The organism is Streptomyces sp. NPDC007088 (assembly GCF_042869355.1).
GTDB lineage: Bacteria > Actinomycetota > Actinomycetes > Streptomycetales > Streptomycetaceae > Streptomyces.
Map to the genome: position 1 here is coordinate 1 of NZ_JBIAFO010000023.1, position 56,365 is coordinate 56,365.

Below are 56,365 nucleotides of genomic sequence, written 5' to 3' on the forward strand. Positions count from 1 at the left end.
GCCCCCCCGGGGGGGGCCGGGGGGGGCCGCCCCCCCCCCGCCGGGGGGGGCGCGCCCCCCCGGGGGCGGGGGGCCCCCCGGGGGGCGGGGGGGGGCCCCGCGGGGCCGGGGCGCCCCGCCCGGGCCGCTGGGGCAGTCGGCACTGTCGGGACCGCGGGGGTCCGCGGGGCCGGACGTCTGATGGCTGCTCATGGGCTGTGACCCGGGTGCCCGTTCGCGCGGCGCTTATCCGGTGGGCGGGTGTCCGGGCCCAGGCACGTCGGCTAATATTTGCCGGACAGCAACAGTTGTCGGCGCCGCGCAATGTCCGGCGCTTCACGAGCACGGCGAGGAAGGGCGCGACAATGCCGGACGAGTCCTGGTCCGTGAGCCACGTGGACACCACCGCGGCCCGGGTCGTCCAGGTGGTGGGCGAGGCCGATCTGGACACCGCGGGCGAGCTGGACACGGCGCTCACCGGGGAGCCGGACGCGGCGCGAGCGGTCACCGTGGTGGATCTCTCGCGTACGACCTTCGCCGACTCCACGATCCTGGGCGTGCTGCTGCGGGCCCACGCGCGGCACGAGGAGACGGGGCGGCGGCTGGTGCTCGCGGGTCCGCTGGAGGACGTCCTGCGGAGGCTGTTCGACGTGACGGGCACCATCCATCACCTGCGGTTCGCGAGGACGCTGGACGAGGCGCTCGCGGACCAGCCGGCCGTGGACTGAGCCGGCGGGGCGGCATAGGGTCCGGGGATGACTCCCGGTATCGGGCCGCACGGGCCCGCGTCCGCGCCGCCCCCCTTCGACGCCCGCGCCGCTCGGGCGCTGCCCCTGTTCGAGTTCGCCTTCCCCGGTCCCCTGCGCGACCGGCTGGTCGCGGCGGTCCTGGACGGCTCGAAGACCTCCACGACCGGGCTGGTGCCCGACTACGAGGTCGGGGGCGAGCCTCTGCCGAGGCCCGGGGACCGCGGGGCCGTGCCGGATTCGGCCGGACGCCTGGTCGCGGTGGTCGAGGTGACCGAGGTCCGGGTGGTGCCCCTCGGGGAGGTCCCTCTCGCGCACGCGGTGGACGAGGGCGAGGGATACACGACGGTCGCCGCCTGGCGGGCCGGGCACGAGGCGTACTGGCACGGGGAGCAGATGCGCGCCGCTCTGGACGATCCCCTGTTCACGGTCGACGACACGACCTCGGTCGTCCTCGAACGCTTCCGGCTGCTGGCCGACCTGCGTCCCGGCGGCTGAGGCGCGCGGCGCGACGGGCCGGGGGTGGGGCCCCGGCCGCTGCGGTGGCCGCTCCGCGGCTCAGGCGGTGGGGGCGCCGTCGCGGCGTACGGGCAGGGCGGCCCAGCCGTGTGCGATGAAGGACGGGACCTGCGCGAGCCGGGGGGACTCCAGGCTGAGCCCGGGGAAGCGCTCGAACAGCGCGGGCAGGGCGAGACCGGCCTCCAACTGGGCCAGCGGGGCACCGATGCAGCGGTGCGCGCCGATGCCGAAGGACAGGTGGTCACCCGCGTCGCGGCTGGGGTCGAAGGAGTGCGCGCTCTGCCCGTAGTGCGCCGGGTCGTGGTTGGCGGCGGCGTACGTGGTGAGGATCGCGCTGCCCGCCGGGATGGTCACCCCGTCCGTCTCGACGTCCTCGATGGCGAACCGCATCGGCAGGTTGGCGATGCTCGGGGCCCAGCGCAGCGTCTCCGCCACGACCTGATCCCACGTGAGCTCCCCTGACCGCACCTTCTTGAGGTCCTCGGGGTGGGTCAGCAGGGCGTGCACCGCGTTCCCGATGAGGTTGACGGTGGTCTCTATGCCCGCGCCGATGACCAGGAGCAGCGTGTCGCGCAGTTCGTCGTCGGAGAGCCGGTCGCCGTCCGTGTCGCGTACGGCGATGAGGTCGCTGGTCAGGTCGTGCCCGGGGCGCTCCCGCTTCTCCGCGATGAGCGCGCCCAGTACCTGATTGATGCGGGCCAGGTTCTCCATGGTCGACTCGACGCTCGCCGTGGTGTCCATGACCCCGTCGATCAGGAGGGTGAGGTCGGGGCGGTGGCTGTCGGGGACGCCGAACAGTTCGCAGATGACCGCCATCGGCAGCGGGTGGGCGAGCGCGGCGCGCACGTCGACGGGCTCGTCCTCGGGGCGGGCCGCGATCTCGTCGAGCAGGCCCGTGACGATCTCCCGCACCCGGGGCCGCAGCCGTTCGGTGCGGTGCGCCGTGAAGGAGGGCGCGACGAGTTTGCGCAGCCGGGTGTGGTCGACGCCGTAGGTGCTGAGCATGTTGACCACGCCGACCCAGCCGAGAATCCACGCCCACTCGGGCCTGGTGGCGGCCTCGGGCCAGCGGTCCCAGTGCTTGCGCGGGTCCTTGCTGATCCGGGGGTCGAGGATGAGGGCGCGCAGCGTGTCGTACCGGGTGACGGCGTAGGCGGGGATGGCGCCGGGCAGGGTGACCGCTACGACCGGTCCCCGCTCACGGAGACGGGCGCTCTCCCCGGGGATGTCGGCGCCGGTGGGGTCGAGCGGGTACGGCTGTTCTTCGGCAGGCTGGTCCATGGGCTGACTCCTGGGTGGTCCGGTCTTACGGGGGTGAAGGTGACGGGCAGCTCGGCGAGGGCCCGGTGGAAGGGGCCGGGGCGCCAGGTCAGGGCGTCGAAGGGCACCGCGAGTTCCAGTCCGGGCAGTAGGGTCAGCAACCGGTCGATGGCGGTGAGCGCGATGAGCAGCGCCGGGTCGGCCGCCGGGCAGCGGTGGGCGCCCGCGCCGAAACCGAGGTGGGCGCCGCCGTCGGAGCGTTCGCCCGCCTGGTGCCCGGCCCCGGCGACGGGGCTGCTTCCGGCCGCCGCGTAGGACACCAGGACCAGTTCGCCGGGCTGGATCCAGGTGCCGTGGAAGTGCACGGGCCGCAGCACGAAGTACGGCCCGTAGTTGGCCATCGAGGGGTCGTTGCGCAGTACTTCCTGGAGCGCGTCGAGCGTGGTGAGGGCGCCGTCGGTGAGTGAGGAGTAGTAGCGCTCGTCGGTCAGCATCCGGGCGGTGGTGTTGCTGATGAGGTTGCTGGAGGGCTCGCAGCCCGCGCCGAGGGTCAGCACGACGTGCTGGAGCACCTCCTCGGTGGTCAGCTGCGCGGGGTGGCTGATGAACCACGAGGTGAGGTCATCGCCGGGCTGCGCGTACTTCGCCGTGATGAGTTCGCTCATGTACCGCCCGAATTCCTCGTTGGCGGTGACGGCGTCCTGACCGACGGAGTTGGTGAGCGCGTTGAGGATGCGGTCGAGGTCCTGTCCGGCGTCGTCGGTGCGTCCGTAGAGGCGGTTGATGACGCGGGCCATGAGCGGGCGCGCGTACTGCCCGACGAGGTCGGCGCGGCCGGTTCCGGCGAACTCGCGGATCAGCCCGTCGGCGATCTCGGTGACGTGTCCGCGCAGTTTGTGCGGCTGGATCATCCGGAAGGTGTCGGTCACCGCCTGCCGGAAGCGGGCGTGTGTCTGGCCGTCGCTGAACAGGGCGTTGGGCCGGTACCCGATCATGCCGACCAGCCCCTGGGCCTCGGGGGTGTCGGGAAGCCCCTCCTGCCAGGGGCGCGGGTCCTTGGACCAGTACTCGCCCTGGTCGGTGAGCACCTCCCAGGCCGCTCGGTGGTCGAGCACGAGGTGGGCGCCGACTCCGGGCGCCACCTCGACGGGGGCGACCGCGCCGTGGCGGGAGCGCAGTTCGGCGTAGACGGCCTGCGGGTCGGCGGCGAACTCGGGGCCGTGCAGGCGCCCGGCGCCGGGGAAGTAGCGGCTGCTCACTGCTGTACCAGTTCTCTGATGTGCTCCACCAGCATGATGAGCATGCGGCGGGCCAGGGCGGGGTCACGGGCGTCGCACACCGCGAGCGGCGTGGACTCCTCCAGGTCGAGGGCCTGACGCAGCTCCTCGGGGCTGTGGACGGGCGAGTCGTCGAAGTGGTTGACGGCGACGGCGTAGGGCAGCCCGCGGCGCTCGACGAGATCGAGGACGTCGAAGCTCGCGTCGAGCCGGCGGGTGTCGGCGAGGACGAGGACGCCCATCGCCCCGTACGTCAGCTCCTCCCACAGGAGCCGGAACCGCTCCTGTCCGGGGGCGCCGAACAGGTAGAGGACGGCCCCGGGGTGCTCACTGGGCTCGGGGGCGCGCAGGGTCAGGCGGCCGAAGTCGACGCCGACGGTCGTGGTGGTCTTGCCCCGCACCCCGGTCAGGTCGTCGACGGTCTCCCCGGCCTGCGTCAGCACCTCCTCCGTGGTCAGCGGGGGCGTCTCGGAGGCGGCGGCCACGAAGGTCGTCTTGCCGACGGCGAAGGGCCCGGCCACGACGATCTTGACGGGGACCGGGAGGGACAGGGTGGCCACAAAGCCGGGCGGTGCGGCCGCGGGAGCCGGGTCAGAGGGCACGGAGGCCATGGAGGACCACATCCAGGAGCGCGGGATCGGGAAGCTGGGCGGGGGCCGGCGGTTCGCGGGAGTCCAGCACCCCCGACGCGGCGAGGGCGGCGGCCATCATGCGCACCACCGCGTAGGGCAGGCCGAGTTCCGCGGCGCACTCGTACACCGAGAGCATCCCGGACTCCTCGACGTGTTCCAGGAGTCTGCGGGCCGAGGGGTCGAGCCCCTCGGTGTCCGCCCCGGGCGCGAGCCGGAGCAGCGTCGTGCGCTCGATGCCCACCCGGGCGGGCAGGGCGAGGCCCGCGGTCGCGACGTAGTCGGGGACGACGCGCCGTCGCGGTGGGGTCATGAGGGCGAGGGCGCCCGGCTCTTGGCCGCCTCGGTCAGCGCCGCGACGAGCTTGCTGACCTGGACCTGCACCTCGTAGGCGAGGCGCCCCATGTCGGCCTCGCGGCCGGCCCACAGGACCAGCCCCGCGCCCTCACCCGCGGGCGCGACGTAGTAGAGGCCCTTGGGGGTGCTGACGACGACCTCGTCGATGCCCTGGTCGGCTCCCCCGCCGGCCCGGTCCACGAGGGCGCGGACGCTGCCCAGCGTGGAGCTGGTGACGGCGGCGACCGCCTCTCCGTCGTCCGTGCTCACGCTGGGGGCGGAGCCCAGGATGAGCCCGTCCCTGCTGAAGACCACCCCGCCCTCGACGTGGGGCAGTTCCAGCAGTGGCTCAAGGACCCACGACAGGTTCCGGGCGAGCGGGGCGCCCTTCACCGGCGGAGTTCCCGGGGTGCTCACAGGTCTGTTCCTCTCTCGTGCTCTACGGTCTGGTGCGTGTCCTGCGGGTCCTGCGGGCGGGGGGCTTCGGGCCCGCCGGTCGCCCGGAGGGCCGCGCTCTCCTCCTCCGGCCGTGCGGGAAGCGGGGTGTGCAGGGTGCGTTCGACGGCCTCCTGCCCCTTGCGGCGGCCGGCCTGCCAGCCGCCCCAGCGCGCTTCGGCCTCCTGCGGGTCCAGGCGGGGCAGTTCGGCGACCGGAAAGACCCGTGCGGGGGCCCCGCCGCGTTCGCGGGACTTGCGGCGTCTGCGCGGCAGTGAGGTGGGCCCCTCGCCCTCGGCGGGGTCCTGGGGCGCGCCGCCGGGGACGGGCGGCACGGTCCTGCGCACCGGTTCCGCCGGGGCGGGCGCCGGCCGGCGGACCGGCTGGGGAGCGTGCACGGAGGGGGCGACGGAGTCCGGCATCTCCACGAGCAGGGCGGTGGGCACGGCGACGACGGCGGCGACCCCGCCGTAGCTGCTCTTCTTCAGGGAGACCTGGAAGCCGAACTGCCGCACGAGCGAACCGATCGCGGCCCAGCCGGTCTGCGGCGGGTCACCGAGTTCGACGAGCCGGACGGGACGGTCGCCGGACAGGAGTCGCTCGGCGCGGGCGAACTGGTCCTCGTTGAGGCCGACCCCGGCGTCCTCGATGACGATGCTCACGCCGGTCTGCGTCTCGTGCAGGGCGACGTCGACCTTGAGCGTTCCGTGCGAGAAGTAGACGGCGTTCGCCAGGAGTTCGGCGAGGACGGAGCGCAGTGGCTCGACGCACTGGGCCATCACGCCGACGGCGCGGCCGAGGTGGTTGGCGGGTTCGCCGATGCGCTGCTTGAAGTCCTTGACGCGGCTCGCGGCGCTCACCACGACGTCGGTGAGGTGGGTGTCGTCGCGGAACAGCATCGGGGTGGAACCGGCGGCGAGGGCGGGCGTCTGGGCGGCCCGGCCGACGAGTTCGTTGAGCATGTCCAGGGCCAGGATGTCGGCCATCAGCCCGGGATCGGCGTCCGCGTGCCGGGTCTGGATCTCGCTCAGCCCGTCCTGGAGGCGCAGTTGCAGGGAGTGGACCCGGCTCATGGCCCCGCGCACGACGGCCCGCCCGGCCTCGTCGACGCGCTCGCCCTCCTCGGCCACCGCCTCGGCCACCGCGTCGAGCAGCGCGCTGTGCTGACGCTCCGTCAAGGTCCCGGCCAGCCGCGGGTTCTGCAACCCGGGGACGACGACGTGCGGGGTGCGCAGGTGGGCGAGCAGGGCGGGGAGCCGGCGGGCGAGCAGGTGCTCGGTCTCGGACTCGACGCGCTCGCGCAGTTCCCGCGCCGCGGCGGTGTCCTGTTCGGCCCGGGTCCGTACGGCGGCGAGCTCTCCGGCGGCCTGCGCGCGGATCGCGGCGGCCTCGTCGGCGAAATGCTCGCGAACGGCGACACTCTCGGCCTCGGCCCGCTCCCGGGCGGCGAGGGCCGACCGGGACACCTCCTCGGCCTGCCGGGCACGGCGCCGGGCGGCGACGAGCGGGCCGCCGGTCGCCGCGGCGGTGGCGCCGCCCGCTGCGACGGCGGCTGCCACGACCTCTATCAGCATGTGGGACGTCCCTGGATCTGAAGAATGCTCGGGTGGTGCGCCCCGCCGGACCGGGCCGCGACACGCGGCACCACCGTAAGCTCAAGATCCGCAGCTGCCTAGTTCTGTCCAGAAGTTGACGGGTAATTTGACGAATCAGTAACCTCCGCGCCCGGTGTGCCCGGAATCGGGCAGATCGCGCTCCGGAGGCTTTGCCTCCGCCCGGCCGGGTGAGGACCCGCTCCCCTCCCGGCCCTCGTCTCAGCTCAGCCCGCGACCGTCCTCCAGGGTCCGCGAGGCGAGCCGGACGAGCCCGTCGGCTCCGCAGGCACGGGCCAGGGTCAGCCCGCGCCGCAGTTCGGCGACCGAGCGGACCGCGGCCCCGTACTGGACGCGGGCCCGTGCGTGCTCGTACGCGCAGGGGGAGGTCTCCAGGTAGGTGACGGCCTGCGCGAGCAGGGTGACCGAGCGCTGGCCCCGTTCCGCGGTGGCGGCCTGCCGCAGCGCCTCGCCGATCGCCGTGTCGGTGCCGAAGCGTTCGGCGTCGCGCCGCGCGGTCGCGGCCAGCTCCGCGGCCCGGCCGGGGTCGCTGCGGGCCAGGGCCGCGGCGAGTTCACCGTGGACGGGGGCCATGACGGTGTTGTGCCAGCCGCGCGCGGCCAGCGCGCCGATTCCCGCCTCCAGTTCCTCCACGGCCTCCTTGTGCCGGCCGAGCGCGAGCAGCAGGCGACCGCGTACGGCCGCGGCGTCGGGCAGCACGATCACATCGGGATAGGGCGAGTGGAAGGAGTGCTGCTCCATGACCTCCTCGGCCTCGGCCACCTGGCCGCGGGCGAGCAGGGCGTCCACGAGCATGCAGACGATGTCCCAGTGCATGGGGAGCCGGGAGCCGACCCGTTCGGCCAGGCGCAGGGCCTCGCGCAGATAGGCCACCGCCTGGATGAGCCGGCCGCGCCTGCGGTGCACGTATCCGACGAAGGCGTGCGTGACAGCGAGGTGGGCGCCGCTCCAGCCGTGGTCCTCGTAGGCCCGCAGCCCCTCGGTGAACAGGCTCTCCGCGCGGTCGAGCCGGTCGGAGAAGACGTAGGCGCCGCCGAGCATCACGAGCAGTTCGAAACTCCACTCGGTGTCGGTCCAGCTCAGGCCCGGCGCGAGCCGGCCGTTGACCAGTGCCCGGTCGCACAGCTCGACGGCGTGCTCGGCGCTCTCACCGCGCGCCATGACGTCGAAGGCGCGCAGGATGAGCAGCGCCCGCTCGGAGGTGTCGCGCCCGGCGAGCGGTTCGGCGAGGGCGGCCAGCCCCTGGGAGCGGCCCTCGGCGTCCGCCTCCCGGGCGAAGATCCCCTCCCACATGTAGTGGACGCCCTGGAGCCGCATCCGGGCGGGGCCCCGCGGAATCCGTGCCGCCTCCTCGTCGACGCAGCGCACCGCCTCGCGCAACTGGTCGAGGTGGACGAGGGCCTGGGAGAGCCTGCACACGGCGTCGACCCGCAGGTCGGGGTCGAGCCCCTCCGGCAGTTCGAGGGCCGCCCGCAGGTACTTGACGGTGGTGGCGGGCTCCGTCAGCAGCGTGGAGCAGCCCAGTTCGTACAGCACGTGGGCGTGCGACTCGGGAGGCGGCGGCTCGCGCAGCGCGCGTTCCAGACAGCGGCGCGCGGCGGCGGGCGCCCCGACGGCGAGGTGTTCGCGCGCGGCCTCGCGCAGGGCGGTCACGATGTCGGGATCGTCCTCGGGGTGGACCTCCAGGAGGTGACGGGAGGCGGCCGCGTGGCCGCGTCCGTCGTCGAGCACGAGGGTGGCGGCCCGGCTGTGCAGGGCGGCCCGCAGCCCGACCGGGATGGACTGGTAGATGGCGCTCGCGACGAGCGGATGGACGAACTGGAGGTCCTCGTCGGGGCCGCTCAGGACGCGCGCGGCCCGCAGCCGGGCGACGTGTCCGCGCGCCTCGGACAGCGGCTGGTAGTGCACGAGCGCGGCGAGTTCGAGGGTGATGCCGGTGCCGAGTACGGCGGCGGCCCAGGCGAACTGGGTCGCCTGGGGCCCCAGTTCGTCCAGGCGCGCGACGAGGCCGTCACCCCGGGAGGCGGTGTTGAGCGCCCGCAGGTCCCCGGCGGCGGACTCGACCGGCCGCAGGCCGCTCTCCCGGGCCTTGGCGAGGAGTTCCACCGTCTCGTAGGGGTTGCCCCCGGTGACGGCCCAGACCTCGCGGCAGAACCCGTCCTCCGCGAGCGGTCCGAGCGCGGAGCGGGTCAGTTCGGCCGCGGCCTGCGGCCCGAGCGGTCGCAGGGCGGCGCGCCGGGGGCGGGCCGCGTCGGTGATCCGGCCGAGCAACTCGGCTACCTGGCCGGTCGCGTCGGTGTCCCGCAGGGTCACGACGACGAGTACCTGTACGTCGTCGAGATGCTCGGCGAAGGAGGCGAGCCAGGTGAGCGTCTCCAGGTCCGCCCAGTGCGCGTCGTCGATCAGGAGGACGAGGGGCCAGCTCATGTCGGCGAGCCGGGACACCGCCTCGACCAGTCCGTCCCGTACGCCCTGCGGGTCGACCCTGCGGTCGCCGGGCTCGACTATCCCGAGGGCCGGGCCGACGATCTCGTAGCGGTCGCCGAGGTAGTCGCGGGCCTCCTCGGGGGTGATGGAGACGAGGGCGTTCGCCAGGAGCTGCCGCACGACGTTGAAGGGCACCGAGGTGACGGTCTCCCCGCCCCGCGCGGACCAGACGGTGGCCCGCCCGGCCGCCCTGCGGCGCACCTCCTCCAGCAGGGCCGTCTTGCCGATCCCGGCCTCTCCGCTGAAGACGAGCAGGCTGCCGCGGCTGACGGAGTCCTCGCACAGGGAGTCCAGCGCCCGTTCGACGAGGGCGAGTTCGGCTTCGCGCTCCCACAGTCTGCCCGCCGCGCCGGTCGTGGCGGCCGGGCAGCCCTCGTGGCCGGTGGCGCCGTCCTCACCCGGGTGCGGGGCCTGGTCGCCGCCGGAGTCGTGCGCGTGGCGCCCGTGGGCGTCCCGGCCGTCCTGACCGTCCTGCGCGTTCGCCGTCATCTCTGCCGCTCCCCTGGTACTCGACCGGTCCCCCGGTCGACGGGCCGGTCCCTCCCACGACGCCGGACACGGGTTCGGCGCCTCTCAACTCGCGTGCGCCCTCCGAGCGTAGTCCGCCGGGGCCGCCCGCGAGGGGAGTTGCCGCAGCCCGGACCCGCGGAGCGCCCGCCGGGGCGTGATACGCGCCCGCGCACCCCTCTCATCCTCTCTTCACACCGGCCTCTTACTGTGACGCCATGACCCAAGTGACTCCGCCCGGCTGGTATCCCGATCCCGGGCACATAGGCGAGGGCCCCCGGGCCGAACGCTGGTGGGACGGTTCCGCGTGGACCGGACAGACCCGGGCCCAGGCGCCCGCCCCGGGTTACGGCCCGCCGCCCGGTGCCCTGGGGCCCTACCCGGGCCCCGGCGCTCCCGGCGCCCCCGGGCAGCCCCCCTACGGGGCGGCTCCGTACGGGCAGTCCCCCTACGGAGCCGCCCCGTACGGGCAGGCGCCTTACGGGAAGCCGGGCGCGGGGCCGGCCAGACGCCGGGGGCCGTGGCCGGCCGGGATCGCGATCGGCGTCGTCCTGCTCGCCGTGATCGGCGCGGGCGTCTACGCGCTGACCTCGGGCGGCGACGACGGCAAGGAGGTGCCTGCGGCGGCCCCCTCCACGCGGGCTCCGGCACCGCGCGAGGAGCCCGACCCCTCGCGGTCCCCGAGTGAGGAGCGTGGGCCGCAGGTCAAGGACGGTTACGTGACCGACGCCGTCAACGGGATCAAGCTCCCTGTCCCCAAGGGCTGGGACGGCGCGGTCGACGAGGTCGGGGCCTCGGTGACCACCGGCGCCTATCCCTGCCCTGGCGACCCCGACGAGGAGTGCGTGCACAGCGGCGTGTTCTCGGCCCCCGCGGCCGCGCTGAAGATCGAGTCGCAGGACCCGGAGGCGGCCGCCAAGGCCGACATCGGGCCCAATGCCGAGGCGGCCTACAGCGAGGGGTCCTACGGGAAGGTCACCTCGCACGAGCAGGTGGCCGCGAAGGCGGTGACGGTCGCGGGCCAGAAGGGCTATCTGGTGCGCTGGAAGCTGGTCACCAGCAAGGGCCCGGACGGCTACGCCCAGTCGGTGGCCTTCATGTCGCCGTCGACGAAGCGGCTGGTGATCCTGCGCTACGGACTGGACATCGGCTCCTCGGCGCCGAGCCAGGCCGACCTGGACAAGATCACGGCGGGCGTGACCGCGGCGGACACCGCGGGCAGCGGCGAGAACGCCTGAGCACGCGCGCCTCCTGAGGGGCCGGGCGGATCACCCGCCCCCCGGCTCCGCGCCCGAGAGCCGGTCACCAGTCACCGGCCGCCGGTCGCCGGTCACCGGTCGCCGCTCGCCGCTCGCCAGTCACCGGTCGCCGGTCGCCGGTCGCAGCGAAAGGCCCGGGGCCCTCCCGACCGCTCGTCGGGGAGGGCTCCGGGCCCTGATGCGCCGCCCCCGTCCCCACGGTGCGGCGCCACGGGCCGTCGTCCTTCATCCGCCGGGACGACGACCCCGTTCCTGGTCCCCCGCTCTCAGTCCCCCCTCGGCTCCGGGGGCCGGGGCCGGCTCGCCGGGCTGTTCCTCCGGGGCGCTCAGCCCCAGCGGCGGCAGGATCGCCGCCCGCACGAAGCGTTCCATGTACACCGGGTCGGCGTGCCGCCCCTCCAGCAGGGGGCGCAGTCGCAGGACCCCGAGCAGCTGCGCGGCCACGTACGGCCGTGCGGGATGACCGGGCACCAGCTCCCCGCGTTCCTCCGCGCGGTCGAGCATCGCGCCGATCGCGCGCACCTCGGGGTCGACCAGGGTCTCCTTCAGTACCTGCTTGAGCTCCTGGTCGTGCATGGCGGCGTGGGTGAGCGCGTGCACGAGCAGCGTGTCGCCGGAGGCGCCGGCCGAGGCCGCGCGGGCCGCCGCCAGCAGATCACCGGCCAGGCTGCCGGTGTCGATGCCGCGGAACCTGACCCGGCTGTTGGCCCGCAGCGCGGCGGCCACGAACTGCGGCTTGTTGCCCCACTGCCGGTAGAGGGTCGACTTGCTGCACCGGGTACGCAGCGCGACGCCCTCCATCGTCAGCGCCTCGTACCCGCACTTCCGGATCTGGTCGAGCGCGGCGTCGTAGAACTCCCGCTCGCGTTCCGGGGTGATCTTGGAGCGACGAGCGACGGCCGGGGTGTCCTGCGGGGCGCTGGCTGACGTCATCAGGCACTCTCCTCGGTCGGCAGGTCCGTTCGTCCGCCTCATCGATACGCCAGTGTACCGAAACGAAACCGTACCGGTACACTGGCGTATCGATGAGGCACGGCACCGGTCGTGCCCCGCAGCCGCACACCACAGCCGTCACGCGAAGGGGCCGGGGCATGAGAGCCTCCCGATCCACGTCCGCGATGCGGGAGCCGGACACCACTGCCCGACCGCCCCTCGTCCGCGAACTCCTGCTCGTCGCAGGTCTCTTCCTCGTCTACAAGCTCGGCAGGCAGCTCGCCAACGGGCATGTGGTCGAGGCGTATCACAACGCCACCGACGTGTGGGACCTGGAACGTTTCCTGCACCTGCCCTCCGAGGGGGACATACAGGGGCTGCTGCTGCACAGCGACTCGCTCGTCCATGTGGCGAACACGTACTACGCGACGGTGCACTTCCCGATCACGGCGGCCTTCCTGGTCTTCCTGTACTGGAAGCGTCCGGGGCACTACGTGTGGGCGCGCCGGGTCCTCGCGGTCGTGACGGGGATCGCTCTCGTCGGCCACCTGCTGTTCCCGCTGGCCCCGCCGCGGATGCTCGCGGCGACCCACCTCATGGACACGGGGCTGGTCTACGGGCCCTCGGTGTACGGCTCCACGCCGCAGACGGACTCGCTCTCCAACCAGTTCGCCGCGATGCCCTCGCTGCACTTCGGCTGGGCCCTGATGGTCGCGATCGGCATGATCGTGGCGACCCGGGGCAGGCTGCGCTGGCTGTGGCTGCTGCATCCCGCGCTGACCCTGACGGTCATCGTCGGCACCGCCAACCACTACTGGCTGGACACCCTCGTGGCCACCGCTCTGCTCGGCATCGCCCTCGCGGTGGTCCCGCATCCGTCCACCGAGGTCCGTTTCCGCCGTCTGCTGCACCGGGTCCCGTCCCGGCCGCTGACCCCGCACGGGGTGTCCCGGTGACCGCCACCCTGCTCGCCGTCGCGCTCTCCCTCGTCTCCGCCGTGGCCTACGCCAGCGCGGCCGTGGCCCAGGAGCGGCTGGCCGCACGGGCCCAGGAGATCGGCGCCGGGGGCGTGCGGCTGCTCGCGCACGGGGCGTGGTGGTCGGCGGTCGCGCTCAACGCGGGCGGCGCGCTGCTGCACGTCGCAGCCCTGCGGTACGGGCCGCTGACCCTGGTCCAGCCGCTGGGGGCGCTGACCCTGGTGGCCGCGGTGCCGCTGGGCGCCCACCGGGCCGGACGCCGGGTGGGCCGGCTGGAGTGGCAGGGCACTGCGCTGACCCTCGCGGGCCTGGCCGCGATCCTGCTGACGGCCTCGGGCCCGGCCCCGGACCACGCGCTGGGCCTCGGTGAGGCGCTGGCCGTGGCGGGGGCCACCTCGGCCCTGGTCGCCGGGCTGGCCCGGCCGGGCCGACGCCCCGGGCTGCGGCACGCGACGGCTTCCGGTGTCGCCTCGGGCATCGCCTCCGCGCTGACGCAGACGCTGACGGTCTCGGTCACCGGGGACGGCGGCGGCGCTCCGCTGTGGCAGTCCGGCGTGGTCGCCCTGTGCGTCGCCGCCTTCGCGGCGGGCGGGCTGCTGCTGTCCCAGACCGCGTACCGGGGCGGGCTCGGCGCGCCGCTCGCGGTCGTGACGCTGGTCAACCCGCTGGCCGCCGCCGTGATCGGCCTGAGCCTGCTCGGGGAGCGGCTCCAGGGCGGGCCGCTGGGCCTGGTCCTCGCGCTCGCGGGGGCGGGGGCGGCCGCGTGGGGCGTGGTGCTGCTGACCCGGGTCCCCGCCGACCGGGCGAGGATCGTGGCGGAGCACCGGCCCGCCGCTCCGGGCGTGGAGCCCGCCGGGCCGCTTCCGGCCGCGGTGCCCCCGGCGGGGCCGGACGAGGGGCCACCGCTGACCGCCGTACTCCCCCGCCCCGCGGGCGTCCTGCCGCAGTCGGCCGCGCTGCGCGAGCTGCCGCCCAGGCCGGCCCACCACTGAGCCCCGCGGCGGCCCGCCACTGAGTACGGAGCCGGGGGGGGGGCCGCGCGGGGGGGGGGCCGCGCCCCGCCGCGCCCCCGGCGCCCCCGCCCGGGGGGGGGCCGGGGGGGCCGCCCGCCCCCCCGCCCCCCCCCCCCCGGCCCCCCGGGGCGGCCCCCCCCGGGCCCCGGGGCGGGGCCCGGCCCGGGGGGGGCCGGCCCCCGGCTCCGTACTCAGCCGAGGCCGCGCGCGTCCTGCTTGAGCGCGGTGTCCACGGTGAGGGCGGTGGCCACCACGAGGCTCAGGAGCGGGTCGGGGAGCTGGTAGTGGATCTGGAGGACGTAGTTGTCCGCCGTGGTGAACATCGTCTTGGCGAGCCCCTCCCAGGTCTTGGTGATCCGGGCGACCTCGGTGCCGCCGTGGTCGACGACGGCGAAGTTCCAGGCCCGCCAGTTCTCGGCCTTGATCGCGCCGATCTGCCGGCCCTCCGCCATGAGCGCGAAGTTGATCTTCCCGATGGCGTTCCGCTGGACGATCTCGCCGACCTGGGTCCCGTCCGGCCGGGTCACGACCACCCGGGACTTGATGAACTTCGCGGGCCGGGTCAGCTTCAGCAGCGGGCCGCCGTGCGGATCGCGGATCTCCAGGTGGTGCGTCAGGTACTGGTCGACGCTGAACATGAGCCTGGCGGCCTTGCGCAGCGCCGACTGGCCGACCTGCACGACGGAGCCGAGCACGGCCCCGTGCTGGTCGAAGACCGTGTACTCGTTGGTCAGCTCGACCAGCTTGGCCTTCTGGTTCACGACCAGGACCGGCTCGCTGAAGAGGGTTCCGCCACCGGCCGCGTCCGGCCTGACCCCGGCCTGGTGCCGGACCTGCCGGCGCACCCGCTCGGCGTCGGCGGAGCTCTGCTCCGGGACGCCGTACCGCGGCGCGTTGCCGGCCGGGGCGGCCGGTCCCCCCGGAGTGGGGTCGGGGGCGGGGGCGGACGACGGAACCCGGGGCTGTCGCGGGGCGGGCTGCTGAGCGGACGTGGTGTGGTCGGTCCAGTCCGTCCCGTCCCACCAGCGCAGTTGCTGCGGGGTGCCCTTCGGGTCGGCGTACCAGCCCGCCGGTGTGTTCGATCGCGTGGTCACCGGGGCACAGTACCCGTGAAGTCCGCCCGGTCGTCCGGCCGGGAAAGGCGTCCCGTCCGTCCGGCCGGGAAGGGCGTCCCGTCCGTCCCTCGCACCCGGCGCGACGGGCCGGAAGGCCGCCGGTGCGCACCGCGCGAAGCCCCCGGCCGACCGGGTCCCACGGACGGGCGGCACGCGCGCGCCCCGGCGCCCGTGCCGCCGTACGGTCCCCGGCGAGGGCGATGAGGTATCTGATGCGGATGTGTACCGGTGTGTATACCGTGCGCCCGGCCCGGACGCCCGCCGCGCGCACCGCTCCCCGCCCCCTCGGGCGCGCGGCACCCACGCGAGGAGGGCTCTTCGATCTCCGGCGCTCCCTCCCGAGCAGCGTCCACAGGGCGAGACGCCGAGGGCACGGACCGGAAAGCAACAGCCGCTTAAGTGCCACGAAACGCCGGGGAAACAGCCTGCTTCGACGCTGTGAGCGCCTTGCACAGCAATCCGACGTCCGGGGGGTGAACTCTGCCCCCGGCGGGCGTTCTTGACGGCCAGGAGGCCCTTCTTGCGAGCGACTTCCCCTTCCCGGCGCTCCGTTGTCGGCGCGGCCCTGCTCTGCTCCACCCTCGTCCTGACCGGTTGCGGAGCGAAGACCGACGCGGGCGGCTCCGGCGGGAACAAGGCGGTGAAGGCCGACACGGCGGGCGGCACCGTCAAGGTCGGACTGCTCAACTCCCTCTCGGGGACCATGGCGATCAGCGAGGTCACCGTCCGCGACTCGCTCAAGCTGGCCATCGAGGAGATCAACGCCTCGGGCGGGGTCCTCGGCAAGAAGATCCGGCCGGTCAGCGAGGACGGCGCCTCGGACTGGCCGACCTTCGCCGAGAAGGCCCAGAAGCTCATCCGGGAGGACCGGGTGGCCGCGACCTTCGGCTGCTGGACCTCGGCCAGCCGCAAGGCGGTCAAACCGGTCTTCGAGAAGAACAGGTCCCTGCTGTTCTACCCGGTGCAGTACGAGGGCCTGGAGCAGTCCCCGTACATCTTCTACTCGGGCGCCACCACGAACCAGCAGATCGTGCCGGCCCTCGACTACCTCAAGAGCAAGGGCAAGAAGTCGCTGTATCTGGTGGGCAGCGACTACGTGTTCCCGCGCACCGCCAACAAGGTCATCAAGGCGTACGCGAAGGCCAACGGCATGACCGTCAAGGGGGAGGACTACGCGCCGCTCGGCTCGACGGAGTTCAGCACGATCGCCAACAAGGTGCGGGCGGCGAAGGCCGACGCCGTGTTCAACACGCTCAACGGCGACAGCAACGTGGCCTTCTTCAAGGAGTACAAGTCGGCCGGGCTGACCGCGCGGAAGATGCCCGTGCTGTCGGTGTCGATCGCCGAGGAGGAGGTCAAGAGCATCGGACCGCAGTACCTCAAGGACCAGTTGACGGCCTGGAACTACTACCAGACCACCAAGGGCGCGGCCAACACGAGATTCGTGAAGGCGTACAAGGCCAAGTACGGGCAGTCCAAGCCGACCAGCGACCCGATGGAGGCCGCCTACACCTCGGTGTACCTGTGGAAGGAGATGGTCGAGAAGGCCAGGTCCTTCGACCCGGAGAAGGTCAGGGCGGCGGCCGACGGCACCTCCTTCGAGGCGCCCGAGGGCCCGGTCACCGTGGACGGCGCGACGCAGCACCTCGCGAAGACCGCCCGGATCGGGAGGATCGGCGCCGACGGACTCATCGACGAGGTGTGGAACTCGGGCGGCCCCGTCAAGCCCGACCCCTTCCTCAAGGGATACGACTGGGCCTCCGGCCTCTCCTGAGCGGCCTGTCCTGAACCACCGGCTGTCCTGGACCGGCTGTCCCGAACGGGCCGGCCCGGACGGCCCGACGGTGACGCCCCTCGGCGAAGGGCCTTACACCGACGCCCCGTTGCGAGGGACCGCGCCCGGACGGTCTGCCTGACCGGCCTCCTCTGATCCGTACCCCGCACCCGCCCCGCACCCCCTCCCCACTCCCCCGGAGCCGCTCCATGACGGTGATCCTCGGGCAGTCCTTCACGGGCATCAGCATCGGCGCCGTCCTGCTGCTGATCGCCCTCGGACTGTCCCTGACCTTCGGCCAGATGAACGTCATCAACATGGCGCACGGCGAGTTCATCATGGCCGGCGCCTACACCACCTACGTCCTCCAGCAGCACCTCTCGGGTGCCGGTCTCTCCCTCCTGCTCGCACTCCCCCTCGCCTTCCTGGTGGCCGGCCTGATGGGGGTGGTCCTCGAATACCTCCTGATCCGCCGCCTGTACCTGCGCCCCCTCGACACGCTCCTGGTCACCTGGGGCGTCTCGCTCATGCTCCAGCAGCTGGCCCGGGACGTCTTCGGCGCGCCCAACGTCCAGACCCGCGCCCCCGACTGGCTGACGGGACACCTCACCCTGCCGCTGGGCGGCAGCGAACTGTCCCTGCCCACCAGCAGGTTGTTCATCCTGGCCCTCGCCCTCCTCGCGGTCGCCGCGCTGGCTCTGGTGCTGCGGCTCACGCCGCTGGGACGCCGGGTCCGCGCCGTCGTGCAGAACCGTGACCTCGCCGAGGTCTCGGGCATCCCGACCGCCCGGGTCGACCGCACCACCTTCTTCATCGGCTCGGGACTCGCGGGGATCGCCGGGGTCGCGCTGACCCTGGTCGGCCCGATCGGCCCGACGATGGGCACGAACGTCATCATCGACGCCTTCCTGGTCATCGTGGTCGGCGGGATCGGCCGGTTGCGCGGCAGCGTGATCGTCGCCTTCGCGCTCGGTGTCCTCCAGTCGGTCCTGGAGTGGTCCACGACGGTCAGCGTCGCGAAGGTCGCGGTCCTCGTCGCGATCGTCGCCTTCCTCCAGTGGCGGCCCCAGGGCCTCTACACCGTCCGTTCCCGGAGCCTCGTATGACGACGACCACCGAAGCCCCCGCGCCGCCCGCCCCACCCGCGCCCCGGCGCCGCCTGTTCGCCGCCGAGGGCCCCGGACGCACCGCAGCCGCGTTCACGGCGGCGGCCGTGCTGCTGCTCGCCGTCGCCCCCCTGGCCCTGTCCGACTTCCGGCTCGGTCTGCTCGCGAAGTACCTGTGCACGGCGATCGTCGCCGTCGGGGTGTGCCTGGCCTGGGGCCGGGGCGGGCTGCTCACCCTGGGCCAGGGAGTGTTCTTCGGCCTGGGCGGCTACGCGATGGCGATGCACCTCAAACTCGCCGACGCGGGCCCCGGCCAACTGCCCGATTTCATGGTGCTGTACGGATCGGCCGACTCGCTGCCGTGGTGGTGGCGGCCCTTCGGCAACCCGGTGTTCGCGATCGCCGCGACGGTACTGCTGCCCATGGCGGTCGCCGCGCTGCTCGGCACGCTCGTCTTCAGGCGCCGGGTGCGGGGCGCGTACTTCGCGCTGCTGAGCCAGGCGCTGACGGCGGCCTTCGCGCTGTGGCTGGTCGGCCAGCAGGCGACGACCGGCGGCACCAACGGACTGACCGACATCCAGGGCTTCTTCGGCTACGCCCTGGACGATCCCGCCAACCAGCGGATGGTGTACTTCCTGATCGCCCTCGTGCTGCTGCTCCTGATGGCCGCGGCCCGGCAGCTGATCCGCTCGCGCTACGGCGAACTCCTCGTGGCCGTACGGGATTCCGAGGAGCGGGTGCGTTTCCTCGGCTACGACCCGGCGAACGTCAAGCTCGTCGCGTACGTCGCCGCCGCGGGGATGGCGGGCCTCGCGGGCGCGCTGTTCGTCCCGGCCGTCGGCATCATCTCGCCCGCCCTGATCGGTATCGTCCCCTCGATCGAGCTGGTGATCGGCGCCGCGGTCGGCGGACGGGCCAGCCTGGTGGGGGCGGTGGTCGGCGCGCTCGCCGTGGCCTGGGCGAAGACGGCGCTGTCCGAGGAGTTCCCCGCCGCCTGGACGTACTTCCAGGGGCTGTTGTTCGTCGTGGCGGTCGCCTTCCTGCCGGGCGGGCTCGCCTCACTCGTCAAGGCCGTACGGGCCCGGACCGGGCGCCGGAACACGAAGGAGGCCACCGTATGAGCACGCGGGAGAACGGCGGGCTGGAGATCGAGTCACTGCGGGTCGCCTTCGACGGGTTCACCGCCGTCGACGGGGTGAGCCTGCGGGTGGACCCCGGGGACCTGCGCTTCCTGATCGGGCCGAACGGCGCGGGGAAGACCACCCTGGTGGACGCCGTCACGGGGCTCGCCCGAGCCACCGGTTCGGTCCGCTTCGAGGGCGTGGAACTGCTGGGCAGGCCCGTGCACCGCATCGCCCGCTCGGGCGTCGGCCGCACCTTCCAGACGGCGACCGTCTTCGAGGAGCTGACGGTTCTGCAGAACCTCGACATCGCGGCGGGCGCGGGACGCTCCGCGCTCACCATGCTGCGACGCAGGCGCGAGGTGCCGGAGGCGGTCGACGAGGCGCTGGAGACGATCGGGCTGACGGCGCTGCGCGACCGGCCGGCCGGGGTCCTCGCGCACGGGCAGAAGCAGTGGCTGGAGATCGGCATGCTGCTGGTGCAGAACGTGCGGCTGCTGCTGCTCGACGAGCCGGTCGCGGGCATGAGCCACGAGGAGCGCGAGGCGACCGGGGCGCTGCTGACCTCGATCGCGGGCAGCCGCACCGTCGTCGTCATCGAGCACGACATGGACTTCCTGCGCTCGTACGCGCGCACCGTGAGCGTGCTGCACGCGGGCCGGGTGCTGAGCGAGGGGACGGTGGCGCAGGTGCAGGCCGACCCGAAGGTGCAGGAGGTGTACCTCGGCACGGCACGGGACGCCGCCGTCGCCGCCGGGGTCGAGGACGAGGCGGTGCCGAGCGTATGACGATGCTGGAGATCGACACGGTGCACGCCGGGTACGCGCGGGCGACCGTGCTGCACGGGGTCTCCCTCACGGTGCCCCGGGACGGCGTGGCCGCGGTGCTCGGCCACAACGGGGCGGGCAAGAGCACCTTGCTGCGCGCGGCGGCCGGTCTGCTCGTGCCCACCCGCGGCGCCGTACGGCTCGACGGGGAGGACGTCACCGGTCTGCGTCCGCACCAGCGGGTGGCGCGCGGCCTGGCCTACGTCCCGCAGGGGCAGCAGTGCTTCCCGCAGCTCACGGCGGCGGAGAACCTGCGCCTGGTCGCGGACGGCAGGCGTGGTGGCCGGGCGGCCACCGACGAGGCGCTGGACCTGTTCCCCGCGCTGCGGACCCTCGGACACCGCCCGGCGGGGCTGCTGTCCGGTGGGCAGCGCCAGCAACTCGCGCTGGCGAGGGCGCTGGTGACAGGCCCGCGCCTCCTCCTGCTCGACGAGCCGACGGAGGGCATCCAGCCCTCCGTGGTCGCCGAGATCGAGGCGGCGATCCTCGCGCTGACCCGGCGCGGCGGACTGTCCGTCCTGCTCGTGGAGCAGCACGTGGGCTTCGCGCTGCGCGCGGCCGGGCGTTACCACGTCCTGGAGGCGGGACGGGTCACGTCCACGGGCGAGGGCGGCGCGGAGGCGGAGGACGTGGTGCGGGGGGCGCTGCGCGTATGAGATCCCCCGGCGGAGTGTTCGCCGGGGCGGCGCGGGGTGGGGTGGGGGCGGGGCCGGGCTCCTGCGGGCATAGTGCGGTCCTGTCCGCACCCGGTGTCCGCCCCTCCCGTTCCAGGAGTCCCCTTGCCAGAGGACGCACAAGGCCACGGCCCCCGGGCGGGGGCGGCCCCGGTCCCCGACCCCGGTGCCCGCTTCCGCCGCAGCGACACGGCCCGGCTCGAAGCGCTCAGCGACGGGGTGTTCGCGGTGGCGCTGACGATCCTCGTCCTCGACCTGACGGATCCGCCGCACCGCGACGGGGGGCTCGGTCACGCCCTCGCCGCGCAGTGGCCGGGGTACGTGGGCTATGTCGCCTCGTTCTCGTACGTGGGCGTGATCTGGCTCAACCACCACCAGGCCTTCGCCCGCATCCGCCACGTCGACCGCTCCCTGGCGGGCTGGAACCTGGCGCTGGTGGGCATCACCTCGGCGCTGGCCTTCCCCACCTCGGTGGTCTCCGACACCCTGAGCGAGAGCGTCACCAACGAGGACGCGAAGGTGGCCGTGGCCCTCTACGCGCTGGTGGCCGGCCTGATGTGCGCGGCCTGGCAGCACCTGTACCGCTTCCTGAGCAAACGCCCCGACCTGATGGAGCCAGGCGTCGAGCCGGGCTACCTGCGCCACGGCGTCCTCCGCTCCTTCGCGGGCCTGGTGGCCTACGCGGTCGCCGCCCTCCTCGGCGTGTTCGTGGCGCCCCTGCTGGCCCTCGCCGTCTTCCTGCTGGCTCCCGTCTTCTACTTCCTGACCACGGAGGGCATGCCGCGCCGCGGCACACGGCCCATCAGCTGAGCCGGCCGAGGGGCCTGGGCGGGCCGGGAGCACCGCGTGATCGCGAGAGGCGGGAATCGCCGCCCCTCCTCCGCCGTCCCCTCTAGGCTCTGCACGGACCGTACGCACGCGGCGTGCGGCGCTGTCGGCCACGAAGGGACCGCCATGCCGGAACAGTCTCCCGCCTTCCTCGACCGCCACCTGTCCTTCCTCACCGAACGCGACCACGGCGTGCTCGTCACCCTCAAGAAGGACGGGCGCCCGCAGTTGTCGAACATCAACTACGCGGCGTACGCGGACAGCCGCACGGCCCTGATCTCGACGACGGCGGACCGCGCGAAGGTCCACAACCTGCGCCGGGACCCGCGCGCGAGCCTGTACGTCTCGACCCCCGACGGCGGCGCCTACGCGGTGTACGAGGGCACCGCGGCCCTCTCCCCCGTGGCCGCCGACCCGCACGACGAGGTCGTCACCGAACTCATCGCCCTCTACCGCGACGTCCAGGGCGAACACCCCGACTGGGACGACTACCGCGCGGCCATGGTCCGCGACCGTCGCCTGGTGGTGCGCCTGCGGCTGGAGCGGGCGTACGGCTGGGTGCGGAACTGAGGCGGAGAAACAGAAAAACCCCAGGTGAACTGGGGTTTTCACTGGTGTCCGAGGGGGGACTTGAACCCCCACGCCCGATAAAGGGCACTAGCACCTCAAGCTAGCGCGTCTGCCATTCCGCCACCCGGACAAGGTGTCTGCCGACCGGGTTCCCCCGGCGACACGGACAACAATACCAGGGGTTCGGGGTGCCTCTCACCCTCATAAGGCGTGGTCAGAGGGGGCGGCGGGAGGAGGCGGGGCGGCCGGTCGCGGGTGGGCACGCGGGGTGTCCGGTATGTGACGGCACGGGGTCGCGCGCCGCTGCCGGGAGCCCGGCGCCCCGGAGGTTCACTCCGGGGCGCCGGGCTCCGCCCGGTGCGGCACGGGTCAGTGCCGGCCGCGGCTCTCGCGCAGGGAGTGCAGGTGGGCGGAGGACTTGCGGGCGAAGGCGAGCGAGTCGACCGGGCTGTCGTGCTCGACCTGCCAGTGGTGGTCGCGACGGCCGTTACGGGTCTTGTTGACGGCGGACAGGAAGGACTTGTAGTCGATCTCGCCGTCGCCCACGTCGGTCATGTCGTAACCGTCGGTCGCGTTCGGGTTGTGCGTGCCGTCCTTGACGTGGAACAGCGGGTAGCGGTGCGGCTGCTTGAGGACGTAGTCGATCGGCTCGAACGGGGCCGGCTTGCCCTCGGGCGTTTTGCTGAAGCGGAACTGGCCGGTGTAGGCCCAGTAGATGTCCATCTCCAGGTAGACGAGCTTCGGGTCCGTCTCGGCGAGCAGGACGTCGTAGAGGCGGACGTCCGGGTTGTCGGAGGCGAAGCGGAACTCGTCCCCGTGGTTGTGCTGGTAGAACTTCATGCCGCGACGGCGGGCCGCCGCCCCGTAGGTGTTGAAGTCCTGGGCCGCGCGCTTCCACGCGTCGACGGTGTCGCCGTAGCGCCACGGCCCCGAGGCGGTCCCGATGTGTTCGAGGCCGAGGGTCTGGGCGTCGTCGAGCACCTGCTCCAGGTTCTGCGCGAAGGAGTAGGCGCCCGGATTGTTGTCGTCGTAGTAGTTGACGTGGCTGCCTATGCCGTTGAGTCCGTGGTCGCGGGCGAGGCGGGCGAGCTGCGGCAAGGTGATCGAACCCGTGCCCTGGGTGTAGCCGGCGTACTCGACCTCGTCGTAACCGAAGCGCTCCAGTTCGTCGAAGACCTTGGCGAAGCCGATCGAGGAGATCTTGTCGCGCAGCGAGTAGAGCTGGATGCCGAGCCGGCCCTTGGGCAGGACGGGCTCGCCCTTGCCGTGGCCGTGGTCGTGGCCATGCCCGTGACCGTGCCCGCGGCCCGTGGCGGCGGCCGGTCCCGCGGCCATGCCGAGCAGGGCGGCGGTCCCGAGGCCCGCGCTGACGCCGAGCATTCCGCGGCGGCTGAGCTTCGCGGCGAGTTCGGCGTCCACTGGCTTCTTGCGGCTCATCTGGGTGACTCCCTTGTGGTGTCCGTGATGATGGCGTCGGCGGTGACGGGTCGTCTCTCAGGACCCGTCGAGGCCGGCGAGCTTGAGGAGCAGGGACTTGACGTCGGTGGCCGCGACCGGGCCCCGGGTCGCCCCGGGCGAGGAGCACAGCAGCAGCGGCCCCTCGTCCTCGTGCGCGGGCAGCCGCCCGTGGCTGCCCCGGATCGGTGAGGCGTCCAGCGGGACGACCGCCATCCGGTACCGCATTCCGAGCTTCTTCCTGGCCAGGGCCCCGGCCGCCTTGAGCCGTACGTAGGGGTCCTCGGGGTCCATGAAGAGTTCGACGGGGTCGTAGCCGGGTTTGCGGTGGATCTCGACGAGCTGCGCGAAGTCGGGGGCGCGGGCGTCGTCGAGCCAGTAGTAGTAGGTGAACCACGCGTCGGGTTCGGCGACGGCGACCAGTTCACCGGAGCGCGCGTGGTCGAGGCCGTACGCCTTCTTGCCCGCGTCGTCGAGCAGTTCGCCGATGCCCTCGACCCCGGACAGCGCCTCCCTGGTGGCCTCCAGGTCCTCGGGGCGGCGTACGTAGACGTGGGCGATCTGGTGGTCGGCGACCGCGAAGGCGCGCGAGGCCATCGGGTCGAGGTACTCCATGCCGTCCTGGGTGTGCACCTCCACGAGGCCCGCCTCGCGCAGCACCCGGTTGAGGTGCACGGGGCGGCTCACCTTGGTGATCCCGTACTCGGACAGCGCGACGACGGTGCGGCCCTGGGCCCGCGCGTCCTCCAGCAGCGGGGCGAGGACGCGGTCCAGGTCGGCCGCCGCCTTCAGGGAGCGCGGGTCGTCGGGTCCGTAGCGCTGGAGGTCGTAGTCCAGGTGCGGGACGTAGGCGAGCGTGAGGTCGGGGTTGCGGGTGGCCATGACGTGCCGGGTGGCGTCCACGATCCACTGCGAGGACACGAGGCCGGCGCCCGGCCCCCAGAACTGGAAGAGGGGGAACGTCCCGAGTTCGCCGACGAGTTCGTCGTGCAGCTCGGGCGGCCGGGTGTAGCAGTCGGGTTCCTTGCGGCCGTCCGCGTAGTAGACCGGGCGCGGGGTGACCGTCCAGTCGGTGTCGGCGCCCATCGCGTACCACCAGCAGATGTTGGCGACGGTGTAGCCGGGGTGGGCGCGGCGCGCGGCGTCCCACAGCCGGTCCCCGGTCACCAGGCCGTTGTGCTGGCGCCACAGCAGGACGTCGCCGAGTTCACGGAAGTACCAGCCGTTGCCGACGACGCCGTGTTCGGCGGGGAGGGTGCCGGTGAGGAAGGTGGACTGGGCCGCGCAGGTCACGGCGGGCAGGACGGTGCCGAGCGGGGCCCTGGAGCCGGACTGTCCGAGCGCCTTGAGGTGCGGCATGTGGTCGAGCAGCTTCGGCGTCATGCCCACGACGTCGAGGACGAGCAGCGGGGTGGGACCGGTCATGGCAGTTCCTTCAGGCCGAGGTCCGTCAGGAGGTCGCGGGCGAGGACGAGTTCGGCGGCGATGCCGTCGGCGAGCTGGGCGCGGTTGCGCGGGCGCAGTGCGGCGGGCAGCGCCTGCCAGGTGTACGTCTCCACTTCGAGGTGGTGGGTACGGGGGTGCGGGGCCCCGGCGAGCCGGGCGAGGCAGTCCTTGAGCACCGGGAGGGTCGAGGTGAGCGGTTCGGCGGGCGGGGCGTGCAGGGGGACGTGGAAGTGGGAGCGCCAGGGCGCGGTGTCGGGCAGGGCGGTGCCGCTCAGTGCCTCGTCGAGGTCGTCGGTGCCGCGCAGCCCGGCGGGGGTGAGGGTGCGGGTCTGGTGCAGGAAGCGGGGTTCGGCGAAGGCGCCGAGCGCTTCGCGCACCTCGGGCCGTTCGGGGTGCTCGGCGTGCAGGGCCGCGGAGAGCTGCGTCTTGACGACGGGCACCCCGGCCGCCTCCAGGGCGTCCAGGGCGGCGCCCGGGTCCTCGAAGGAGGTCGCGAGGTGGCAGGTGTCGACGCAGACGCCGATGCGGTCGCCGGCGAGCGCGGTGAGCGGGGCGATCGCGTCGGCGGTGGTCTCGACGGTGCAGCCCGGTTCGGGTTCGAGGCCGACGCGGATGCGTTTGCCGGTGGTCTCCTCCAGGGCGTCGAGGCGCCGCGCGAGGGTCGTGAGGGCCTCGCCGGCCAGGCGCTCGGCGTCTTCGTCGTAGGTGGTGCGCCAGGCGAGCGGGAGGGTGGAGATGGAGCCCTCGGTGATGTCCTCGGGCAGCAGTCCGGCGAGCAGCCGGGCGAGGTCGGTGGTGTGCTCCAGCCGCTCGGGATCGGCCCAGTCGGGCTTGTACACGCGGTACTTGACGTTCTCGGAGCCGAACCCCTGGTAGGGGAAACCGTTGAGGGTGACGACTTCGAGGCCGCGGGCGTCGAGGTCGGAGCGCAGCGCGCGCAGGGCCACGGGGTCGGTGATGAGGGCTTTGGCCGCGTCCTTGGCGAGCCACAGGCCGATGCCGAGCCGGTCGCGGCCCAGGCGTCTGCGGACGGGTTCGCAGTGGTCGCGCAGTTGGGCGCGGACTCCGTCGAGCGTCTCGGCGGGGTGCACGTTGGTGCAGTAGGCGAGGTGCAGGACGGAGCCGTCGGGGTGGCGGAAGCGCATGTCATTCGCCTCCGCGCAGGACGGAGTTGCCCTCGTGCAGGGCCTCGGTGGTGGTGACGTCGAGGGCGAGCCGGCCGCTGAGTCCGTAGAAGGCGACGGGGTTTCGCCACAGCACGCGGTCGACCTCGTCCTCGCTGAAGCCGGCCTTCAGGAGCGCGTCGGCGGTTCTGCGGGTCTTGAGCGGGTCGCTCTTCCCCCAGTCGGCGGCGGAGTTGATCAGGACCTTTTCGGGCCCGTACCGCTGGAGGATCGCCACCATGCGCTCCTCGTCCATCTTGGTGTCGGGGTAGATGGAGAAGCCGAGCCAGCAGCCGCTGTCCTTGGCGTCCTTGACGGTGGTCTCGTTGAGGTGGTCGAGCAGGACGTGTTCCGGGTCCAGGGCCGATTCGCGGACGACGTCGACGGTGCGGCGCAGTCCGGCGAGTTTGTCGCGGTGCGGGGTGTGCACCATCGCGGGCAGTTCGTGGTCGGCGGCGAGCTGGAGCTGGGTGGCGAGCGCGGTGTCCTCGGCGGGGGTCATCGAGTCGTAGCCGATCTCGCCGACGGCCACGACCTGATCCTTGAGGAGGTAGCGCGGCAGCGCGTCGAGCACGGGGGCGCAGCGCGGGTCGTTCGCCTCCTTGGGGTTGAGGGCCAGGGTGCAGTGGTGGGCGATGCCGTACTGCGCGGCGCGGAAGGGCTCCCAGCCGAGCAGGGCGTCGAAGTAGTCGTAGAAGCTCTCGGGCGAGGTACGGGGCTGGCCGAGCCAGAAGGAGGGCTCGACGACGGCACGCACCCCGGCGGCGTACATCGCCTCGTAGTCGTCGGTGGTGCGGGAGGTCATGTGGATGTGGGGGTCGAAGATGCGCATCAGCTCTCCTCGCCGAAGGTGGGGGCGGCGTACTCCAGTACCTGGCGCAGGTCCGCGGGCACGGTACGGCCCGCGGCGGTGCGTTCGGCCGCGAAGTCGGCCAGCATGCGGGCGAGTTCACCGTCGCCGCGGGCGCGGTCGGACAGTTGGTGCACGGCGCTCACGGGGACGCCGGTGAACAGGCATTTCAGGACGGCGTGCCGCCACGTGTGCGCGTCGAGGTGGCGGGCGGCGTAGGGACCGAGGGCGGCGGCGATCAGCGCGGTGTCGTTGGCGCGCAGCGCGTCCTCGACGAGGGGGACGGCGCTGTCGTCGCCGACGAGGTGCGGGAGCGCTTCGAGTACGGCGCGGCGTTCGGCCCCGCTGCCGTGCCGGTAGACGCGGCTGAGGGCGGTGGTGTCGGCGCGGGCGGCGCGCAGCAGAAGGACGCGGGCGGCCTCGGCGTGCCGGGGCCCGCAGCGGCGCCCCGCCTCGGCGAACCGTCGCTCCCACACGGGCAGCGCGCCGCCGGGGCCGGGAGGGGTCGCCGCGGCGGCCTCGGTGAGCGCCCGGTCGAGCCAGTCGCGGGCGGCGGCGGGCAGGTCGGGGGTGGTGCTGGTGGTGTCGGTCATGCGGGGACGCCTCCTCGGGCCGCGCGGCGCAGGAAGGGGAGTGAGGTCTCGGCGTGGTGGGGGCCCGCGTGGGAGTGGCGGGGCAGTTCGACGACGGTGAGGCCCTGGTAGCCGCTGCCGGCGAGCGCGGCGAGGACCGGCGGGAAGTCGATCTCGCCCTCGCCGAAGGGGAGGTGTTCGTGGACGCCGCGCCGCATGTCCTCGATCTGGACGTGCCGCAGCCAGGGCGCCGCCTCGCGCACGCACTGCGCCGGGGGTAGCGGCTCCAGGCACTGGCAGTGCCCGATGTCGAGGGTCAGGCCGAGCGGGGCGGGGTCGCCGAGCGCGGCGCGCAGGCGGTGGAAGCCGGCGAGGTCGCCGACGAGGTGCCCGGGTTCCGGTTCGAGGGCGAGCGGGACGCCCTCCTTGTCGGCCGCCTCCAGCACGGGGGTGAGCGCGCCGAGCAGCCGGTTCCACGCCTCGTCCTCGCCGGTGCCCTCGGGCGGTACGCCGGTGAAGCAGTGCAGGGCGTGCGCGCCGAGGTCGGCGGCGACGCGGACGGAGCGGACCAGGAGCGCGGTGCGCAGGGCGCGGCGCCGCGGGTCGGGGTCCAGGAGGGAGGGCCCGTGCTTGGCGCGCGGGTCGAGGACGTAGCGGGCGCCGGTCTCGACGGTCACCGACAGGCCGAGGGCGCCGAGCCGGGTGGCGACCTCGGTGGTGCGGGCGGCGAGGCCGGGGGCGAGGGGGTCGAGGTGCATGTGGTCGAGGGTCAGGCCGACCCCGTCGTAGCCGAGGTCGGCGAGCAGTCCGAGGGCGTCGGCCAGGCGCAGGTCGGTCAGGCCGTTGGTGCCGTAGCCGAAGCGCAGTTGCCCGGTGGGGGTGGTCATGTGGGGCTCACCCGCCTCGACAGGGCGCGGGCGAGGGGCGCGAGGGCCGCCGTGGCGAGCGCGGGGAGCTGGGCGCCGGCTCGGGCGGCCAGGGCGCCCTGGAGGGGGATCATCGCGCGGATGCCGCCGCCCACCGCTCGCTGGGTGAGCGGGGGCGAGGGGTTGAGGACGGCGTGCAGAAGCGGCCGTCCGGCGGTGAGCGCGTATCCCGCGCCGAGGAGGGCGGCGAGCGCGGCGCCGGGTGTGGGGCGGGGGCCCGACGGGCCGGGGGCGGCTGCTTCCCACCGGCCCGCCGGGGGTCTGTGGCCCGCCTCGCGGCGGGTGAGGTTCGCGGTCAGCGCGCCGGCGGTGACGAGGGCGGCGAGCGGGGCGAGGGTGGAGCCGCCCTGGGTCTCGCGCCGCGAGACGGTGGTGACGGCCAGGGTGTGCAGGCCGAGGGCGGCGGCCGGGGGAAGGGCGGCGCGCAGCCGTCCGGCCGCCGCCCGGCGCGGGGTGCCGCCCGGCGCGCTCGTGGCGGCGCCGAGCAGCACGTCGAGGGCGCGGGCGGCGCCCATGGCGACGGGCCCCGCCGGGGTGCGTTTGAGCCCGAGGTCGTACGCCCAGACGGTGGCGGCGAGGGCGGTGGCGACGGTGAGGGCGGGGCGGCCCGCGCGGGCGGCGAGGGCCAGGCCCGCCCCGGTCAGGGCGCCGGCCGCGAGGAGGGCGGCGCGCGGGGAGATCCGGCCGGAGGGCAGGGGGCGGTGCGGTCGGTCCTCGGCGTCCTCGGCGCGGTCGGCCCAGTCGTTGAGGGCCATTCCGGCTTCGTACAGGCACAGCGAGCAGCCGGCCGCGAGCGCGGTGGCCCGGGTGGCTCCGCCTGCCGTGGCGGCTCCCGCGAGAGCGTCGCCGGGGACGGTGAACAGCGCGGACACGCGCAGCAGTTCGGCCCAGGCGGAGAGCCGGGCGCGGGGCGCGTTCACCGGGCCTGCCGCAGGCGGGCGGCGAAGCCGAGCAGGGCGGCGTACTGCTCGGGCAGCGCGGAGGAGCCGCCGTCCGGGTCCTTGAAGTAGAAGCCGAGTTCGGGGCGGGGCCCGGTGATGCTGAGGGCGTCGGCGCGCGCGAGCAGGCGCGCGAGATCGAGGACGAGGGGGGCGGCGAGGGAGGAGTCGACGCCCTGCCAGATGGTCTGGAGGATCATGCGGGTGCCGAGGAAGCCGTCGAAGGCGATGTGGTCCCACGCGGTCTTGAGGTCGCCCATGGCCGGCACGTCGTCGATGTGCACCTCGCCCTCGGGGGCGGCGCCGAGGGTGTCGGCGAGGACACGCTCCTTGCCGGCGTTCTTCGCCGCGGCGGCGGCCGGGTCTGCGAGGGCGGCGCCGTCGCCGCCGCCGAGCAGGTTGCTGCCGGACCAGGCGCGTACGGCCAGGGCCCGCTGGCGGAACATCGGGGCGAGGACGGAGCGCAGGAGGGTCTGTCCTGTCTTCCCGTCGCGGCCCGCGTAGGGCACGGCGCTGGCGGCGGCGGCCTCGGCGAGCGCGGGGTGGTGCAGCCCGGTGGAGGGGGTGAAGTTGGCGTAGGGGCAGCCGGCGCGCAGGGCGGCCGCGGCGTAGAGGGAGCTGGCGGGCAGCCGGGGGGCGTCCTCGGCGGGGGCGGGCTCGGTGGAGGCCACGTTGACGACGACGACGCGGCCGAGCCCGTTGCGGGTGCGGAAGTCGCGCAGGTCGGCGGCGAAGGACTCGATGAGTTCCTCGTCGGTCCTGGTGTCGCCCGGTCCGGGCCCGCCGGGCTTGATCTCGGCCTCGGCGGCGGCGAGTTCGGCGTGCAGGGCGGTGGGCAGCCCGTACGGGAGGACTCCGCCGGCGGCGAGTTGTTCGGCGCGTTTGGGCAGCGGACAGCTCATGGTGTCGTGTCCGCCGAAGACGAGGGAGGCGAGCGGCGGCAGATGGGCGCCGGCGAAGTCCTCGGTCTCGGTGATCATTCCGGTGGCCGGGTGGAGTCCGGCGGCGACGGCGGCACAGCCGGCCACGGCGGTGGTGGCGACGGAGCCGCGGGCCCCGATGAGCCAGACGCCGGTACGGGCGGCGGTGGGGGAGGAACTGGTGGGGGTGGTGGAGGTGGTGGGGGTCGGTTCGGCGGACATGGGCAGCCTCCTGTCATACGAACCTGCGGATGAGCGGTGCCGGAGTCGGCGGGCCGGGACGGTGAGCGGGGGTCCGGCGTCCCCCGCCCACCGCCGTTCGGGGGCCGCCCGGGGCCTCGTTTCAGGCCGGCCGGGCGGCGGTCACCTCAAAGGGCCGGTCAGGAAAGCTCCTTGAGCTGGATGTTGCGGAAGGACACGTGGTCGTCCGCTCCGTGGTTCTGGATTCCGATGTAGCCGTCGGTCAGGCTGCGCTCCGGGTCCTTGTTGGTGAAGTCGTTGATCTTCACCCCGTTGAGGAACACCTGGAGGCGTTCGCCCTGGACCTTGATCTCGTAGGAGTTCCACTGGCCCGGCGGGCGCAGTACCTGATCGCGGGCCTTGGTGTCGGCGGACTTGAAGGTGTAGACCGCCCCGGTGGTGCGGTCCGGCGCGTCGGTCGCGTCGATCTGCACCTCGTAGCCCTTGTCCACGGCGGACCAGGGGTCGTCGGAGGCCGGGAAGCCCAGGAAGACGCCGGAGTTGTCGTCGCCCTGCATCCGCCAGTCGAGCTTGAGGGAGTAGGACTTCAGCTCCTTGGCCTGGTACCACAGCAGGCCCATGCCGCCCTCGGAGTGCAGGGCGCCGTCGGAGACGTTGAACTTTCCGGGGCCGGCCTGCTTCCAGCCGTCCAGGGACTGGCCGTTGAAGATCGGCCGGTAGTCCTTGCTCGGCTTGCAGTTGGCCTTGACCTGTCCGGTGGCGTACTTCATGCCGCCGAGCACGTGCGAGCGGAAGTCGGCCTCGGCGTAGGACTCCTTGGTGTGGCCGAGCCCGGTGTAGAAGGCCCGTCCGCCCTCGTAGGTCTGGCACCAGGAGATCGGGTGGTCGCCCTTCATGTTCCCGCCGCTGTACGTGGTCTCGTCGAGCGTGGCGAGGACCTTGGCCTGGGAGCGGGGGTTGGTGCGGTAGTTGTACCACTCGTCGGTGCGCTCCCAGGAGTCCTTGAGGGACTCGGTGGCCGGGTGGTCGTGGCCCTCGGGCCTGACGGTGGCCTTCTGGATCTGCGGGTGCGAGTCGAAGTAGGCGCCGACCAGGCCGCCGTAGAACTTCCAGTCGTACTCGGTGTCGGCCGCGGCGTGGACGCCCATGTACCCGCCGCCGCCCGCGACGTACTCCTCGAACGCCTTCTGCTGCGTGTCGTTGAGGACGTCACCGGTGGTGGAGAGGAAGGCGACCGCGTCGTAGCGGGCGAGGTTGTTCTTGGTGAACTGGCCCGCCTCCTCGGTGGCGTCGACCGTGATGCCGGCCGAGGCGCCCAGCTCCTTCAGGGCCTTGACGCCCTCGGGGATGGAGTCGTGGCGGAAGCCGGCGGTCTTGGAGAAGACCAGGAGCCGCTTCGATCCCTTGACCGGGGCGTCCGAGCTGATCTCGAAGTCGTCCAGGTCGTAGAGGGCCCCGGCCCCGGTGCCGCCCTTGAAGACGAGGAACAGTTCGGTGGTCTTCGACGGTACCTGGCTGAGCTTGACGTCGACGTTCTGGAAGGTCTCCCAGCCGCCGGTCACCGGGACCGGGGCGGAGCCCAGCAGGGCGCCGGTCGCGGAGCCCGCGCGGACCTCCAGGAAGCCTCCCGCGCCGCCGGAGGAGATACGGGCGGTGAGCTTCTTCGCGCCGCTGAGGTTGTACGGCTTGAAGGAGATCCAGTCCCCGTCGTCGATGTCGCCGACGGTCCGGCCGCCGTTGGCCTCGGCCTTGTCGTAGGTCTTGATGCCCTGCTGGCCGTTGAAGTGCTCGGCCTGCCGGTGCCGGGGCTGGAGCTGGATCTGGGCGTGGCCGGTCAGGGGTGCCTGGCCGCCTCCCCCGCCGTCGGTGTACTCGGCGTCGATGACCCCGAAGATGTTGGCGTTGGGGTCGTGCTCGGCGTCGGCGGGCGCGGTGATGGTGCCCTCGCAGCCGGTGGCCGAGGTGATCGGGTGACCGTGGCTGTCGTGTCCGAGGATGTAGCGGACGGTGACCTTGGAGCAGTCGATCTGCCCGTCCTCGGGGTCGGTGACCGTCACCTTGAAGGGGATCTTGTCGCCGAACTTGAACAGGGTGCCGTCAGCGGGGGCGTTGAGCTTCACGGTGGGCGCCGTGTTGCCGACCACCACCTCGACGCTGGAGGTCGCGGTCAGCCCGGTGGCGTCGGTCGCGGTGACCGTCGCGGTGTAGGTGCCGTCCGTGCGGTAGGTGTGGGAGGCCTCGGCCCCGGCGGCCTTCTTCGAGCCGTCGCCGAAGTCCCAGCTGTAGGTGATGGCGTCGCCGTCACCGTCGGAGCCCTTGGCGCTGAACTTCACCGCGAGCGGGGACTGCCCCGAGGTCTTGTTGGCGGAGGCTTCCACCGTGGGGGCGCGTCCGTCGGTGACGTTCTCGATGCGGTAGAGCGCGGAGTTCTCGTCGCCCCCGAACCAGGAGAGCCCGTAGTCGAGGACGTAGAGGGCGCCGTCCGGGCCGAAGGCCATGTCCATGACCTGGGTGCCGGTCCACGGGAAGTCGTTGATCTTCTCGACCTTGCCGTCGCCGTCCTGCTCGATGCGCTTGATCCACTGCCGGCCGAACTCCCCGGCGAAGAAGTTCCCGTCGTACTCCTTCGGGAACTTCACCGGCGAGTCGAGGTCCTCGTCGTAGTGGTAGACGGGGCCGCCCATCGGGGACTCGGAGCCGGAACCGAACTCGGGCACGGAGCCGCCGTCGTAGGGAATCCACGCGTCCTGCGCGGGCGGCAGGTCGGTGATGCCGGTGTTGTTCGGCGAGGTGTTCTTCGGCGCGGCGCAGTCGAAGGTGGCCCCCGACTGCGTGGTGGCGAAGTCGTAGTCGACGTACGCGTCGTTCGTGCCGGTGCAGTACGGCCAGCCGAAGTTGCCCGCGCTCGTCACGCGGTTGAACTCGACCTGGCCGGCCGGCCCGCGGCTCGCGGAGGCGGCGCCGGCGTCGGGCCCGTAGTCACCGACGTAGACGACGCCGGTCTCCTTGTCGACGTTGAGCCGGAAGGGGTTGCGGAAGCCCATCGCGTAGATCTCGGGGCGGGTCTTCGCGGTACCCGGGGCGAAGAGGTTGCCCTCGGGGATGTCGTAGGAGCCGTCCTCGTGGACCTTGACGCGCAGGATCTTGCCGCGCAGGTCGTTGGTGTTGCCCGCACTGCGCTGCGCGTCGAAGGCCGGGTTGCGGCTCGCGCGCTCGTCGATGGGGGTGTAGCCGTCGGAGGCGAAGGGGTTGGAGTCGTCGCCGGTGGACAGGTACAGGTTGCCCTCGGCGTCGAAGTCGATGTCGCCGCCGACGTGGCAGCAGGTGCCGCGCGAGGTCTTGACCTCCAGGACCTTCTTCTCGCTCGCCTTGTCGAGGGTGCCGTCCTCGGCGAGGGTGAAGCGGGAGAGCTGGTTGATCCCGTCGAAGGGGGCGAAGTCGGCCGTGGAGCCGTTCTCGGGGGCGTCGCCGGCCGGGGTGTCCAGCGGGGGCGCGTAGTAGAGGTAGATGGCCCGGTTCTCAGCGAAGTCCGGGTCCACACCGACGCCTTGGAGCCCCTCCTCGTCGTGGCTGTACACGTCGAGCTTGCCGGCCACCTTGGTGGCGCCCGAGGCGTCGGTCAGTCGCAGGGTGCCGTCCCGCGAGGTGTGCAGGACGCTGCGGTCCGGCAGGACCGCGAGAGACATCGGTTCGCCGGTCTCCGTGGCCCCCTTGGCGAGGGTGACCTGCTGGAACTCGGGGGCCTCCGGTGCGGCGGCGGCCCCGGCCTGCGGAGAGACGAGGGTGAGTGAGGCAGCGGTGAGAACAGATCCCGTGAGAAGGGCGAGAGTTCTTCGCAGTCCCGGTCGTTTCCTGTGCACGAATTGCCTCCGGTAAGGGGCTGGCCGTACGGGCGGGGGTGTCACCGGCTGCGCCGTCAGCCGGGTGACGCGGGTGACGTGCGCGCTCATGTTCTGTACACATCAGGGACCGTAGTAGAGCTTTGTCCGTGTGGCATAGCCCTTGGACAGAAGCTGGTTGGGCTTTTTCCCATGTCAGGACAAAGGGGCGTACGGGCAGGCCGGACCGGCCCGGGGCGCGGGGCCACGGGCCGGGCCGGGCCGGCGGTTCAGCTGATGGCGGGGGTCAGTCCTTGGTGCTGAAGGCCGCGTCGAAGGAGGCGGTGGGCCGCTCGTAGTCGTAGGAGCGCATTCGGGCGAGCGCCTCGGGGGCGCCCTGGAGGCGGTCCATCCCGGCGTCCTCCCATTCCACGGAGATCGGGCCCTCGTAGCCGATGGAGCCGAGCATCCGGAAGACGTCCTCCCAGGGCACGTCGCCGCGACCGGCGGAGACGAAGTCCCAGCCCCGGCGCGGATCGCCCCAGGGCAGATGGGAGCCCAGGCGCCCGTTGCGGCCGTCGAGCCGCTTGCGGGCCTCCTTGCAGTCCACGTGGTAGATGCGGTCCCGGAAGTCGTACAGGAAGCCGACCGGGTCCAGGTCCTGCCACACGAAATGGCTCGGGTCGAAGTTGAGGCCGAAGGCCGGGCGGTGGTCGACCGCCTCCAGGGCCCGCACGGTGGTCCAGTAGTCGTAGGCGATCTCGCTCGGGTGCACCTCGTGGGCGAAGCGCACGCCCTCCTGGTCGAAGACGTCCAGGATCGGGTTCCAGCGCTCGGCGAAGTCCTGGTATCCCCGGTCGATCATGCCCTCGGGCACCGGCGGGAACATCGCGACGAGGTGCCAGATGGAGGAGCCGGTGAAGCCGATGACGGTGTCCACGCCCAGGGCGGCGGCGGCCCGCGCGGTGTTCTTCATCTCCTCGGCGGCGCGCTGCCGTACGCCCTCGGGCTCCCCGTCGCCCCACACCCGGGCGGGCAGGATGTTCTGGTGCCGCTCGTCGATGGGGTGGTCGCACACGCCCTGTCCGGCCATGTGGTTGGAGACCGCGAAGACCTTGAGCCCGTACTTGTCGAGCAGCGCCTTGCGCGAGTCGATGTATCCGGGGTCGGCGAGGGCCTTGTCCACCTCGAAGTGGTCTCCCCAGCAGGCGAGTTCGAGTCCGTCGTAGCCGAAGTCGCGGGCCAGCCGGCAGACCTCCTCCAGAGGCAGGTCCGCCCACTGGCCGGTGAAGAGGGTGTAGTCGCGTGACATACCTGGCCTTCCTACTGGGGTACGGGGGTGAGGACGGAGTTCTTGCCCGCGCTCTCCTCCACGGCGGCCAGGACGCGCTGGACCTGGAGCCCGTCGGCGAAGGTGGGCACGGGCTGCTCGCCGGTCGCGAGGGCGTGCGTCAGGTCGCGCACCTGATGCGAGAAGGTGTGCTCGTAGCCGAGGCCGTGCCCGGCCGGCCACCAGCCCTCCAGATAGGGGTGTTCGGGCTCGGTGACCAGGATGCGGCGGAAGCCGGCGGTGGCGGCCGGTTCGGTGTGGTCGTGGAAGGACAGCTCGTTGAGGCGTTCCAGGTCGAAGGCGAGTGACCCCTTCGACCCGTTCAGCTCCAGTCGGAGGGCGTTCTTGCGGCCGGTGGCGAAGCGGCTCGCCTCGAAGGAGGCGAGCGCCCCGGAGGCGGTGCGGCCGATGAACAGGGCCGCGTCGTCCACCGTGACCGGGCCGCGTTCGGCCACGGCCGCGTTGCCGGCCAGACCGCTCGCCCCCGAGGCCGGCAGCGGCCGTTCGGTCACGAAGGTCTCGGTCAGCGCGGACACGCTGACGATCTGCTCCCCCGCGAGATGCTGGGCGAGGTCCACGATGTGCGCCCCGAGGTCGCCGAGCGCGCCCGAGCCCGCCTTCTCGCGGTTGAGCCGCCAGGTCAGCGGGGAGTCCGGATCGCTCAGCCAGTCCTGGAGGTAGGTGACCCGGATGTGCCGCAGGGTGCCGATCCGGCCCTCGGCGACCAGTTGCCGCGCGAAGGCGGCGGCCGGCAGCCTGCGGTAGTTGAACCCGACCATCGCGAGCCGGCCCCGGGCGCGGGCCCGCTCGGCCGCGGCCACCATGGCCTCGGCCTCCTCCACGGTGTTGGCCAGGGGCTTCTCGCACAGCACGTGCTTCCCCGCGTCGAGCGCCGCGATGGCGATCTCGGCGTGGCTGTCCCCCGGGGAGCAGATGTCAACGAGGTCGACGTCGTCCCGGGCGATCAGGGCGCGCCAGTCCGTCTCGGCCGCCGCCCAGCCCATGTGCTGCGCGGCCCTGCCGACGGCCGCCGCGTCCCGACCGCACAGGGCGGCCAGCGCCGGCTGGAGCGGGAGGTCGAAGACGCGGCCCGCGGTGCGCCACCCCTGGGAATGCGCGGCTCCCATGAACGCGTAGCCGACCATGCCCACGCCGAGGCGCGGCGGGCTCTTCGGCCACGCCTCCTCGTGCTCCGTCTCTCGCATGCAGTTACTCCTCCTCGTTGACGTGCGGGGTGGGGGGTGGCGTCTCCTCGGGTGCGCGCCAGGCTTTCCGGGCACCCCCCTGCGGCCTACTTGAAGCCGTTGGGCAGGTACTGGTCGATGTTGCTCTTGTCCACCACCGCGGAGTACAGCGTCAGGGAGGTGGGGATCTCCGCCTCGGACAGGCCCGTGATGCCCTTGCCCTGCCCGAGGGCGCGGGCCAGGTCGATCGCGGAGGCCGCCATGGTGGGCGGGTAGAGGACGGTGGCCTTGAGCACGCCGTCGTCCGCCTTGATGTGGTCCATCGCGGACTTGGCGCCGGCCCCGCCGACCATCAGGAAGCCCTCGCGCCCGGCCTGGTCGACGGCGCGCAGCGCGCCGACCCCCTGGTCGTCGTCGTGGTTCCACAGGGCGTCGAAGTTCTTCTGGGCCTGGAGGAGCTGGGCCATCTTGGCCTGGCCGGACTCCACGGTGAAGTCGGCGGCCTGGCGGGCCACCTTCTTGATGTTCGGGTAGTTCTTGAGCGCGTCGTCGAAGCCCTGGGTGCGCTGCCTGGTCAGTTCCAGGCTGTCGGGCCCGGACAACTCGATGACCTTGGCGTTCTTCTTGTCCTTGAGCTTCTCGCCGATGTAGTGCCCGGCGTTGAGGCCCATGCCGTAGTTGTCGCCGCCGACGTAGCAGCGGAACGCCTGGGGGTTGGCGAAGACCCGGTCGAGGTTGACGACGGGGATACCGGCGCGCATGGCCTTGAGCCCGGCCTGCGTCATGGCCTTGCCGTCGGCCGGCAGGATCACCAGGACGTCGACCTTCTTGTTGATGAGGGTGTCGATCTGGCCGATCTGGGCGGCCGTGTCGTTGGAGCCCTCGGTGATGTCGAGCGTGACGTCCTTGTACTTCTTGGCGCGCTCGCGGGCGTTGACGTTGATGGCGTTGAGCCAGCCGTGGTCGGCCTGCGGACCGGCGAACCCGATGGTGACCTGCTTGCCGGTCTCCTCGGCGGCGGGGGCCGCGGCCGAGCCGGAGTCGTCCGCCTCGGCCTTGGTCTCGTTGCTCGTGCAGGCGGTGAGCAGGGCTCCCGCGCCCACGGCGGCGGTGCCGAAGAGCATCCCTCTGCGGCTCGTGAGGTGTGACATGGCGGTGGACCCTTCCCGTAGGGCGGTGATCGTGCGAGGCGAAGGTGCGGGCCGGTGCTGCCCGGCGCGCGGACGGTCGTACGCAGTCGTACGCAGAGGTGGTGCGCGGGCGGCTACTCGCGCACGGTGCGGCGCTGGACCAGGACGGCGGCCACGATGATCGCGCCCTTCGCGATCTGCTGGACGTCGCTCTGCAAATTGTTGAGGGCGAAGATATTGGTGATCGTGGTGAAGATCAGTACGCCGAGCACGGAGCCGACGATGGTGCCCCGGCCCCCGGTGAGCAGGGTCCCGCCGATGATCGCGGCGGCGATGGCGTCGAGCTCGTACAGGTTGCCGTTGGTGTTCTGGCCGGAGCCGGAGAGGATCACCAGCAGGAACGCGGCGATCCCGCAGCACAGGCCGGACAGCAGGTACAGGTAGAGCCGCTGCCTGCGCACGTCGATGCCGGCCAGCCGGGCGGCCTCCGGGTTGCCTCCGACGGCGACGGTGCGCCGGCCGAAGGTGGTGCGGTTGAGCACGAGCCAGCCGATGACCACCACGGCGGCGAACACCAGGACCAGCGGGGGGATTCCGAGGACGTAGGAGTCGCGCTGGCCGAGGTCGAGGACCGAGGGGACGGTGACGATCTGGGTCTGTCCGTCGGTGATCAGCAGGGCGAGTCCGCGGGCGGAGGCGAGCATCGCGAGGGTCGCGATGAAGGGCACGAGGCCGCCGTACGCGATGAGGACCCCGTTGACCAGCCCGCAGCCCACGCCGACGATCAGCGCGGTGAACAGGATGCCCCAGAAGCCGTACTCCTGGGTGGCGACGGTCGTGCACCACACGGAGGCCAGGGCCAGGATCGCGCCCACGGACAGGTCGATGCCGCCGGAGATGATCACGAAGGTGACCCCGACGGTGACGACGCCGATGACGGACGCCTGGGTCAGGATGAGCTGGAGGTTGGTGGTGGCGATGAACTCGTCGGGTTTGGTGATCCCGCCCACGACGGCCAGCGCGAGCAGGACGCCGATGAGGGACAGGGTCCGCACGTCCCAGCGGAAGAAGCTGGGCCCGCGGGACGCGGAGGGGCCGGAGTCGGTCTTGTGCGGGGCGGGCGCGGGGCCGGCGTCGGGACCGCCCTGCTGCGCGGGTGTGGCGGGCTGCGTCATGGTGTCGGGCTCCCTTCCATGACGAGGTCGAGTACGCGGGATTCGTCCAGTTCGCGGGCGGGGGCGGTGTGCACCACGGCGCCCTCGCGCAGGACCAGGACACGGTCGGCGAGCCCCAGGACTTCGGGGACTTCGCTGGAGACGAGCAGGACGGCGAGGCCGTCGTCGGCGAGCCCGCGGATCACGGAGTACAGCTCGGCGCGGGCGCCGACGTCCACTCCGCGGGTGGGCTCGTCGAGGAGCAGGACCCGGCAGCCGCGCAGCAGCCAGCGCGCGAGCACGGCCTTCTGCTGGTTGCCGCCGGAGAGGGTGCGGATGTGCGCTTCGGGGTTGTCGGGGCGCAGGGACAGTTCCCGGGTCGCGGCGTGGGCGGCGGCCCTCTCCCTGCCGCGTTCCAGCCAACCGCCGCGTGAGAAGCGGGACATGGAGGACACCGACACGTTGCGGGTGACGGATTCGAGCATCAGCAGGGCCTGCGCCTTGCGTTCCTCGGGCGCGAGGCCGATACCGGCGCGGACGGCGGCGCGCACGCTGCCGGGACGTATGGGGGTGCCGCCGACGCTGACCTGCCCGGTGGTGGGCTTGCGGGCGCCGTAGACGGTCTCCAGGATCTCGGAGCGGCCGGAGCCGACGAGTCCCGCGAGACCCACGATCTCCCCGGCTCGCACCTCCAGGTCCAGGTGGTCGAACTCGCCTTCCCTTGACAGGTTCTGGACGCTCAGGACGACTTCCCGCTCCTCGCGTTCGCCGGGGCGCTCGGGGAAGACGTAGGCGACGTTGCGGCCGGTCATGAGGGACACCACCTGGCTGGTGGGGGTCGACTCGGCGGGCAGCCCACCGGCGACGGCGCGCCCGTCCTTGAGGACGGTCACCCGGTCCCCGATGCGGCGGATCTCCTCCAGGCGGTGCGAGATGTACACCACCGCGACCCCGTCCGCGGTGAGGTCGCCGACGATGCGGAAGAGGTTGTCCACCTCGTCGGGGTCGAGTGCGGCGGAGGGCTCGTCCATGACGATGAGCCTGACGTCGTGCGACAGGGCCCGTGCCATCGAGACGATCTGCTGGTGGGCGGCGGAGAGTTGACCGACGAGGGTGCCCGGGTCGATCTCGGGGTGGCCCAGCCGGGCCAGTAGCCGGCCCGCCTCCGCGCGGGCCGCGCGGGCGCGCACGACGAAGCCGGCCGAGGTGGGCTCGTGCCCGAGGAAGACGTTCTCGGCGACCGACAAATGTTCCACCAAGTCGAGTTCCTGGTAGATGGTGGCGATCCCGAGGTTCATCGCGGCGATCGGGGAGCGGAGTATCACCTCCTCACCCTGCCAGGTGATCGTCCCGTCGTCGGGCTGGTGCGCTCCGGCCAGGACCTTGATCAGGGTGGACTTCCCGGCGCCGTTCTGCCCGAGGAGGCAGTGCACTTCCCCGGGCCGTACCTCCAGGTCGACGCCGTCGAGCGCGCGGACTCCGGGGAAGGACTTCGTGATGCCGGACATGGTGAGCAGACTTGCGGGTGGCGGTGCGTCTTCGTGCACAGGTGCCATGGCGGGTTCCCCTCGGGGATGCGGTGCGCGGCGAACGGCGTGCGGAAGGAGGGCGGCTCGTACGGTGTGCCGGGATGCCTGTAGGACACAGGTGGGGTACAGCGGGGGCACAGGTGGTGCGGAAGGTACTGCCTCGCGGACGAGGCGGCGGTGCGGCTCTCGTTCGGGTCCTGCGGGAACGGGGGTGCGGGTAACGCGGATAACTACGGTCGCGGGCGGGGCGGTTGCAGGTACATCGGTGAGGGCTGTACGTGTGGTGCGGCTCGTCGGGGGGTACCCGGGTGGTGCGACGGTCGTGGAGCGTGGGGATGACGCGCGGATCGGTCGTGCCGGTGGTACGCGGATCGTGCCGGTGGTGCCAGTGGTACGTACGGGTGGTGCCGGTGGTACGTGCAAATGGTGCCGGTGTCGCGGTCGGTGCGGGTGGTGCGGTGGTGCCGGTACGCTCTGTGGTGCGGGATCGCGGGGGCGCCCTTACCGCGGTGCGGCGCGGGTGCCCCGGCGGGCGGTTCGGTCGCGCTCTACGCCGGGGAGAACAAGTGGTCGCTGATCAGACGGGCCCCGCCGATGACTCCGGCAGCGGGCCCCAACTCGCCCAGCACGATGGGCAGATCGCCCGTCGCGAGAGGGAGTGACTGGCGGTACACCTGGGTCCTGATGGCGGCGAGCAGCGTGTGGCCGAGACCGGTCACCCCGCCGCCGATCACCACCAGGCCGGGGTTGAAGAAACTCACCAGGCCGGCGATGACCTGCCCGGTGTGGTTACCGCCCGCACGGATGAGGTCGAGGGCCGCGGTGTCCCCGGCGGCGGCTGCCGCCGACACGTCCACGGCACTCAGCTTCCCTTGAGCGGAGAGCCGTTCGGCCAGTGAGGGCGAACGCCCCTCACGCGCGGCCGCCTCGGCGTCGCGGGCCAGGGCCGCTCCGCTGAAGTGGGCTTCCAGGCAACCCCGGTTGCCGCAGGCGCAGGGCCGCCCATCGGGCTCCACCTGGATGTGGCCTATGTCGCCGGCGCTGCCCGTGGTGCCGCGGTGCACCTCTCCGCCCACCATGATCCCGCAACCGACTCCGGTACCGATCTTGACGCACAGGAAGTCGCGCGCGGAGCGGGCCACACCCGCGTGCTGCTCCCCCATCGCCATGATGTTCACGTCGTTGTCGACCATGACGGGGCAGCCCAGTTCCTGGCTGAGCGCCTCGCGGACCGGGAAGCCGTCCCAGCCCGGCATGATCGGCGGCGCGACCGGTACCCCTTCGGGGAAACGGACGGGCCCGGGGACACCGATACCGGCGCCGTCGAACCCTTCCGCCAGCCCCGAGGCGCGGAGCTTGGCGGCCATGGACAGCACCTGCTCGAAGACCACCACCGGCCCCTCGCGGACGTCCAGGGGGTGGTTGATGTGCCCGAGCACCTCCAGTTCGGCGTTGGTGACGGCGACGTCGACCGAGGTCGCGCCGATGTCGACGCCGAGGAAGCGCAGGGCGGGGGCGAGCCGGATGTTGTGCGAACGCCGGCCGCCCCGCGAGGCGGCGAGCCCGTCGGCCACCACCAGCCCGGTCTCCAGCAGGCGGTCCACCTCCACGGCCAGCTTCGACCGTGAGAGTTCGACCTGATCACCCAGCTGGGCGCGGGAGTTGGGACCGAAGTCGCGCAACAGCCGCAGCAGCCGTGCCTGGTGTGCGTTCGCGGGTCGTGCCGTCATGCGTCTCACGCGCCCCTCCCCGCCTCACCGGCCGTCTGCTTCGCGCTTTCGACGGTGAAGGTAGCAGCGGCGTACGGAAGTGGGAAGAAGTTGGGAGGGAATTACCGCAGACTTTTTCCCGGCACAGGACAAAGCCGGGTCACGGTCCAGGCCAAGAGCCCCCGCCCTCCAGCATTCGGGGCGGGGGCTCTCAAGGGAATCCCGGTGCGGTAACGGCCCGGCGCGGGGCGCTGCGGACTCAGGCGCCCTCGCGGCGGTGGTAGGTCTCCCGCGTGTGCTCGGTGTGTTCGCGCATGATCCGGCGGGCCCCCTGTTCGTCGTGGTCCGCGATCGCGGCGATCAGGGAGCGGTGCTCGGCCCAGGACCGCGGTCCGCGCTGCCGGGCCACCGGCGTGTAGTACCACCGGACACGGCGGTCGACCTGTGCGGCCAGCTCGGCGAGGACGAGGTTGCCGGCCAGCTCCATGACCTTGGCGTGGAACTCGGCGTTGGTGGCCACGACGAGGTCCACGTCGCGTTCGGCGACCGCCTGTTCCCCGCGGTCGCACAGCGCTTCCAGCTCGGCGACGCCGGCGCTCGTGGCGCCCGCGGCGGCGAGCCGGGCGGCCTCGGCCTCCAGCAGGGTGCGGACCGTGAGGAGCTGGTCCGCCTCCTGCTCGGTGGGCTCGTGCACGAAGGCGCCCTGGGCGGGCCGCAGATCGACCCATCCCTCGGTGTTGAGCCGCTGGAGCGCTTCGCGCACCGGCTGCCGCGAGACCCCGAGATGGCCCGCGAGTTCACTCTCCACGAGATGCTGCCCCGGCTGGAGGGCACGGGTCGTGATCAGTTCGAGCAGTGTCTCGTAGACGCGTTCGCGCAGCGGGCCGGGCCGTTCGAGCTTGGGCACCGCTCCCTGCGGAAGTCCTGTGGACAGCATCGCGGTCCCCCTTCTGGGCCTGCTCGACTGAGACCCGCGCGACCGCCGGGACCGGCTCGTCCGGGATCTCGCGCGTATTGCCTTTCGTCTACAGTCTACTGAGCACCGCCCCGGGCCCGACGGCGAGTTGGCACCCGCGCACCGGTGCACCCCCCACACCCCTCTTATCCGCTTACGAGCGCTACGCCCGCCTCTGACCTCTTACGTCCACCCCCGGACGGGCGCGGCCACCCCCGGACGGGCACGGTCCGGTCCGCGTCGCAGTGTCGCGGCCGGGGGGTCAGGGGCAGCTCACGACCTGGCCCGCGTAGGACAGATTGCCGCCGAAGCCGAAGAGCAGGACGGGGTCGCCGGTCGCGATCTCCCCGCGCTCCACGAGCTTGGAGAAGGCGAGCGGGATGCTGGCCGCCGAGGTGTTGCCCGAGTCGACGACATCCTTGGCGATCACCGCGTTGACGGCCCCGAGCCGCCGGGCGACGGGCTCCACGATGCGCAGGTTGGCCTGGTGCAGGACGACGGCGGCGAGGTCCTCGGGGCGCAGCCCGGACCGCTCGCAGACCTTCCGCGCGACCTCGGGCAGCTGGGTGGTGGCCCAGCGGTAGACGGACTGCCCCTCCTGGGAGAAGCGGGGCGGGCTGCCCTCGATGCGGACCGCGTTGCCCATGGTGGGGACGGAGCCCCACAGGACGGGGCCGATGCCGGGCTCCTCGCCCGCCGCGCACGCCTCCACGACGGCGGCGCCCGCCCCGTCCCCGACCAGTACGCAGGAGCTGCGGTCCGTCCAGTCGGCGACGGCGGACATCTTGTCGGCGCCGATCACCAGGACCCGGGCCGCGGCCCCCGCCCGTACGGCGTGGTCGGCGGTCGCGAGGGCGTGGGTGAAGCCGGCGCACACGACGTTGAGGTCCATGACGGCCGGGGCGCGCATGCCGAGCCGGGCGGCGACCCGGGCGGCCATGTTCGGGGAGCGGTCGATCGCGGTGGACGTCGCGACCAGGACGAGGTCCACGGCGGCGGGCGCGAGCCCCGCGGCGGCCAGCGCCTTCGCCCCGGCCTGGGCGGCCAGCTCGTCCACCGGTTCGTCGTCCCCCGCCACGTGCCGGGTTCTGATGCCCACCCGGCTCCTGATCCACTCGTCGCTGGTGTCGACGAGCCTGGCGAGGTCCTCGTTGGTGAGCACCCGGCCGGGCTGGTAGTGGCCGAGCGCGACGATCCGTGAGCCGTTCATGGACGCGGTTCCCTCCGTTGCCGTGCGGCAGACGCACCCATCCTGATCACTTACCGATCGGTACGAGGGCAGGTAAAGCGACAGGATTCGGACGCGCCTCTTGGAGGCTTCACCCAGACCCGGTCCCCCGTCCGGCCCGGTCCGTTCCCGGCGGGCTCGCCCCCGCCCCGCGGGAGGGCGCGCAGTGGCCGCCGGCTCTCTGCGGACGGCCCGTCTGACCTGTGGTTCTGCTGTGCGGCGACCGGCTCGGCAGGTTTGCGTTCCCGCACCACGTTCCTCTACTGTGACCCAGCCCTGGAGGGTTCCGTGCCCTCCCTCGTCCGCCTTTCAGGAGTCCCGTCATGACCGGCCCGTCCGCGACACCGTTCGCGCGATGCACCCGGACGACTCCTGGGCAGACCCTCACGCGTCCGGCCACCGTGCCGGAGTGCCTGTGGAAAACCGGAGAGGCGTAGCGCCGCCGGTCCTCGCACCCGGCCGTCCGTCGGCCGAGTAGCCCCGGCGTTGCGCGCGCCCCGGGCAGGTCGTCGCCCTCTCCCGGTCCGGCCTCACCGAGGGGCGCCCGCTCCTCGTGACTCCCCCGGCCACCGCGCCGCCGCCCGCTCCGTCCGCCGTACACCGGCCCCGGCCGGGCGGCACTCCTTTCGGCGCGTTCCAGGCCCACCCACGTACGAACAACGGAGTACCCCTGTCATGACCTCCCCTGCTGCCGCCCCCGTCACGGCGGGTGGCCGCGCGGCCCCCGCGGCGGACGGCGGCCCCGCTCCGCATCGCTGGCTGATCCTCGCGGTGATCGGCACTGCCCAGCTGATGGTGGTGCTCGACGCCACCATCGTGAACATCGCACTGCCCACCGCCCAGCTCGACCTGGGCTTCTCGGACGCCGACCGGCAGTGGGTGGTGACCGCCTATTCGCTCGCCTTCGGCTCGCTCCTGCTGCTCGGTGGGCGGGTCGCCGATCTGTTCGGCCGCAGGAACGCCTTCCTGATAGGGCTGACCGGCTTCGCGCTCGCCTCCGCGCTGGGCGGGGCGGCGGGCAGCTTCGAGGTGCTGATCACGGCCCGCGCGATCCAGGGCGTGTTCGGCGCCCTGCTCGCCCCGGCCGCGATCTCCCTGCTCACGACGACCTTCACCGATCCGGTCGAGCGCGGAAAGGCCTTCGGTGTCTTCGGCGCGGTCGCCGGTTCCGGGGCGGCGGTCGGCCTGCTGCTCGGCGGGCTGCTCACCGAGCACCTCAACTGGCGCTGGACGCTGTACGTCAACATCGTCTTCGCCGCGCTCGCCTTGGCCGGCGGGCTGATCCTGCTCCAGCGCACCCGCCGCAACCGGCAGGCCCGTCTCGACGTGCCGGGCACCCTGCTCGCCAGCGCCGGTCTGTTCTGCCTGGTGTACGGATTCGCCGACGCCGAGACGCACTCCTGGTCCGCCTTCGCCACGTGGGGCTTCCTCGTGGCGAGCGCGGTTCTGCTCAGTGCTTTCGTGGCCTGGCAGACCAGGGCGCGTCACCCCTTGCTGCCGCTGCGCGTCGTACTCGACCGCGACCGGGGGGCCGCCTTCACCTCGATGCTGATCGTGGGCGCCGCGATCTTCGGCATCAGCCTCTTCCTCACGTACTACCTGCAACAGGTGCTCCAGTTCTCGCCGGTGCGGACCGGGCTCGCGTTCCTGCCGATGAGCTTCTCGATCATGGTGACGGCGACCACCGGCGCGAGCGTGCTGCTGCCGAGGTTCGGCCCGAGGCTCGTGGTCTGCGCGGGGATGCTGCTCGGCGCGGTGGGCCTGCTGTGGCTCACCCGGCTGGACACGGACAGCGGGTACGCCTCCCACGTGCTGCCCGCCCTGGTCGTCGCGGGTCTGGGGATGGGCGCCGTCATGGCGACCGCGATGAGCCGGGCCAACAGCGGGGTCGCGCGTGAGGACGCGGGCGTGGCCGGAGCCATGGTCAACACCATGCAGCAGGTGGGCGGTTCGCTGGGCACCGCGCTGCTGAACACCGTCGCGGCGAGCACCGCCACCGACTACCTGGGCGGGCGCGACGCGGGCAGCCCGGTGGTACGCGTCGCGGCGAGCGTCGAGGGCTACTCGGCGGCCTACGCGTGGACGGCCGGCTTCTTCGCGGTCGGCCTCGTGGTGGCGGGTCTGCTGTTCCGCCGGCACCGCGAGGGGGCGGCGCAGGACGGGGCCCCGGTCGTCCACATGTAGCGGCCGGCCCGTCCCGGTGCGCCCGGCGCGCCGGGACGGGCGACCGGGACGGGCACACCGGGACGCCGGTTCAGCCGGTTCAGCCGGTTCAGCCGGTGAACAACTGCGTGGCCTTGCGGACGAGTTCGTAGACCCCGTAGGCGAGGGGCAGCCCCACCCACAGCCAGGCCAGGACGATCAGTCCGCGCCGGCCGTGGGCCGGGGCTGTCCGTGTCCCGGTCATCGGGCTCCTCCCGCCGTCCCGGCCACCGCGACGTGGTGGCGGGCGTGCACGGGGCGGATCAGTTCGTTCGCGGCGAAGCCCACGAGCAGCAGTCCGATCATGATGGCGAGGGAGAGCCCGTACAGTCCGGGCCCGCTGTGGCCCGCGGCCTCCTGGTGGTCCGCGACGCGGTTGACGATGAGCGGCCCGAGGACCCCGGCGGCGGACCACGCGGTGAGCAGCCGGCCGTGGATCGCGCCGACCTGATAGGTGCCGAAGAGGTCCTTGAGGTAGGCGGGCGCGGTCGCGAAGCCGCCCCCGTAGAAGGACAGGATCACGAGGGCGCACAGCACGAACAGCGGTTTGGAGGCGTCCCGGGTCGCGGCGATGAGCAGGTACATGAGGGCGCCGGCCCCCAGGTAGAGGCGGTAGACGTTCTTGCGGCCGATGGTGTCGGACAGCGAGGACCAGCCGATGCGACCGGCCATGTTCGCGGCGGAGAGCAGGGCCACGAACCCGGCGGCCGCGGCGGCCGAGACCGGGGCCCCGGTGTCCGCGAAGAAGTCGGTGATCATGGGCGCGGCCTTCTCCAGGATGCCGATGCCGGCCGTGACGTTCATGCACAGCACGACCCACAGGCACCAGAACTGCGGGGTGCGCAGCGCGGAGCGCGCGGACACCTGGACGCCGCTCAGCGAGGCCGGCCCCTGCCCGGGGGCCCGGTCCCCCGTCTCCGCGTCCGCCGCCTCCGCGGGCCGCGGGACACGGACGAGCAGGACACCGAGGGACATGAACACGGCGTAGACGAGCCCGTGGACGAGGAAGGCCCAGGCGATCCCGGTGTGGTCGCCGCCGAAGGACTCCAGCATCCGCGCGGACCACGGGGAGGCGATGAGGGCGCCACCGCCGAAGCCCATGATGGCGATGCCGGTGGCCATGCCGGGCCGGTCGGGGAACCATTTGATGAGGGTGGAGACCGGTGAGATGTAGCCGATGCCGAGACCGATCCCGCCGAGGAAGCCGTAGCCGAGCACGATGAGCCAGTACTGGCTGGTGGCGGCGCCGAGCGCGGAGACCAGGAAGCCCGAGCAGAAGCAGCACAGGGCGACGGTCATCGCCCAGCGCGGTCCGCGTCGCTCGACCAGGGTGCCGCCGAGGGCCGCGGAGAGGCCGAGCATGACGATGCCGAGCTGGAAGGGCAGGGCGCTCTGGGTGCCGCTGAGCCCGAGGGCGGACTCCAGGGGCGGTTTGAAGACGCTCCACGCGTACGCCTGTCCGATCGACAGGTGCACCGAGAGGGCTGCGGGGGGAACGAGCCAGCGGCTCCAGCCGGGTGGCGCGATGGGGGGAGTCATGATCCAAAACCCTAGGAACGCGGGACCGCGTTGGGAAGGCCCCTGCGCGGATGTCCTCGGGATCTCGTACGGGGGACGGCCGGCCCGTGCCCTCCCGCGGAGGTTCCCGAACCGGCGGGACGCCACGCCCGTGCGGGAATCCCGCTTCCCGGACGGGCGTCGCGGTGCGGCGTGCTGCGGGCCGGGCCACGCGGGGAGGGCGGCGGGTACCCCCGCGGGCGCGGGCCATGAGATCGTCGTAAGTCTCCTCGCCGTACGGCCGTCCGGGGTCGCGGCGACCTCCGCGGCCGGGGCCGGACCGCCTCCGGCACGTACAGAACCGGGACTGAGCATGGGACGTGTGACCGAGCGGCGGCGAGTGACCCGAATCCGCGACGGGGTGGTGTCGGCCCGCCCCGACACCCTGGTGGCCGAGGAGCCGCTGGAGATCCGGCTGGGCGGCAAGCCGCTGGCGATCACGATGCGGACGCCGGGTGACGACTTCGCGCTCGCGGCCGGCTTCCTGGTCAGTGAGGGCGTGCTCGCCTCGGCGGAGGAACTGCGCACCATCGTGTACTGCGCGGGCGCCACCGAGGACGGTTCCAACACCTACAACGTCGTGGACGTGTCGCTGGCGGACGGGGTCGAGCTGCCCGACATCACGCTGGAGCGCAATGTCTACACCACCTCCTCGTGCGGGCTGTGCGGGAAGGCGAGCCTGGACGCGGTGCGCACCACGGCGCGCTTCGCGCTGGCGGACGAACCAGCGCTGCGGCTGTCGCCCGGACTGCTCGCCCGGTTGCCCGACCGGCTGCGCGCCGCGCAGCGGGTCTTCGACCGCACGGGCGGTCTGCACGCGGCCGCGCTGTTCTCCGAGGACGGGGAGCTGCTCGACGTACGGGAGGACGTGGGCCGGCACAACGCGGTCGACAAGCTGATCGGCCGGGCGCTGCGGGACGGGCGGCTGCCCCTGTCCCGGACGGTGCTGCTGGTCTCGGGCCGGGCCTCCTTCGAACTGGCGCAGAAGGCCGTGATGGCCGGTATCCCGGTGCTCGCCGCGGTGTCGGCACCCTCCTCGCTGGCCGTGGACCTCGCGGCCGAGACGGGGCTGACGCTCGTGGGGTTCCTGCGCGGGTCCTCGATGAACGTGTACGCGGGCGAGCACCGCGTCGCCCTGGAGACGGCGGCGACGCCGGGCTGAGGCCGGGCGGGGCCGGGAGGGCCCCGCCAGGGGGCCGCGGGCGCGGGTGTCCCGGGGCGCCGGTGCCTCAGGAGCCGCCCGCCGCCGTGGCCGTGATCGTCGTCCGGTCCTCCCCCACCGCCCCCGTGACCACCGGCTCCTCGGGGTCGCGGGCCCGGCGCTTGGCGATGACGGCGCACACCATGAGCTGCATCTGGTGGAAGACCATGAGGGGCAGGACGGCGAGGGACGCCTGGGCCCCGAACAGCACGCTCGCCATGGGCAGGCCCGAGGCGAGCGACTTCTTGGAGCCGGCGAACTGGATGGCGACGCGGTCGCCCCGGCCGAAGCCGAGCCGGCGCGCCCCGTACGAGGTCGCGGCCAGCATCACGGCGAGCAGCAGCGCCTCGACGACCAGCAGCCCGGCGAGGTGCCCGACGGTGACCTGATGCCAGATGCCCTGGACCATGCCCTCGCTGAAGGCCGTGTAGACGACGAGCAGGATGGAGCCGCGGTCGACGTAGCCGAGGATCTTCTTGTGGCGGGTGAGGAAGCCGCCGACCCAGCGGCGCAGGAACTGCCCCGCGAGAAACGGGACCAGCAGCTGCACGACGATCTTGCCGAGCGCGTCGAGGGAGAAACCGCCGGCGCTGCCGCCGAGCAGGCCGGCCGCGAGCAACGGGGTCAGCACGATGCCGAAGAGGGACGAGAAGGAGCCGGCGCAGATCGCGGCGGGCACGTTGCCGCGCGCGATCGAGGTGAAGGCGATCGAGGACTGGATCGTCGAGGGCACCAGCGTCAGGAAGAGGAAGCCTCGGTACAGGTCGGGGCTGAGCAGGAGCGGCTGGAGGCCCCGCGCGGCCAGGCCGAGGAGGGGGAAGGCGACGAAGGTGCAGACGAGCACGGTGAGGTGCAGACGCCAGTGGCGCAGCCCGTCCATCGCCTCCCGGGTGGACAGCCGTGCCCCGTACAGGAAGAACAGCAGGGCCACCGCGCCCGTCGAGGTCCCGGAGGCGACGTCCGCGGTCGTACCTCGCGCGGGAAGCAGGGCGGCGAGGACGACGGTGCCGACGAGGGACAGGATGTAGGGGTCGACCGGCATCCACGACGGCCAGCGCAGGCGTTTCATGTGCTCCATACTCTCGGCTCGGTTCGGTGCCCCTCGCATCGTCCCCCGCCCGGCCATGATCGGGAAACCCGTATACCGCTCTCACTGTCATCACGCTTCGCGATAACGTGGGCGGAATGTACGACCCGGTGCGACTGAGGACCTTTCTCGCGGTGGCGCAGACGCTGAGCTTCACCCGCGCGGCCCACCGGCTGTCGGTGCGGCAGTCGACGGTGAGCCAGCACGTGCGGAGGCTGGAGGAGGAGACGGGCCGTCCCCTGTTCAGCCGGGACACGCACTCCGTGGAGCTGACCGAGGACGGGGAGGCGATGCTCGGCTTCGCGCGCCGCATCCTGGAGGTGCACGAGCAGGCGAGCGCGTACTTCACCGGGACCCGGCTGCGGGGCCGGCTGCGCTTCGGGGCCTCGGAGGACTTCGTGCTGACCCGGCTGCCGGAGGTCCTGGAGTCCTTCCGCCGCGAGCACCCCGAGGTGGACCTCGAACTGACGGTGGAGCTGTCGGGCACCCTGCACGAGCGGCTCGCCGGGGGAAAGCTCGATCTCGTACTCGCGAAGCGGCGCTCTGGTGAGACGCACGGCGAGGTGGTGTGGCACGACCGGCTGGTGTGGATCGGGGCGCGGCGGCTGCGGCTCGACCCGGACCGCCCGGTGCCGCTCATCGCCTATCCCCCGCCGGGCATCTCGCGGGACCGGGCGCTGGAGGCGCTGGAGCGGGAGGGCCGCGCCTACCGGGTCGCGTGCACGAGCGGCAGCCTGAACGGCCTGATCGCGGCGGCCCGTGCGGGCCTCGGCGTGATGGCGCACTCCCGCGGGCTCGTCCCGCCCGGACTGGCGCGCGTGGCGGAACGGTACGGGCTGCCTGAGCTGGGGCCGGTGGACTTCGTCCTGCTGCACGGCACGAGACGGCCCTCGTCCCACGAGGCGGCTCGGGCCCTGGCCTCGGCCATCCTCTCCAGCGGCGACCACCTGCACCCCGGCTCACCCACCACCTCCCCTCCCGGCACCACCCCTCCCCGGAGGTCCGGCAGGACTCCTCCCGGCCCGTCCGGCGCTTGAGGACACGGCCGGCCGGCCGCCCCACCCACCGCGGACACCCGATGCACCAGCCCGTCCGGCGCTTGGGGCCGAGGCCAAAGGCCGGTCCCCCGCGCCACCCTTCGGTAAGGATTCGGTGGAGGTTACCCAACCGAAACTTACTCACCAGTCAGTATTCGCTCCGCAAGCGCTCCCCATTCGCTTCACAATCTGTCCCGCGCGCCCCTTGTGCCCGAATTTCTCAGCCTGACCAGGGCATATGCACCCCCCGTACGGAGAAGTCCGGACCATCCCCGGCGCTCCCGCGCTGGGGTAGCGTCACCGGCGCTGTACGCGGCGCCACCCGGCGACTGTCGTGCACGGCGCCACGAGGAGCAGCATTGCGCGAGTTCAGTCACCCTCCGCTGACCACGGCGCGGCCGGTGGGCGGCCTCGCCGACTCCGTGTTCGACCATGCCCTGGCCGACCCGGGGAAGATCGTCATGAACCGCAAGAGCGAAGGCCGCTGGCGGGACGTGACGGCCGCACGCTTCCGCGACGAGGTGATGGCGGTCGCCAAGGGACTCCTCGCGCAGGGCGTCCGCTTCGGCGACCGGGTCGCGATCATGGCCCCCACCCGTTACGAGTGGACGCTGATCGACTTCGCGCTGTGGACCGTCGGCGCCCAGGTCGTGCCGGTCTACCCCACCTCCTCGGCGGAGCAGGTGTACTGGATGCTGCACGACGCCCAGGTGGCGGCGGCGATCGTGGAGCACGAGGACCACGCCATGACGGTGGGTTCGGTGGTCGACCGGCTGCCGCGCCTGCGTCGCCTGTGGCAGCTGGACGCGGGTGCCGAGCGGGAACTCGTGGCGGCGGGCGAGCAGGTGGAGGACGAGGTGGTGCACCGCCACCGGCGCGCGGTGACGCCCGACTCGGTGGCGACGGTCATCTACACCTCCGGCACCACCGGCCGCCCCAAGGGCTGTGTACTGACGCACGGCAACCTCATGTTCGAGGCGGACACCCTGCTGGGCCGCTGGAACGCGGTCTTCCACCCCCGGCGCGGGGAGGACGCCTCCACCCTGCTGTTCCTGCCGCTCGCGCACGTCTTCGGCCGGGTGGTGCAGGTCGCGGCGGTACGCGGCGGGGTGCGCTTCGGGCACCAGCCGCGGCTCGACGCGGCGGCGCTGATGCCGGATCTGGTGGCGCTGCGGCCGAGCTTCGTGCTGGCGGTTCCGTACATCTTCGAGAAGATCCACCGCGCGGCGGTCCGCAAGGCGGAGGCGGAGGGCCGGGGTGCGGCGTTCGCGAAGGCCGTCGAGGTCGCGGTGCGCTACGCCGAGGCGCAGGAGGCGCGGGCCTTCGGCACCGGGCCGGGGCCCTCGGCGCAGTTGCGGGTGCAGCACCAGCTCTACGACAAGCTGGTGTACGCGAAGGTGCGCGAGGTGCTGGGCGGCCGGATGCGGTACGCGATGTCGGGCGGCTCGGCCATGGACCGCCGGCTGGGGCTGTTCTTCGCCGGGGCCGGCGTCACGGTCTACGAGGGGTACGGGCTCACCGAGTCGACGGCCGCGGCGACCGCGAACCCGCCGGGCCGGCCCCGGTACGGAACGGTGGGGCAGGCCATTCCGGGCACCACGGTGCGGATCGCTCAGGACGGCGAGGTGTGGCTGCGTGGGGAACACGTGTTCCAGGGTTATCTGAACACGCCCCGCAGCGGGCACACCGCCCTGCGCGAGGGGTGGCTCGCGACGGGGGATCTCGGTTCGCTGGACGAGGACGGCTACCTCACGATCACCGGCAGGAAGAAGGAGATCCTGGTGACCTCGGGCGGCAAGAGCGTCTCGCCGGGGCCGCTGGAGGACCGGGTGCGCGACCATCCGCTGATCGCGCAGTGCGTCGTGGTGGGCAACGACCGTCCGTACATCGCGGCGCTGGTGACGCTGGACGCGGAGGCGGTCGCGCACTGGCTGGAGATGCGCGGGAAGCCGCGGGGGACGCCTGCCGCGCTGGTACGCGATCCGGAGCTGGAGCGGGAGGTGCGGCGCGCGGTGGTGGCCGCCAACACGCAGGTCTCGCAGGCCGAGTCGATCCGCACCTTCCGTATCCTGGCGCACCGGTTCACCGAGGAGCAGGGGCTGTTGACGCCCTCGCTGAAGGTCAAGCGCAAGGCCGTCGAGCAGACCTACGCCCGGGAGATCAAGGCGCTGTACCACGCGTGAGGGGCCCGGCCGGCGGCCTCGTGCCGGGAAGGGTGCCGGGGGTGGGAATGGTGCGCCTCCAGGGCTCGTTAAGGTCGTGGAGTACTGACGACACCTGGGTGCGGCACGGCTTCACGCACCGCGTGGCGCACCGGCCGGCCCAGGCCCCATTCCAGGTAAGGATCGACTGAAGCAGTGAGTTCCCACAACGAGGTCCCCCGCATCACCCTGAACAACGGCGTCGAGATCCCGCAGCTCGGTCTCGGCGTGTGGCAGGTGCCCGACGAGGAGGCCAGCAGCGCGGTGGGCCTGGCTCTGGAGGCCGGCTACCGCAGCATCGACACGGCGGCGATCTACGGGAACGAGCGGGGCACGGGAGCGGCCGTCGCGGCATCCGGCATCGCCCGTGAGGAACTGTTCGTCACGACCAAGCTGTGGAACGCCGAGCAGGGTTACGACTCGACGCTGCGCGCGTTCGACGCCTCGCTCGACAAGCTGGGCCTCGACTACGTGGACCTGTACCTGATCCACTGGCCGGCCCCGGCCAAGGACGCCTACATCGACACGTACAAGGCGTTCGAGAAGATCCTCGCGGACGGCCGGGCCCGGTCCATCGGTGTCTCCAACTTCCTTCCCGCGCACCTGGAGCGGCTCATCGACGCCACCTCGGTGGTGCCGGTCCTCAACCAGATCGAGCTGCACCCGCAGCTCCAGCAGAGCGCGTCGCGTGCCTTCCACGCCGAGCGGGGCATCGCGACCGAGGCGTGGTCGCCGCTGGGGCAGGGCAAGGGCCTGCTGGAGGTGCCCGCGCTGGTGGCCATCGCGCGGAAGCACGGGCGCACCGCGGCGCAGGTGGCGCTGCGCTGGCACGTGCAGCTGGGCAACGTGGTGATCCCGAAGTCGGTGACGCCCGCGCGCATCAAGGAGAACATCGACGTGTTCTCCTTCGAGCTGGACGAGGAGGACATGGCCGCGATCGGCGCCCTCGACGAGGGCCGTCGTCTGGGCGGGCACCCGGACGAGGTCAACGACTGACCCCGGCGGGAGTTCCCGGGCGGCGCCACCCCTGCCGGGGCGGTGCCGCCCGCGTCGTTCAGCGGTTGCGTCTGCGCAGGGCGAGCAGCGTGAAGTCCGGTTCCGCACGCGGGGTGGTGGGGCCGGGCAGCGCTTCGAGGCGTTCGGCGAGGGGGAGGCCGCCCTCGGCGTACAGGCTGCCCTCCCGGACGCGAGCGGCGAGGGCGAGCGGGGTGCGGCCCTGCCCGTGCCCGGTGAACCGGGCGGTCCTGACCGGGCGCAACCCCTCGGCGGCGGCGAGCGCGGTCACCCGGCCCGCTCCGTCCGGGAGTTCGGCGGGGCGGTAGGGGGCGACCAAGGCGTCGATGTCGCTGTCGACGGCATGCGCGGCGGCCTTGTCGACCGTGGTGACGAACACTCCGCCGGGGCGCAGCACCCGGGCGGCCTCCGCGATGACGGGCGCCGCGTCGTCGAGCAGGTTGAGCAGCCATACGGCGGTCACGGCGGGCAGGGAGGCGTCGGCGAAGGGCAGCGCCCTCGCGTCGGCGCGCACCACGGCGTCCAGCCGTCCTTCCGCGCGGGCGAGCATCCCGGCGGACCGGTCGACACCGAGGACGGTACGGCCCTGCTCGCGCAGGCAGCCGCCGACGATCCCGGTGCCGCAGGCCAGGTCGAGGACGGTGGTGTGGTGGCCGGGCAGGAGGCTGCCGAGGGCCGCCGCGGCCGCGCGGGCCCTCGGCAGACCACCGCGGCTCTCGTCGTAGCGGTCCGCTTCCCCGTCGTAGTCGAGCACCGGTCAGCTCCGTACCCCGTGCGCGCCGGAGAGGTCCTCCACGCGCCGGGCGAGGGCGAAGTCGAGCGCGGTGACGACACCGCCCACGCTGTGCGTGTGGGTGGAGAGTTCGACCGTGTTGTAGCCGAGGGTCGTGTCGGCGTGGTGGTCGAGTTCCTCCTGGACGGCCGCGATGTGGGCCACGAGCGCGGCGGCGGCCATGTGGGAGGGCAGCCGGTACAGCCGGGTGAGGGCGTCGTCCTCCAGGGACCAGCCGGGCAGTTCGGTCAGGCGCCGCTCGATCTCCTCGGCGGACAGCGGTTCGACGGGCACGGAGGTCTCCTCGGTCGGGGCGGCAGGGCGGAATCAGCGTGCCACAACGAGGGCCGGGGCGCGGGAACACGGTGGTTCGCCGCGCACCGGCCCGGCGCATCGCTCGCCGGCGCCGTCAGCGGGTCACGTCGAGCGCGGCGGTCCTCTCCTGTCCGTTGACGGTGACCGTGAGCCGTGCGGTGCCCGGACGCAGGGCGGTCAGGGTGCGGGTGGCCGGATCGTACGCGGCGACGTGCCAGGGCTTCGCGTGGGCGGCGGGCCCGACGTACAGGTTCGCGGAGCCGTCCCAGTCGGCGCTCAGCGGCCAGGCCACCGGGACCCGGCGTCCGGCCTGGGTGACGGTCGCGGCGACGGTCTGTCGCGTGCCGCGCGGCAGGGTGGCCGGGGTGTCGAGGCTCAGGGAGTCGACGTGGGCGCGGGTCTGCACGCCGATCCAGCCGTCCGGGAGCCGGCCGCCGTGCCCGGAGCGGGCCACGCCGAGCAGGGACCAGCCGGTGAATCCGCCCT

49 protein-coding genes and 1 tRNA gene (1 of these 50 cut by a window edge) are annotated in these 56,365 nt (G+C 72.9%); 17 read left to right on the forward strand and 33 right to left on the reverse strand.

Features of this window, described 5'->3' with window-relative positions; genetic code table 11:
• Positions 1 to 344: 344 nt before the first annotated feature.
• Positions 345 to 707, forward strand: coding sequence for an STAS domain-containing protein (locus tag ACFYMP_RS27315; protein ID WP_388862494.1), 363 nt, complete (start codon positions 345 to 347; stop codon positions 705 to 707).
• A 27-nt stretch (positions 708 to 734) separates the two neighbouring features.
• Entirely contained in the window at positions 735 to 1,223 is a 489-nt protein-coding gene (locus ACFYMP_RS27320; protein ID WP_388862496.1) for an ASCH domain-containing protein, read from the forward strand.
• Positions 1,224 to 1,283: 60 nt separating this feature from the next.
• On the opposite strand, the gene ACFYMP_RS27325 is transcribed toward ACFYMP_RS27320, so the two are convergent.
• The 7 genes from ACFYMP_RS27325 to ACFYMP_RS27355 form a co-directional block, all read right to left on the reverse strand.
• Positions 1,284 to 2,525, reverse strand: a complete 1,242-nt coding sequence (locus ACFYMP_RS27325; RefSeq protein WP_388862498.1) for a cytochrome P450 — start codon at positions 2,523 to 2,525, stop codon at positions 1,284 to 1,286.
• Positions 2,426 to 3,763: a cytochrome P450 gene (locus ACFYMP_RS27330; protein ID WP_388862500.1), complete on the reverse strand. Its 1,338-nt coding sequence runs from the start codon at positions 3,761 to 3,763 to the stop codon at positions 2,426 to 2,428. The genes ACFYMP_RS27325 and ACFYMP_RS27330 overlap by 100 nt, the downstream gene beginning before the upstream one ends.
• Positions 3,760 to 4,392 (reverse strand): ATP/GTP-binding protein, encoded by a 633-nt coding sequence (locus ACFYMP_RS27335; RefSeq protein ID WP_388862502.1) that lies wholly within the window; start codon positions 4,390 to 4,392, stop codon positions 3,760 to 3,762. The genes ACFYMP_RS27330 and ACFYMP_RS27335 overlap by 4 nt, the downstream gene beginning before the upstream one ends.
• Positions 4,373 to 4,723, reverse strand: a complete 351-nt coding sequence (locus ACFYMP_RS27340; protein ID WP_388862504.1) for a DUF742 domain-containing protein — start codon at positions 4,721 to 4,723, stop codon at positions 4,373 to 4,375. The genes ACFYMP_RS27335 and ACFYMP_RS27340 overlap by 20 nt, the downstream gene beginning before the upstream one ends.
• Positions 4,720 to 5,163 (reverse strand): roadblock/LC7 domain-containing protein, encoded by a 444-nt coding sequence (locus tag ACFYMP_RS27345; protein ID WP_363143827.1) that lies wholly within the window; start codon positions 5,161 to 5,163, stop codon positions 4,720 to 4,722. The genes ACFYMP_RS27340 and ACFYMP_RS27345 overlap by 4 nt, the downstream gene beginning before the upstream one ends.
• On the reverse strand, positions 5,160 to 6,755 hold the full coding sequence (locus tag ACFYMP_RS27350; protein WP_388862506.1) for a histidine kinase: 1,596 nt from the start codon (positions 6,753 to 6,755) through the stop codon (positions 5,160 to 5,162). Before ACFYMP_RS27350 ends, ACFYMP_RS27345 begins: the two co-directional genes overlap by 4 nt.
• Before the next feature lie 240 nt (positions 6,756 to 6,995).
• Complete coding sequence (locus ACFYMP_RS27355; protein ID WP_388862508.1) at positions 6,996 to 9,770, reverse strand: ATP-binding protein; 2,775 nt, start codon at positions 9,768 to 9,770, stop codon at positions 6,996 to 6,998.
• Positions 9,771 to 10,006: 236 nt separating this feature from the next.
• Here ACFYMP_RS27355 and ACFYMP_RS27360 point away from each other — a divergent pair, with 236 nt between their 5' ends.
• Entirely contained in the window at positions 10,007 to 11,026 is a 1,020-nt protein-coding gene (locus ACFYMP_RS27360; protein WP_388862510.1) for a DUF2510 domain-containing protein, read from the forward strand.
• Between the two features lie 246 nt (positions 11,027 to 11,272).
• Here ACFYMP_RS27360 and ACFYMP_RS27365 read toward each other — a convergent pair whose 3' ends face one another.
• The gene (locus ACFYMP_RS27365; protein WP_388862512.1) at positions 11,273 to 11,980 is read right to left on the reverse strand and encodes a TetR/AcrR family transcriptional regulator; all 708 of its coding nucleotides are present in this window, start codon (positions 11,978 to 11,980) and stop codon (positions 11,273 to 11,275) included.
• A gap of 158 nt (positions 11,981 to 12,138) precedes the next feature.
• Between ACFYMP_RS27365 and ACFYMP_RS27370 the strand changes: the two genes are divergently transcribed.
• Positions 12,139 to 12,936 (forward strand): phosphatase PAP2 family protein, encoded by a 798-nt coding sequence (locus tag ACFYMP_RS27370; RefSeq protein WP_388862514.1) that lies wholly within the window; start codon positions 12,139 to 12,141, stop codon positions 12,934 to 12,936.
• Entirely contained in the window at positions 12,933 to 13,949 is a 1,017-nt protein-coding gene (locus ACFYMP_RS27375) for a DMT family transporter (RefSeq protein ID WP_388862516.1), read from the forward strand. Before ACFYMP_RS27370 ends, ACFYMP_RS27375 begins: the two co-directional genes overlap by 4 nt.
• Before the next feature lie 212 nt (positions 13,950 to 14,161).
• Here the strand turns inward: ACFYMP_RS27375 and ACFYMP_RS27380 are convergent, their stop codons facing one another.
• Positions 14,162 to 15,064 (reverse strand): phospholipid scramblase-related protein, encoded by a 903-nt coding sequence (locus ACFYMP_RS27380; protein ID WP_388862518.1) that lies wholly within the window; start codon positions 15,062 to 15,064, stop codon positions 14,162 to 14,164.
• 541 nt (positions 15,065 to 15,605) lie between these two features.
• Between ACFYMP_RS27380 and urtA the strand changes: the two genes are divergently transcribed.
• From urtA to ACFYMP_RS27415, 7 genes are all read left to right on the forward strand, one after another.
• A complete protein-coding gene (urtA, locus tag ACFYMP_RS27385) occupies positions 15,606 to 16,859 on the forward strand; it encodes an urea ABC transporter substrate-binding protein (protein WP_388862520.1) in 1,254 nt (417 codons plus the stop codon).
• A 209-nt stretch (positions 16,860 to 17,068) separates the two neighbouring features.
• Positions 17,069 to 17,965, forward strand: a complete 897-nt coding sequence (urtB, locus tag ACFYMP_RS27390) for an urea ABC transporter permease subunit UrtB (protein WP_388862522.1) — start codon at positions 17,069 to 17,071, stop codon at positions 17,963 to 17,965.
• On the forward strand, positions 17,962 to 19,086 hold the full coding sequence (urtC, locus tag ACFYMP_RS27395) for an urea ABC transporter permease subunit UrtC (protein WP_388862524.1): 1,125 nt from the start codon (positions 17,962 to 17,964) through the stop codon (positions 19,084 to 19,086). The genes urtB and urtC overlap by 4 nt, the downstream gene beginning before the upstream one ends.
• Positions 19,083 to 19,874 (forward strand): urea ABC transporter ATP-binding protein UrtD, encoded by a 792-nt coding sequence (gene urtD / locus ACFYMP_RS27400; RefSeq protein ID WP_388862526.1) that lies wholly within the window; start codon positions 19,083 to 19,085, stop codon positions 19,872 to 19,874. The genes urtC and urtD overlap by 4 nt, the downstream gene beginning before the upstream one ends.
• Positions 19,871 to 20,569: an ATP-binding cassette domain-containing protein gene (locus ACFYMP_RS27405; protein ID WP_388862528.1), complete on the forward strand. Its 699-nt coding sequence runs from the start codon at positions 19,871 to 19,873 to the stop codon at positions 20,567 to 20,569. The genes urtD and ACFYMP_RS27405 overlap by 4 nt, the downstream gene beginning before the upstream one ends.
• Before the next feature lie 123 nt (positions 20,570 to 20,692).
• Complete coding sequence (locus ACFYMP_RS27410; protein ID WP_388862530.1) at positions 20,693 to 21,397, forward strand: TMEM175 family protein; 705 nt, start codon at positions 20,693 to 20,695, stop codon at positions 21,395 to 21,397.
• Between the two features lie 144 nt (positions 21,398 to 21,541).
• Entirely contained in the window at positions 21,542 to 21,985 is a 444-nt protein-coding gene (locus ACFYMP_RS27415) for a PPOX class F420-dependent oxidoreductase (protein WP_388862532.1), read from the forward strand.
• A gap of 42 nt (positions 21,986 to 22,027) precedes the next feature.
• Here the strand turns inward: ACFYMP_RS27415 and ACFYMP_RS27420 are convergent.
• The 18 genes from ACFYMP_RS27420 to ACFYMP_RS27505 all read right to left on the reverse strand — a co-directional run bounded on the left by ACFYMP_RS27420 (position 22,028) and on the right by ACFYMP_RS27505 (position 44,475).
• Positions 22,028 to 22,115 (reverse strand) — tRNA-Leu (locus ACFYMP_RS27420).
• Positions 22,116 to 22,354: 239 nt separating this feature from the next.
• Positions 22,355 to 23,422 (reverse strand): sugar phosphate isomerase/epimerase family protein, encoded by a 1,068-nt coding sequence (locus ACFYMP_RS27425; protein ID WP_388862534.1) that lies wholly within the window; start codon positions 23,420 to 23,422, stop codon positions 22,355 to 22,357.
• 57 nt (positions 23,423 to 23,479) lie between these two features.
• A complete protein-coding gene (locus ACFYMP_RS27430) occupies positions 23,480 to 24,865 on the reverse strand; it encodes an alkaline phosphatase family protein (protein WP_388862536.1) in 1,386 nt (461 codons plus the stop codon).
• Positions 24,862 to 26,031 (reverse strand): metabolite traffic protein EboE, encoded by a 1,170-nt coding sequence (gene eboE / locus ACFYMP_RS27435; protein WP_388862538.1) that lies wholly within the window; start codon positions 26,029 to 26,031, stop codon positions 24,862 to 24,864. Before eboE ends, ACFYMP_RS27430 begins: the two co-directional genes overlap by 4 nt.
• Position 26,032: 1 nt before the next feature.
• Positions 26,033 to 26,881 (reverse strand): TatD family hydrolase, encoded by an 849-nt coding sequence (locus ACFYMP_RS27440; RefSeq protein WP_388862540.1) that lies wholly within the window; start codon positions 26,879 to 26,881, stop codon positions 26,033 to 26,035.
• Positions 26,881 to 27,492 (reverse strand): EboA domain-containing protein, encoded by a 612-nt coding sequence (locus ACFYMP_RS27445; RefSeq protein ID WP_388862542.1) that lies wholly within the window; start codon positions 27,490 to 27,492, stop codon positions 26,881 to 26,883. Before ACFYMP_RS27445 ends, ACFYMP_RS27440 begins: the two co-directional genes overlap by 1 nt.
• A complete protein-coding gene (locus ACFYMP_RS27450) occupies positions 27,489 to 28,358 on the reverse strand; it encodes a sugar phosphate isomerase/epimerase family protein (RefSeq protein WP_388862544.1) in 870 nt (289 codons plus the stop codon). Before ACFYMP_RS27450 ends, ACFYMP_RS27445 begins: the two co-directional genes overlap by 4 nt.
• A complete protein-coding gene (locus ACFYMP_RS27455; protein ID WP_388862546.1) occupies positions 28,355 to 29,317 on the reverse strand; it encodes an SCO3242 family prenyltransferase in 963 nt (320 codons plus the stop codon). The genes ACFYMP_RS27450 and ACFYMP_RS27455 overlap by 4 nt, the downstream gene beginning before the upstream one ends.
• A complete protein-coding gene (locus tag ACFYMP_RS27460; RefSeq protein WP_388862548.1) occupies positions 29,314 to 30,477 on the reverse strand; it encodes an inositol-3-phosphate synthase in 1,164 nt (387 codons plus the stop codon). The genes ACFYMP_RS27455 and ACFYMP_RS27460 overlap by 4 nt, the downstream gene beginning before the upstream one ends.
• A gap of 158 nt (positions 30,478 to 30,635) precedes the next feature.
• On the reverse strand, positions 30,636 to 34,316 hold the full coding sequence (locus ACFYMP_RS27465) for a ThuA domain-containing protein (RefSeq protein WP_388862550.1): 3,681 nt from the start codon (positions 34,314 to 34,316) through the stop codon (positions 30,636 to 30,638).
• A gap of 265 nt (positions 34,317 to 34,581) precedes the next feature.
• A complete protein-coding gene (locus ACFYMP_RS27470) occupies positions 34,582 to 35,586 on the reverse strand; it encodes a sugar phosphate isomerase/epimerase family protein (RefSeq protein ID WP_388862552.1) in 1,005 nt (334 codons plus the stop codon).
• 11 nt (positions 35,587 to 35,597) lie between these two features.
• Positions 35,598 to 36,809, reverse strand: coding sequence for a Gfo/Idh/MocA family protein (locus tag ACFYMP_RS27475; protein ID WP_388862554.1), 1,212 nt, complete (start codon positions 36,807 to 36,809; stop codon positions 35,598 to 35,600).
• A gap of 86 nt (positions 36,810 to 36,895) precedes the next feature.
• Positions 36,896 to 37,939 (reverse strand): substrate-binding domain-containing protein, encoded by a 1,044-nt coding sequence (locus tag ACFYMP_RS27480; RefSeq protein WP_388862556.1) that lies wholly within the window; start codon positions 37,937 to 37,939, stop codon positions 36,896 to 36,898.
• A gap of 113 nt (positions 37,940 to 38,052) precedes the next feature.
• Complete coding sequence (locus tag ACFYMP_RS27485) at positions 38,053 to 39,093, reverse strand: ABC transporter permease (protein WP_388862558.1); 1,041 nt, start codon at positions 39,091 to 39,093, stop codon at positions 38,053 to 38,055.
• Positions 39,090 to 40,580, reverse strand: a complete 1,491-nt coding sequence (locus ACFYMP_RS27490; protein WP_388862560.1) for a sugar ABC transporter ATP-binding protein — start codon at positions 40,578 to 40,580, stop codon at positions 39,090 to 39,092. Before ACFYMP_RS27490 ends, ACFYMP_RS27485 begins: the two co-directional genes overlap by 4 nt.
• A 569-nt stretch (positions 40,581 to 41,149) precedes the next feature.
• The gene (locus ACFYMP_RS27495; protein ID WP_388862562.1) at positions 41,150 to 42,331 is read right to left on the reverse strand and encodes an ROK family protein; all 1,182 of its coding nucleotides are present in this window, start codon (positions 42,329 to 42,331) and stop codon (positions 41,150 to 41,152) included.
• Positions 42,332 to 42,569: 238 nt separating this feature from the next.
• A complete protein-coding gene (locus tag ACFYMP_RS27500) occupies positions 42,570 to 43,247 on the reverse strand; it encodes a GntR family transcriptional regulator (protein ID WP_388862564.1) in 678 nt (225 codons plus the stop codon).
• 280 nt (positions 43,248 to 43,527) lie between these two features.
• Complete coding sequence (locus tag ACFYMP_RS27505; protein ID WP_388862566.1) at positions 43,528 to 44,475, reverse strand: beta-ketoacyl-ACP synthase III; 948 nt, start codon at positions 44,473 to 44,475, stop codon at positions 43,528 to 43,530.
• A gap of 693 nt (positions 44,476 to 45,168) precedes the next feature.
• Here ACFYMP_RS27505 and ACFYMP_RS27510 point away from each other — a divergent pair.
• Complete coding sequence (locus ACFYMP_RS27510; RefSeq protein ID WP_388862568.1) at positions 45,169 to 46,677, forward strand: MFS transporter; 1,509 nt, start codon at positions 45,169 to 45,171, stop codon at positions 46,675 to 46,677.
• 88 nt (positions 46,678 to 46,765) lie between these two features.
• Here ACFYMP_RS27510 and ACFYMP_RS27515 read toward each other — a convergent pair whose 3' ends face one another.
• Together ACFYMP_RS27515 and ACFYMP_RS27520 are read right to left on the reverse strand one after the other, a co-directional pair.
• Positions 46,766 to 46,900, reverse strand: a complete 135-nt coding sequence (locus ACFYMP_RS27515) for a hypothetical protein (protein ID WP_388862570.1) — start codon at positions 46,898 to 46,900, stop codon at positions 46,766 to 46,768.
• Positions 46,897 to 48,234 (reverse strand): OFA family MFS transporter, encoded by a 1,338-nt coding sequence (locus tag ACFYMP_RS27520; protein WP_388862572.1) that lies wholly within the window; start codon positions 48,232 to 48,234, stop codon positions 46,897 to 46,899. Before ACFYMP_RS27520 ends, ACFYMP_RS27515 begins: the two co-directional genes overlap by 4 nt.
• Before the next feature lie 331 nt (positions 48,235 to 48,565).
• Here ACFYMP_RS27520 and fdhD point away from each other — a divergent pair, with 331 nt between their 5' ends.
• A complete protein-coding gene (fdhD, locus tag ACFYMP_RS27525; RefSeq protein ID WP_388862574.1) occupies positions 48,566 to 49,414 on the forward strand; it encodes a formate dehydrogenase accessory sulfurtransferase FdhD in 849 nt (282 codons plus the stop codon).
• Positions 49,415 to 49,481: 67 nt separating this feature from the next.
• On the opposite strand, the gene ACFYMP_RS27530 is transcribed toward fdhD, so the two are convergent.
• A complete protein-coding gene (locus tag ACFYMP_RS27530) occupies positions 49,482 to 50,522 on the reverse strand; it encodes a bile acid:sodium symporter family protein (RefSeq protein WP_388862576.1) in 1,041 nt (346 codons plus the stop codon).
• Between the two features lie 116 nt (positions 50,523 to 50,638).
• Here ACFYMP_RS27530 and ACFYMP_RS27535 point away from each other — a divergent pair, with 116 nt between their 5' ends.
• The 3 genes from ACFYMP_RS27535 (at position 50,639) to ACFYMP_RS27545 (ending at position 54,774) form a co-directional block, all read left to right on the forward strand.
• Positions 50,639 to 51,577, forward strand: coding sequence for a LysR substrate-binding domain-containing protein (locus ACFYMP_RS27535; RefSeq protein ID WP_388862578.1), 939 nt, complete (start codon positions 50,639 to 50,641; stop codon positions 51,575 to 51,577).
• Positions 51,578 to 51,936: 359 nt separating this feature from the next.
• Positions 51,937 to 53,760 carry an AMP-dependent synthetase/ligase gene (locus ACFYMP_RS27540; RefSeq protein ID WP_388862580.1) on the forward strand — a complete coding sequence of 608 codons (1,824 nt, stop codon included), beginning with the start codon at positions 51,937 to 51,939 and terminating at the stop codon, positions 53,758 to 53,760.
• 174 nt (positions 53,761 to 53,934) lie between these two features.
• Positions 53,935 to 54,774 carry an aldo/keto reductase gene (locus tag ACFYMP_RS27545; RefSeq protein ID WP_388862582.1) on the forward strand — a complete coding sequence of 280 codons (840 nt, stop codon included), beginning with the start codon at positions 53,935 to 53,937 and terminating at the stop codon, positions 54,772 to 54,774.
• 58 nt (positions 54,775 to 54,832) lie between these two features.
• Here the strand turns inward: ACFYMP_RS27545 and ACFYMP_RS27550 are convergent, their stop codons facing one another.
• The 3 genes from ACFYMP_RS27550 to ACFYMP_RS27560 all read right to left on the reverse strand — a co-directional run.
• The gene (locus ACFYMP_RS27550; RefSeq protein ID WP_388862584.1) at positions 54,833 to 55,546 is read right to left on the reverse strand and encodes a class I SAM-dependent methyltransferase; all 714 of its coding nucleotides are present in this window, start codon (positions 55,544 to 55,546) and stop codon (positions 54,833 to 54,835) included.
• A 3-nt stretch (positions 55,547 to 55,549) separates the two neighbouring features.
• Positions 55,550 to 55,858 carry a 4a-hydroxytetrahydrobiopterin dehydratase gene (locus ACFYMP_RS27555; protein WP_388862586.1) on the reverse strand — a complete coding sequence of 103 codons (309 nt, stop codon included), beginning with the start codon at positions 55,856 to 55,858 and terminating at the stop codon, positions 55,550 to 55,552.
• 115 nt (positions 55,859 to 55,973) lie between these two features.
• Positions 55,974 to 56,365: the 3' end of a phosphodiester glycosidase family protein gene (locus tag ACFYMP_RS27560; protein ID WP_388862588.1), read on the reverse strand. It continues 3,046 nt past the right edge of the window; only the last 392 of its 3,438 coding nucleotides appear in the window; the start codon falls outside the window, past its right edge — the gene reads right to left on this strand; it ends in the stop codon at positions 55,974 to 55,976.

Coding starts and splice junctions, on each gene's coding strand:
- ACFYMP_RS27430 (WP_388862536.1), bottom strand. CDS start 24,865: ATGACCGGTCCCACCCCGCTGCTCGTCCTCGACGTCGTGGGCATGACG.
- ACFYMP_RS27425 (WP_388862534.1), bottom strand. CDS start 23,422: ATGAGCCGCAAGAAGCCAGTGGACGCCGAACTCGCCGCGAAGCTCAGC.
- urtB (WP_388862522.1), top strand. CDS start 17,069: ATGACGGTGATCCTCGGGCAGTCCTTCACGGGCATCAGCATCGGCGCC.
- ACFYMP_RS27480 (WP_388862556.1), bottom strand. CDS start 37,939: ATGTCACACCTCACGAGCCGCAGAGGGATGCTCTTCGGCACCGCCGCC.
- ACFYMP_RS27445 (WP_388862542.1), bottom strand. CDS start 27,492: ATGACCGACACCACCAGCACCACCCCCGACCTGCCCGCCGCCGCCCGC.
- ACFYMP_RS27440 (WP_388862540.1), bottom strand. CDS start 26,881: ATGCGCATCTTCGACCCCCACATCCACATGACCTCCCGCACCACCGAC.
- ACFYMP_RS27415 (WP_388862532.1), top strand. CDS start 21,542: ATGCCGGAACAGTCTCCCGCCTTCCTCGACCGCCACCTGTCCTTCCTC.
- ACFYMP_RS27530 (WP_388862576.1), bottom strand. CDS start 50,522: ATGAAACGCCTGCGCTGGCCGTCGTGGATGCCGGTCGACCCCTACATC.
- urtD (WP_388862526.1), top strand. CDS start 19,083: ATGAGCACGCGGGAGAACGGCGGGCTGGAGATCGAGTCACTGCGGGTC.
- ACFYMP_RS27320 (WP_388862496.1), top strand. CDS start 735: ATGACTCCCGGTATCGGGCCGCACGGGCCCGCGTCCGCGCCGCCCCCC.
- ACFYMP_RS27355 (WP_388862508.1), bottom strand. CDS start 9,770: ATGACGGCGAACGCGCAGGACGGTCAGGACGGCCGGGACGCCCACGGG.
- ACFYMP_RS27500 (WP_388862564.1), bottom strand. CDS start 43,247: ATGCTGTCCACAGGACTTCCGCAGGGAGCGGTGCCCAAGCTCGAACGG.
- ACFYMP_RS27475 (WP_388862554.1), bottom strand. CDS start 36,809: ATGCGAGAGACGGAGCACGAGGAGGCGTGGCCGAAGAGCCCGCCGCGC.
- ACFYMP_RS27340 (WP_388862504.1), bottom strand. CDS start 4,723: ATGACCCCACCGCGACGGCGCGTCGTCCCCGACTACGTCGCGACCGCG.
- urtC (WP_388862524.1), top strand. CDS start 17,962: ATGACGACGACCACCGAAGCCCCCGCGCCGCCCGCCCCACCCGCGCCC.
- ACFYMP_RS27495 (WP_388862562.1), bottom strand. CDS start 42,331: ATGACGGCACGACCCGCGAACGCACACCAGGCACGGCTGCTGCGGCTG.
- ACFYMP_RS27515 (WP_388862570.1), bottom strand. CDS start 46,900: ATGACCGGGACACGGACAGCCCCGGCCCACGGCCGGCGCGGACTGATC.
- ACFYMP_RS27365 (WP_388862512.1), bottom strand. CDS start 11,980: ATGACGTCAGCCAGCGCCCCGCAGGACACCCCGGCCGTCGCTCGTCGC.
- ACFYMP_RS27510 (WP_388862568.1), top strand. CDS start 45,169: ATGACCTCCCCTGCTGCCGCCCCCGTCACGGCGGGTGGCCGCGCGGCC.
- eboE (WP_388862538.1), bottom strand. CDS start 26,031: ATGCGCTTCCGCCACCCCGACGGCTCCGTCCTGCACCTCGCCTACTGC.
- ACFYMP_RS27405 (WP_388862528.1), top strand. CDS start 19,871: ATGACGATGCTGGAGATCGACACGGTGCACGCCGGGTACGCGCGGGCG.
- ACFYMP_RS27325 (WP_388862498.1), bottom strand. CDS start 2,525: ATGGACCAGCCTGCCGAAGAACAGCCGTACCCGCTCGACCCCACCGGC.
- ACFYMP_RS27485 (WP_388862558.1), bottom strand. CDS start 39,093: ATGACGCAGCCCGCCACACCCGCGCAGCAGGGCGGTCCCGACGCCGGC.
- ACFYMP_RS27505 (WP_388862566.1), bottom strand. CDS start 44,475: ATGAACGGCTCACGGATCGTCGCGCTCGGCCACTACCAGCCCGGCCGG.
- ACFYMP_RS27535 (WP_388862578.1), top strand. CDS start 50,639: ATGTACGACCCGGTGCGACTGAGGACCTTTCTCGCGGTGGCGCAGACG.
- ACFYMP_RS27350 (WP_388862506.1), bottom strand. CDS start 6,755: ATGCTGATAGAGGTCGTGGCAGCCGCCGTCGCAGCGGGCGGCGCCACC.
- ACFYMP_RS27360 (WP_388862510.1), top strand. CDS start 10,007: ATGACCCAAGTGACTCCGCCCGGCTGGTATCCCGATCCCGGGCACATA.
- ACFYMP_RS27335 (WP_388862502.1), bottom strand. CDS start 4,392: ATGGCCTCCGTGCCCTCTGACCCGGCTCCCGCGGCCGCACCGCCCGGC.
- ACFYMP_RS27450 (WP_388862544.1), bottom strand. CDS start 28,358: ATGACCACCCCCACCGGGCAACTGCGCTTCGGCTACGGCACCAACGGC.
- ACFYMP_RS27370 (WP_388862514.1), top strand. CDS start 12,139: ATGAGAGCCTCCCGATCCACGTCCGCGATGCGGGAGCCGGACACCACT.
- ACFYMP_RS27490 (WP_388862560.1), bottom strand. CDS start 40,580: ATGTCCGGCATCACGAAGTCCTTCCCCGGAGTCCGCGCGCTCGACGGC.
- ACFYMP_RS27520 (WP_388862572.1), bottom strand. CDS start 48,234: ATGACTCCCCCCATCGCGCCACCCGGCTGGAGCCGCTGGCTCGTTCCC.
- ACFYMP_RS27470 (WP_388862552.1), bottom strand. CDS start 35,586: ATGTCACGCGACTACACCCTCTTCACCGGCCAGTGGGCGGACCTGCCT.
- fdhD (WP_388862574.1), top strand. CDS start 48,566: ATGGGACGTGTGACCGAGCGGCGGCGAGTGACCCGAATCCGCGACGGG.
- ACFYMP_RS27460 (WP_388862548.1), bottom strand. CDS start 30,477: ATGTCCGCCGAACCGACCCCCACCACCTCCACCACCCCCACCAGTTCC.
- ACFYMP_RS27315 (WP_388862494.1), top strand. CDS start 345: ATGCCGGACGAGTCCTGGTCCGTGAGCCACGTGGACACCACCGCGGCC.